The sequence below is a fragment of the Methanobrevibacter ruminantium genome, from assembly GCF_016294135.1.
GTDB lineage: Archaea > Methanobacteriota > Methanobacteria > Methanobacteriales > Methanobacteriaceae > Methanobrevibacter > Methanobrevibacter ruminantium_A.
Genome location: NZ_JAEDCO010000002.1, coordinates 57,672 through 105,472, shown reverse-complemented (window position 1 = coordinate 105,472; position 47,801 = coordinate 57,672). Strand labels below are relative to the sequence as shown.

The following is a 47,801-nucleotide window of genomic DNA, read 5'->3' as shown; positions in this document are numbered from 1 at the left end:
AATCTGTCAAGTTCCATCAATACAACTCCCTTGTTCAATAGGAATGAAGTGTTTCTTGGCTCAAGCTCTATCGCTTTATCATAACATTCAATTGCCTCTTCAAATCTACCAAGATCAAGGAGAGCATTTCCTTTCCTGTTTTGTGCTGTTGCATCTATTTCAGAATCTTCCAAACATAATTCCAATGCCTTGTCATATGCTTCCAATGCCTCTTCAGGCCTTTCCATATCAGTCAATACATTTCCACGTGCATTCCAAACTTCTGGGTTGGTGTCATCAATGGTAATCAATTTATCATAAACCTCTAAGGCCTTATCGAATTCTGCTAAGATTTCTAGAATAAATCCTCTCCAATAGAGAACTACTGGATTGTTAGGGTTTGCATTCAATGCACCATTGCTTGCTTCAAGTGCTTCCTCTATATTTCCAGAGTTAAGCATAGCTATTGCCTTGTTGTTCCAGATGTATTCATTATCCCCTTCAATCTCCAAAGCCTTGTCATAACATTCAATGGATTCATCAAAACGGTCGAGCCTGCTTAAATTGTCCCCTTTTTTGTTTAAAAGATAAACATCATTTGGATCAATCTTTAATGCAGCATTATAACATAAGACAGACTTGTCATATTTACCTGTATCAAATAAAATGTCTGCCCTTTGAGTAATCATCTCTTTTTGGTCAATTTTTTCCCCTTTCCATTTGTTGATGTCTAGCTTTTCAAAATAGATCACCTGGAATAAATCTTCATCAGAGATTCCATCAGGATACATCTTTTTAAATTCCTTCACCATTTCATTGGAATCTGCGTATCCTTCCTCTTGGGCTAGCTTATCATTGTTTTTGATTTCTTTAAATGGGAGTGTCTTAACGTCAGTAACTTGAGCTTCAAAAATTTTCTTTTTTTCTTTAGAAGCTAAATTCCAATAGCAATGAAGTCTGTCTCCAACTTTTAAAGGTGTTTTCCATAACTTCCTTACAGTCATAGCTTTTTTATTTGTGATTATATTTATGTTCTGACTTCCAAAGGACATGATTGGCATTTTATCACCTTTTTTGGAGACTTTTAATAAAAAATAGTCTAAAATAAATAATTAAGTAATCCTAATTATATTATTATCTTTATTGAAAAATTAATAAACTTATCTATTTATTTTTTAAATTTCACGTTTATTGGTTTAGGTAATCAGATTAATCTAAACAATTTTAGATAATTATATATAATTTAAGCTAATTTTAGAAATTTCTAGATTAATTAATGAGTATGAATGATTTTTAAATAGCTATTTAAATGCTTTTTTGACCGAATTCTGCAGTTTTTACATTTATGTCCTGATTAGGATATGCCTCTTTGATCCTTTTAGCGATATCCTCCATGTCATGAGGATTTGGCTCTTCTGCCTCTGCCAATGATTCATCTAAAACGCATCTGTTTCTAAATTGCTGAATGGTGTACAAGTCACATTCAACTTCATCAACTATTGTAAAGAGGTCTTCTTCTGTAAGCAATTTAGGGCAATAAGTGGTTCTGCATTCTAAAGTGATATCATCATATTTATTTACAATTTCCATGGATTCCTTTACCTTTTGCCCAATGTCTGCTTTAATGACTTCCTCATATTTGTCGAATGGTGCCTTGATATCCATAGCCACATAATCCACTAATCCTAAATCCAATATTTTTTGGAGCCTGTCTGGATAAACTCCACTTGTATCCAATTTGGTCTTAAGACCAATTTCTCTAACATATTTAAAAATTTCAATTACATCTTCATATTGGACTAAAGGTTCCCCTCCTGAAACAACAACAGCATCCATAAACATTGCTGAATCATCAATCTTTTCATATATCTCTTCCAAGCTGATTTCAGTTCCCTCTTCCAATATTTCGCTATTACTGCAATATGGGCATCTGAGAGGGCATTTTGCTAAAAATATTACAAAAGACATATTTTTAGGATATTCAATTGATGATGTAACTGTTACACTATATTCCATTCTATCAGCTCTTAAAAATAAAATGAATTATTTATTCATTTAAAATTTCTCTCATAACATTTAAGAATTTTTTATCTTCTTCCAATGTGCAAATGCTTATTCTAAAGTAATATTCATCCAATCCCTTGAATGAAGTGCAGTCTCTTACAATCATTCCCCTTTTCATGAATTCTCTTGTAATCTCTGCAGCTGTGTAACCTGTATCATGAATGTCAATCAACATGAAATTGGAATAGGATTTATAGACTTTAACGGATTTCATTTTGGATATCTCATCATATAGGAAATCTCTGCTTTCTATTCCATCCTTAATGGACTTTTCAATGTATTCTGTGTCCTTTATTGTAGTGAGAGCAGCTATATATGAAAGTTTTGTAAGTGAGAAAACAGGTTTGATCCTGTGCATGAATTCAATGATTTCCTTGCTTGAAATACCGTAGCCTATTCTCATTCCTGCAAGCCCCATTACTTTAGACATTGTTCTAAGAATGAAAATATTGTCATACTCGTCTAAAAGGTTGACATTATTGGTTAGGGAGTACTCAAAGTACGCTTCATCTATTACAACTACCGCATCACAAACTCCACCTTTGGATTTATTGGTTTTATCGAGAATTGCTCTTAATTCATCTTGTGAAACCAATGCTCCAGTTGGGTTATTCGGAGTGCATAGGAATAACATTTTTGTTTTTTCATTTATTGCATTGAGCACAGAATCCAAATCAAGGGTATTTGTTTCCAAATTCCATTTTGCATAATTAGGAATAGCACCATATGGCTTGAATAAGAATTCATAATACATGTAAGAAGGTAAAGGGACTATAAATTCGTCACCAGGTTCAATGAAGGTTTTTGCTAAAGTGTCAATAAGCTCATCTGCACCATCTCCTCCAATGATAATCTGTTCTGGCTTTACATTGGAGTATCTTGCAAATTCCTTTTTTAGCTCTTCCAAATCGGATTCAGGGTATCTGTTAATGTTTGCAAGTTCTTTTTCAATAGCTTCCTTTACTTTTGGAGATGGTCCCCATGGATTTTCATTAGACCCCAATTTGATGATGTCTTCCTTTTTCACTCCAAATTCCTGTGCGATTTCCTCTTTTGATCTTCCAGGAACATATGGGTCTAATTCCTCTACTTCTTTACGTACTTTCATTATTTTACCTTCTTGATATGTTTTTCAATCATTGATAGCCAGTATCTAATCAGCATTATGATAAGATGATTATAAACTTCAGATGTTATTTATAAAAAAAGTTGATGAATAGATGATTTAATCATCGTATTCATTTGCAAGTTCAACATAGTGTGATGCATTCCAAAGAATATGGTCTCTTTGGTCTTGTGTAGTTTCCTTAATAAGCTTTCCAGGAACACCTAAGATTAAGCTGTTTTCCGGAAATTCCTTATTTTCACTGACTACTGCTCCAGCACCTACAATTGAGTTTTTACCAATTTTAGCGCCATTTAAAACAGTAGCATTCATTCCTATAAGAACATTGTCATCAATTTCACATCCATGAACTACAGCACCATGTCCTATAGACACATTGTCTCCAATCTTAAGAGTCAAGTTTGCTGAAGTGTGAAGAACACAGTTGTCCTGCACATTGGAGTTTTTGCCTATTCTTATAGGTCCTACATCTCCTCGAATAACCGCTCCATGCCATATGGAACAGTTTTCACCAATTTCAACATCACCGATTACTTGTGCACCAGGGAATATTTTTACGGGTTCGTTGAGTTTCATAATATACTCCTCTTTTAATTTTTTTTATTAATCATATGAATTAATAAATATAATTGCATTATTTTATTAATAATTTTTAATTATTTTTTTTTTAAAATTGAAAATTAATTAATATAATTTTCATTAATTTTTTATTCTTCTTTATTTTCATCCACTTCTTCTAAAGAGATTTGTCCAGTTTCTTTTTTGTTTTGGAAAATATGCTCTTGCTTTACCAAGACTCTCATGTCGGACTCTAAGTCTTCATATAATAGGACACCAGAACCGATTGTAGCTCTCACTCCTATCTTGACTCCTGGGCTTAAGCTTGAGTTGATTCCAGTTTTTACAGAGTCTCCTACGATTGCACCTAATTTACGTCTTCCAGTGTCTGTTTTCTTGTTTTTAATAGTTGTTTTTACAGTCTTATTGTCAAAACGTAAGTTAGCAATGTTTGTTCCAGCTGCGATATTACAATTGGAACCTAAAATGGAGTCACCTACATAACTTAAATGGCTTACATTGGTGTTTTCCATAATGATTGAGTTCTTGATTTCCACTGCATTACCTATATGAACATTATCTCCAAAGTAGGAATTTCCTCTAATGTATGAGTTTGGTCCAATGTCACAGTTTTTACCGATGTAAACAGGACCTTTAATGTAAACTCCAGAACGGAGAAGGCTGCCTTCATCTAAGAATACTTCTCCATGGATTGTAACGCCTTCTTCAACAGTTCCCTTGATTTCTCCTTCAATATGATTTAGCAATTCTTCGTTGATTTCAATCAATTCCCATGGCTTTCCAATGTCCATCCATTCTTTAGTGGTTTTATGTCCTTTTACCACTTTTCCATCAGATATTTGAAGGGAGAGGGAATCTGTAATTTCGTATTCTCCTCTTGGAGAAACTTCAGTCTTGTCAATCTTATCAAAGATGTCCTTATTGAAGATGTATATTCCAGTGTTGATCAAATTACTTGGAGCTTCCTCTTTTTTAGGCTTTTCAACAATATTGATAATATTGTCCCCATCCAATTCAACTACACCGAATGCACTTGGATCTTCAACTTCTGTAAGAACCATTAATGTGTCTGGTTTTGATTTTTCATAATCCTCAATGATTTCGCTAAGGATATCCACATCCAAGATTATGTCTCCATTAAGGGTTATTAAACTGTCTTCTATGAAATCTTTTCCATAGCCGATTGCATCTGCAGTTCCTTCCAATTTGCTTTGTGTAGCATAACTGATATTCACTCCAAGATGTGAACCGTCCTTAAAGTAATTTCTAACAATCTCTTCTTTATATCCTACAATAAGAAGAATGTCTTTCACACCACAGTCACGCAGTGCCTCTATATTATATTGAATAATGGGTTTTCCAGCAACAGGCAACATTGTTTTAGGTTTTGTGAGAGTCAAAGGTCTCATTCTTGTTCCTTCGCCTGCACTTAAGATTATAGCTTTCACCTAATTCCTCCAATAATTATTAATTTATTTTTTTTTAATCTAGTGTTGTGATTTAATCATTGATTTACTAATTTTTTTATTTATTATTTAATCGTGTTTTAAACTAAATCTACAATTGATAAAAAATATTTTTTTCAATGATTTTTTAATATTTTAAATCAATATTAGATACCTTATTTTTATATTACTTTTTATTCATTTAAATAATTATTTAAATTATTTCATTTTTTATATTTTTATATATAAATACTATGTGGAATTCTATGTGAAAAATGTTTAATTGATTAAGAACCATATTAATTAAAAAAGTTTTTTATATAAGTTTGTACATATTAGAATTATGGTTAATTAAATAATTATTTGATTAATTAAATTTAAAAAAGGTGATTATATGGTAAAATATGTATGTATGCATTGTGAATACACTTGGGACTCTGAAACCGGAGATGAAACTTACAAAGTACCAGCAGGACCTATCGAAGACTTCCCTGATGACTGGGTATGCCCTCAATGTGCTGCAGGTATTGAAGGAATTATTACCGAAGATGAATAAGTTTTCGGATAACTCTTCAAGCTTTAAAGTTTGATTAGAACTTTTTCTTTTTTATTTTTTTAACTATTTTCTTAACTATTTTTTTTCTTGATTTTATTTTCTCGATTGTTATTTTACTTTTTAAAATTTATTTACAAAAATTTATTCGTAATCATCAAAACTAATTATTTTTTCATAAAAAAATTTAGAGAATAATTAAATATTCTCTTTAATGATTTTAATGCAAGTGTCTTTGATTTCTTCAGCTTTTTCTTCTGTTTTAGCTTCTAAAGTTATTCTCACATAATCTTCAGTTCCAGAAGGTCTGACTAGAACCCAGCTTCCATCATTGAAGCTTAATCTGATTCCATCAATTGTATTGATGTCCTTTATGTCATCAAATGCATCCTTCAAGAGGTCTTCCATGTTTTCCATGACTTTGAATTTCTCTTCTTTGGAACAGATTACCTTTTCTCTCATATGAGGGTATTGATGGAATTTTTCAAGAAGTTCAGATAATTTTCCTTCCTTGGAAACGATTTCTGCCATTCTAAGACCAGACAATATTCCGTCTGGGCACATGCAGAAGTCTGGATGCAACCAAGTACCGGATGGTTCTCCGCCAAAGCTTGCATTTTCTTCAATCATGACTTCAGCAACGTTTACGTCACCTACTTTGGTTCTAAGAACTTTTCCTCCAACTTCTTCCATTGCTTCATCCATGCATAATCCTGCATCTACGGTGGTTACAACAGTTCCGCCGAATTTCTTTGAAACAAGTGCTAAAAGTTTATCGAACTCAGAAACTCTTCCCTTTTCATCAACGGTAATCATTCTGTCCGCATCACCGTCGTGTGCAATTCCCAAATCTGATTCGGTTGCTACAACAGCTTTCATTAGGCTTGAGAGATTTGCTTCATTCGGTTCAGGGTTCCTACCTGGGAAGAATCCGTCAACTTGTGAATTCAAGGTGATCACTTCACATCCGGCTTTTCTGAATATGATAGGTGAAAGTTCTGATCCTGCACCGCATGCACAGTCAATAACCACTTTAAGTCCAGGCTTAATGTCTACGATGTCCAATAAGTCATCGATGTATTGCTTTTTGATTTCATCGTTATGGCTTATAATGCCTATTTTGTCCCATTCCACTTTACCGAAATCTTGATTATAATAGATTTCCTCTATTTTCTCTTCCTGCTCTGGGGTATAAGCCATTCCGTTCTTATTCCAAAGCTTTATTCCATTGTACTGTGATGGGTTGTGAGATGCAGTAAGCATTATTCCGGCATCAGCATCAAGTTTTAAAGTTGCATAACCTACAAGAGGGGTTGGCACCATGCCTATCTTAACAACATCCACTCCATGTTCAATGAGTCCTGCGGTAATGGCCTGTTCCAACATTCTATTGGTGGTTCTGGTATCATAACCGATAACAACTTTTCCGGTGTTTTTTAAGTATTTGGCAAGTGATTTTCCTATTTTCAATGCTAGTTCTGAGTTAATCTCTGAACCGATTTTACCTCTGATTCCAGAAGTTCCAAATAGTTTTTTATTTGTCATGATTTAACTCCTTTTATCGAATTAAATGGTGAAATATAATCATCATTAGTTTATTGATTTTAAGCTCCGAATTTATGTGCATATCCCATTAAGTCAGTCATGATATTCATCACGTCAGCACCTCTGATTCTGCACATGCCACCTTTTGCAACAGCAAATTCATTGTATTCACAAACGTCATCCACTCTAACTTCAGGACCGTTGATTAAGATAGGAACTGGGTCTCCTGAATGGTTTTTAACTGAAATAGGTGTTGAATGATCTGCAGTTAAGAAGATATAGCAGTCTTCCAATTTAAGGAGTTCGCTCATTACGACTTCGTCAACCTTTTCAATGAATTTCAATTTTTCCTCTGCATTACCATCGTGGCCTGCTTCATCTGCACCATCAATATTGATTAGGAAGAAGTCATGCTCGCTATTGTTTACTTGGTCTATGATTGTGTCTCTGATGTTTTCGAGGTTAGTGTCAGTTCCACCAGTAACATCTTCCATTTCAATGATATCCATTCCTGCAAAGCGACCAATACCCATAATAAGTCCTGTTTCTGCGATACATGCAGAGTTCACTTCATATTTGTCGTTTATTGATTCAACTTCAGGCACTTCCCCAGCACCACGAGGAATGATTATGTTTGCAGGTGCTTCACCTTCTTCTATTCTTTTGAGATTTACTGGATGGTCTTTAGTCATTTCATAAGATTTAGCTACTAATTTGTTTAATATGTCTGCAGTTTTTTCTGCTTCTGGACTTCCGTCAAGAGCTTTGACTGTCTTAGGTTTATTTCCTTCCACTTTAGGGTCTGCATCGCTTACTTTGCCGGATAATCCGTCTCCCCTAAGCACTAAAACTGCTCTGTGTCCAGTTGATTCCTTAAAGATGATTTCAATGTCTTCATACCCTTCAATTTTCATTGTGTTCAAGGTTGCGACGATTTCATCGGTTCCATCTCTAATTCTTCCTGCACGTCTATCTGTAATTATTCCATCTTCATCTGATGTTGAAAAGTTGCATCTGAATGCTATGTCTCCAGGAATAACACCTACACCAACACCCACAGCTTCAAATGGGCCTCTTCCAGTGTATACTTCATATGGGTTGTAGCCTAAAATGGATAAGTGTGCTGTATCACTTCCAGGAATGATTCCAGGAGCAATTGAATCCATTAATCCGGTAATTCCTCTTTCTGCCATTTTGTCCATATTTGGAGTTTTAGCTGCTTGTAGTGTAGTTTGATTGTTAAGCTCTTTTAAAGGACGGCCTGCCATCCCATCCATAACCAATATTAATCCTTTCATATTTTCACCATCACAATAAATTGAAATAGAAATAAAGTTATTTATTTAATTTTTAATTTTTTATTAAAATTCTAATTTTTTATTAAAATTTTTATTTTAGATTTGAATAAATATCTGAATATTTAAAAAGTAATATTAAATCAATTAATATTTACTATTAATAAAATATATGAATTTATATGCTTATAAAATTTGTTTTTATTTTAGTGGATATTTTTTTAAAAAACTTGAAAAAGTAGTTGAAATTTTATTTGTATTAAGTAAAATTGAGAAAAAACTTAAAATATTAAATATTACTTTATAAAATATCTTTTAAAACATCTTTTAAAATATCTTTTAAAATATCTTTTAAATAAAAATTAATAAAGTTTTGAAAAAAAAAAGAGTTAAAATGTTTAAAAAAAATGAAAAAATTAAAGTTTTTACATTACAGAAATGATACCAATGATTGCCCCACAGATAGTAGCAAGCAAGTTGACATGTTCATTGTTTATGTAATGTCTTCTCTCGAGAACTGCCCCAAGGATACTGTCAATAAAGCAACCTAAAGTTCCTGAGATAACTGAAATTTTTATAGCTATTAAAGGATCTGAAATGACCCCTAATAAGAATGAAGCAATTCCAATTATTCCTGCACCTACAATTGCTGCAGAAGTTCCTAAAATTGATATTGCACCATCGGTTCCAGCAGGCACTTTCTTGAGAGTGGTTATTAAGCGAGGTTCTTGAAGAACACCTATTTCACTAGCTAATGTATCCGCTGTAGCTGTAGCGACTGCCCCAATGAATCCTCCTGCCAACGGAAGGTAATAACTTCCAAATGCTGCCATTAAAAAAGCAACCAATCCATTTGAGATTACATTCTTTGCAGTTCTTGTCTTTTCATATTGGCCAATTTCCTTCTTGTATGGTTTTGAAAAGCGTGTAGCAAATATGCTTAAACCAAAGAACAGCACGATTAAAATGAACCATGGCACTCCTGCTGAAAAGATGATTGTAATTCCCATAAATACCATTATAAGGGAACCTAATAAGTCTAAACTTTTTCTTTTATAGCTTATTCCACCTAAAATAAACAGAAGTATGACATATCCCCAATTTATTACAAATGCTTCATGCATAGAATCACTTCTATTACGTAATTATTTGATTTAATTTAGATTCAATTAAAATTCAATTTAGTCGAATATGATTTTATTTGAAATAATATTCTAATTTAATTCTTCTTAGTTATTATTTGGTTTCTAATTTTTATTAAATGTTTTTATTTATTTAATTAAATATTCTTACTTATTTAAATAGTTTTTGCTTTTAATTGGCTTTTTTAAATAGGAATTTGAGTATAATTAGTAAAAAGCATTTGTAAATATGGTTAAAAACAGTTTTATTGTAAAAAATAGCTTTATAAGATTATAAAAATTGTAAAAAATAGTAAAAAATAGTAAAAAATAGTAAAAAGTAGTAAAAAGTAGTAAAAAGTAGTAAAAAGTAGTAAAAAGTAGTAAAAAATAGTTAAAGTAGTAAATAAAAAAGAAAATAAAATATTAGAAAATTTATTCTAATACTTTACTTTTGATGATTTCTACTCTTTTAAGAGGATAGATTTTTTTAGCTTTGTGGTAAATTTCAGAAGCTAATCTACCGTTTACAGAGTTTTCTACGAGTTCATCAAAGGTTTTTTCTGAAGCTACTTTAGTAACTAGTTCGTTAATGGTTTCTCTCATGTATTTTTGTTGGGAAGATTTTGCTCTTCTGGTAGTTACAGCTAATACATGGAGTTTTAATTTACGATCATCTTGGGTAGTTACAATAACAGGAGCATCGATTCTACTGGTTCCTCTTCTGATCATACTTCTTACGTAATCAGTAGTGGTTTTGTGTCCAGTGAATTTAGTGTTTGCGATGTTTCCATTTACATCATTTACTTCAAATTGTAATTTGATGTATTGTTTAGAGAAGTCACCGGTTAATTCTCTCATGGTTACTTCTACAGTTCTTCCGTACACGAGTTCAGGGTCTCTTGCAGGGGTGGTACCGATTTCTTTGTCTCCGAATGCTACAGGAGTTTTAATGGTGTACCAAGATTTTTCTTTCCAAGTGTCACGTACTCTACGTCTTTGTTTCTTTGCCATTTATATCATTCCTCTCTATATTTTTGACGTAATTATTTTTTAGAATAATTGTTTTTGTTTTTTTATTGAAATAAAACATAGCTATGGCTAAACTATAATATAATATAAAATAGGATAGAAATCTAGCTATGATATAAGTTTTAGTTAAATCCAATGCTTATTGATCTCATGATGAATAATCATTAGATGAAATAAAAAATATAATATTAAAATCACAGGTCAATGGGCTAATGTCACTTTAGATATCTGAAGTGGCCTTATATCAAAAATAGATACAAAAATAGTTATAAAATTTGATTATAAGCTAAATAATTTTTATAATCTATAATTTACCTGCTCTGGAATCAATCCATTTAAATTAAAATAATATCATAAAAGTTTTAAATAAGTTTAAAACCCGCCCATAAAGGTTATTGTTAGTTATGATTTTTATAGTATATAAATATTTTTGATATTATAATTTTTATCTAATAATTATTTTAGCAATTTAGTGGTATATTGGTAGTAAATTTAGTAATATATTTAGTTAATCTTTTAAGCTATATTTAACATAATCCTATTATACTCTAAAATATTTTTAGATATATCTTTAAGATATTTTTAAAATGTCTTTATATATTTCTGAAAATATTTCAATATTCCAATATATTTCCAGTATATTTCTAGAAAATGTCTAAAAAATTTTCTTATTTTCCTGGTTTACTACTAAAACATTTAAATAATATAAAAAATATAACAATTGTTATAAAACTTTTATGTTTCTATAGTTTGTTTTATTAAAAAAATGAAAGGAGGTAAAAAATGTGTGAGATCTTTGGATTTAGTTCATCAAAGGAAGAAGAGCTTAATGATTATCTAAAGGAGTTTTATAGTCATTGTGAAGAGCATCCTCACGGTTGGGGATTGGCTATTTTAGATCCAGAAAAATTCAGTGTATTTAAAGAGCCTATAAAAGCTCGAAGCAGTGTTATGCTAGGAAATATCCTATTGAATCCAATCATCTCTAAAAATGTTTTAGCACACATTCGTTTAGGCACTATTGGTGTGAAGGACTTTTACAATTGCCATCCTTTCGTTAAAAAAGACAATGCAGGTAGAAGATGGACTCTTATTCATAATGGAACAGTTTTTGACTGCCCAGATTTATGTAAGTACAGCACTGAGGAAGAGGGGGAAACCGATTCTGAAAGAATTCTTCTAGGTATTGTTGATTTGATAAACAAGTTTGAGGCATTTAAAGGCGAACCTTTAAGCTTAAAGGAAAGATTCGATATAGTTTCTGACTTGATAAGCTTTATGGCATTATCCAATAAGTTGAATCTAATTGTTTATGATGGGGAACAGATGTATGTTCACACAAATTATAGGGATTCCTTATGCTATTTGAAAACTGAAAACAGCGTTTTCTTTTCAACTCAAGCTTTAGATTCAAGTGATTGGAAGGAAGTGCCGTTGAATACTGTAATTTCCTTTTCAGATGGAGAATTATTATTTAAGGCAAAACCTCATTCATTTGAATATGTTGAAACTGAAGAGCAGCTTATGTTCATTGAAAAATTTGCAAGCACTTTAAGCAGTGATGTTGAAGAGGAGAATGTATGGTAATATATATTATGCTCTTTGAAGTTTAAGATATTGCTTGAATATGTTTGAAGATGTTTTAGTGAGTTATTAGAAAAATTGGAAAGAAATTTAGAATTTTTAGAAATATGGAATTTAATCCTTTTTAAAGGATAATTAAATTGGAATTGGAGTTGATTAAATGGTAGATGATGCGATTACAGATGAAATGATAAGGGAAAAGATCTGTCAGATGTTTTTGGAATCTACTAAAAAATCTAAAAAAGAGTATATTGGGATAGAAATTGAGGTTCCAATAATCAACTTGAACAAGGAAGAGGTGGACTTTGACATAGTTCATCGTGTAACTGAATCATTTAAGAATCATTTCAATTCTTTTGAAGTTGAAGGCATAGATTATGAAGGCAATGTCTATGCTTTAAGAAATCGTGAAAATGATGACATTGTATGTTATGACTGTTCATATAACAACATTGAATTTGCAATGGGCAAGGAAGAGGACTTATTCACCATCAATGAAAGATTTGGTGAATATTACCACTTCATTAAGGAAGAGTTTGAAAGTCATAACCACACCTTAAGCGGTATGGGGATAAACCCTTATAGAAAATACAATAATGAAATTCCAATTCCAAGTGAACGATACCTGATGCTTTATAATCATTTGAAGTCAGCAGACAATTATTCAGATTCATTGATGTATTTCCATGATTATCCTGGATACGGCATGTTCTCCAGTGCATCTCAGGTTCAATTGGATGTTCCATATGATGATTTGATTGAAAACATAAATGTGTTTTCCAAATTGGAGCCAATCAAAGCGTTAATCTTTTCCAATTCAGTCCTTTTGGAGGATAATGAGGATTACGTTTGCTTTAGGGATAACCTATGGGAGTACAGCACTCATGGAGTCAATCCACACAATATCGGAATGTATGATATTGAATTTAAAAGTATTAATGAATTGGTTTCCTATCTTGAATCATTAAACATTTACTGTGTAATGAGAGATGGGATTTACATTAATTTCCCTTCAATGCCTTTAAAGGATTATTTCAACACTGATTCCATTGTAGGGGAATGCTATTGCAAAGGGTCTTATAGGGACATTGAGTTTAAGCCATCTTTAGATGATATTGAATATTTGAGAGCATTTAAGTTTATTAATTTGACTTTTAGAGGAACTCTTGAGTATAGAAGTGTTTGTACTCAACCTATCAAGGACTCTATGTCTGTTGCAGCTTTTCATGTAGGCTTAAAACATAAAACAAAGGAACTGGAAAAGCTATTTTTTAACACTCCGGTATTTCACGATTGTTATAACAGTACAGAGCTTCGTAAATTATTAATAAGGACTGAAATTCCAAGTTCAATCGATAAGGATGAATTGTATGGTCTTGCAAGAGATGTTTTGGATTTGGCAAAAGATGGATTGAAAGAAAGAGGTCTCGGTGAGGAAATCTTTTTAGAATCATTATACAAAAATGTAAATGAGAGAACAAATCCTGGAAAAAGGATATTGGATTCATTGAAAGAAGGAATAAGTTTAGAAAAAATCATTAAGGATTATGGTGATTTATAGGATAAAAGGTGTGATAAAATGGATAGGATATTCAATTTATCTCAATTGCATAAGAATGCAAGTTCAGAGGACTTAAAACAAGGCTCTTTTGGTATAGAGTGGGAAGGATTAAGAGTTCGTGAAAATGGAGAGCTCTCACTTAGTCCACACTCTGAAATATTTGGAAACAAATTATCAAATCCTTACATAACAACAGATTTCTCAGAAAGCCAAATAGAGATCATCACTCCAACATTTGATACAATCGATGAAGCCTTTTCATTCTTCTCATTCATGTCAGATTTGGTCAACAGCTCTTTGGATGATGATGAGTTCTTATGGTTCCAGTCATTGCCTTGCATCCTTCCGGATTCAAGCGAAATTCCAATTGCAAAATATAAAGGCAGAGAATTAGCAGAAGAGTCAATGGAATATAGAAAAGGATTGGCTAAAAAATATGGTCTTAGAAAGCAATTGATTTCAGGCATTCATTTTAACTTTTCATTTAAGGAAGAACTGATAGAAAAATTATATGAGAATTTGGATATCAGTGAGATTGAGAGTGATGAGGATTCAAGGATTTCCTATAAGGAATTTAAGAATAGGCTTTATCTAAAGATATCAAGAAATTACCTTCGTTATGTTTGGCTTATAATTTACCTTACAGGATGTTCTGTTGCAGCTCACAATACCTTCACTCCAGAATGTACGAAATTGATGGAAAATAGCGATAATCGTGGGGGAGTTTATAGTGAAAGAGGTCCTTCATTTAGGAATGCATCATGTGGGTATAAGAATTTAGAGCATTTATATCCTAGTTACAATTCTGTAGATGAATTTGCTAGGGATGTTCAGTCTTTCATTGATGAAGGCCGTTTATCCCAAGCTAAGGAGTTATATACTCAAATCAGATTAAAGCCTAAAGACCCAAGTGATGTCCTTTTGTCCTTGAAAAATGATGGAATCAAGTATCTTGAGGTCAGAACTTTAGACATCAATCCATTTTATAAATGTGGATTGACAAAAAAAGATATGGATTTTCTCCATTTATTCCTAATTTATACATTGATTGCTGAAGAGTCAGATTATGAAAATTGGCAAGAGGAAGCTCTTTACAATGAGGAAATGACTGCTGAATCTGCATATGATTATAATATGAAATTGCTTAAAGATGGTGAGGAAATCAGTTTGGAAGAGTGGGGATTGAGAATTCTTGATGAAATTGATGATATGTGCAGAACATTAGGAATTGGCAGTCGTTCACTTATTGATTCAATGAGGCAAAGGATTGTAGATCCTTCCTTGACATATGGAAAGGGTCTCATTAGATTGATTAAAGAAGAAGGTTATATCGATAGCCAAATAAAATTGTTTAAAATCAATAAGATAACAAGCAAGTATCTTTTGGAAAATACAGACTTGTTGGATGATGAACGGTTTAAGGATTATGTTCCTATTGCTCTTCAAGGGGCTGAAAAATAGTTCTTTAATCTTTAATTTTTATTTTTTTTAATCAGAATTTAAATTTCTATTTTTAATCTCTATTTTTATTTTTTATTTTTTAATTTTTTTCTCTTAAGTTATTTTCTAAACTTAACTCCTACATTGAATGCATCAGCTATTTTCTCTCCAACTTCAAGATAGTCATATAAAACATCATCATAAACTATTGGATTAAGCAATTTCAAATCTACTTTTCCTTTTCTCCTATTACGTCTTCATCTGCTTGAATGTTTACAATTTCTCCAGTTATTTGAGTATGACTGCCCACTTCAACAATATTCATGACTTTACATTCAACTGATACTTTCATTTCATTTCATTTATGATTGGTGCATTGACTTCTTTAGCTTTGGTAGTGGTGAAACCTACCTTTTCAAGTTTATCCACATCGTATCCTGATGCCATTCCAATATAATCTGTCTCTGCAACTTGATCTACTGTTGGAAAACCTAAAACAAACTCTTCTCTTTCCAATATGCTTTTAAGTGTTTTTCGTTTAGCAGTTGAATTGATTGCAATCATCACTGCCGGAGGTTGATGGCTGCACATTGCAGCAAATGCAAGTGTACATGCATCAGCTTTCCCATATTCGTCATAAGCGGAAGCTATTACTGCAGGAGAGGGATACATCATTGTCCTTGGTTTTAAATTGACTTTTCCTGACATTTTTAACCCATGTAAAGTTTTAGATTTTAATGTTTTTCATGAAATTAATATGGTCTATGTATTTTCTTAAAACCTCTTCAACAGTTCCTTCATCCTTTACCAATTTTAAACCAGCATCTTCTGCATAGATTGCTGCTTTAGGTCCGAACTGTTCGCATATTGCCACTTCACAGTCTTTGATGGCTTCAATGATTTTCGGATTTTGATGTTTCATATCTGCTTCAATTTCAACATTTCTTTGCTCTATAAAGTTGAATTCATCTGCTTCCTCATCATATTCATAAACATATAATGATTTTGCTTTTCCAAAGTGCAAATCTACATTTTCTCCATTAGTTGAAGCAACAGCTATTCTCATGTTAGTCACCATTTTACTTTTTTTTCTTTTCTTCTAATTATAATAAATAATAGTTATTCCTCTTTCCAATTGTTGTAAATCAAGGATTCTATTTTCTGGTTATCGTCAGGGTATGTGTTCTGATTCATAATGATGAACAATTCATCAGCATATTTTAATTCCAAATCCTCATCTGGAATCAATGTGTTTCCGCTTCTTACAACAGATACGACCATAGCGGATTTAGGAATGGGAAGTTCCCATATTTTTGTTCCTATCAATGCACAGTCCATCGGAACAACATACTCTTCCAAGACGCTTTTTGTCTTATCAAAGTCAATTCCCTTATTCTTCTTCAAGAGTCTCATAAGCAATGTTTCATAGATTGGATCATTTCCAAGAATTGTTGGAATAATATATGCAAGTATTGTCACTACAATCATTGCAACAAGTGAGTTTGTGACTCCAGTCATCTCCGCAATCAATACAACTGCGGTTATAGGGGTCCTAACGGAACTTGCAAACATTGCAGCCATTGAAATCATGATGAACTTATATGAAATCATTGGGTCCAATCCAAAAATTGGAATGACAATTGCACTGAATATTGCACCGATATATGCTCCAATAACAAGAACTGGATAGAATATTCCTCCAGGTGCACTTGAACCGAAACAGAAAATCAAAAGAAGGTATTTTCCAATCAAAAGAACAATAAGTATTGACAATGGAGGCAAAGTATATTCTATCAAATGCATCATGGAGTATCCTCCACCAAGAACATTAGGTAAGACCAAACCAACTGCTCCTGTTATGAGGAATACGATGATGTATTTCATTTCCAATGGGAGGAAACTCAATTTCTCCCACATTTCAGAAGCCTTAATCATTCCTACATTGTAAATGTAGCCTAAGATTCCAACAATGATTCCTAAAATAATCAATAGGTAGAAATATTTTAAAGGAAGATTCAATGATGTGAACGGAAATATTGGGCTTTGTCCAAAGAATATTTTTGATACCAAGTCCGCTACAACAACTGAAACCAATCCTACAATAACGATGGACCTGTCAAATCCCTTATTGATTTCCTCTAAGGTGAATATGAATCCTGCAAGAGGGGCACTGAATGTAGCTGCAAGCCCCGCTCCACTTCCGCATACCAAAAGACGCTTTTCATCAGTCTTGCTGTTTGGAAGGTATTTTGAAACACCTTTTGCAGCCATTGCTCCCAATTGTACAGATGGCCCTTCCCTTCCTAAGGAAAGTCCTCCGAGTGCTGTAAGGGTTCCTCCAAGAAACTTGGCAATCAATGTCTTCCACCAGCATACATCAAAGTATCCCTTAACTTCACCCATAACTATAGGGATTCCACTTCCTAAACTGTCTGGATCCCATTTCATTAAGAGTGCAGTGATGAATCCCATAAGTGCAAGTATTGCAAACCATGCAACTGTTAAAAGGAAGTCTCCTTGAATGTATTTTAAGGTGGAAAATAGGATATTTTCGCTATTGTCCAATCCGAATCTGTATAATGATACAACTAATCCGGAGAATAAACCTATTAAAATTGCTTCTATAATCAGTTTGATGTAATATTTTGAATCATCTACATTCAAACCCAATGTTTGCTTAATCATTTTCATGGTTTAACCTCAGTTTAATTCATTTCATCAAATCTTCTTTTCTTTTAAATTTATTGTTAATTCTATGAATAAATTAATGAATAAAATCAATTTTATCTTGTAATTCCACCGAATCCTTTAATTAGTTTTTCACATTCTTCAAGAGACTCTTTGCTTAATGATTGGATTGAAAAGGTGTAACTGATTTCATCTTCTTTTATAGGTCCGCCTTTGTAAATGTCAATTATTTCCACATCGACAACATCATCAATTCTTTTTAAAGCGTCTTTGATGATGTGAGGATTTGATTTTCTCCTGAAGAGTGCGCTAAGGTCTCTTGTGTGTATTTTCTGATTCTTGACTTTCCAATTGAACAGTTCCTCTTCATCCAGCATTTTAGCATTGGAAACCTTTAGCTTTTTAACCTTCCCGTTTTCATCTTCCAAATAGACGAAATCCAAATCAAGTTCCTTGATTTTTCCAACATGGATTTTATCTGAATAAATATGCTTAAGCCCTACTTCCTGTCCAATGGATTGCATTAATACATTATATTCCTGGGTAAGGGCATTTATTGCCTTGTCACTTCTACCTAAAGCCGCTTGGATGTCTCCCATATGCTTTGTTGCCCTAAGAGCGATTTCAACAAACTCATCTTCGTCCTCATTTGTCAATGCTTCTTTCAATTCGCTTATGGAATCAAAAAGAGCTTGTCTGATCTTTTCTCCACGCTTGTTTTCATGTTGGATTGAGTAAGTAAGATATGGATTTTGAGATACTATCCTCGCTATTGTATCAATCATTAGATTGTAAATTGGACTTTCATAGTTTTCAGTGTCCTTAATGTCAATTTGAAGTTTTTCAATAGCTGAAGCTGTAGAGATGTATGAAAAGTGAGTCAAGACCTGTACAATTCCCATCATGTCATCGTGATGCTCCGGACTTGTTTCCACTATCCTCATTCCCTTGTCTTCAAGGAACTTGTAGACTTTAGGGTACCAATTTCCCTTTTCAATTGGTGTAAGCACTATGATTTGCCCTTTCAAGTCTGTTGTTCTTGGACCAAAGACTGGGTGAGTAGGGATGAATTCAACTCCTTCTCCAATGCATTCCTTCATTTTGCGGCTAGGGCCCTCTTTCACTGAAGTAACATCAATCATCAATGAACCTTCTTTCATAAATGGTCCTAATTCTTCTATAACTGCTTCAGTGCTTGAAATAGGAACGGAAATAATCACGATATCGCTATCTTGAACAATCTTCTTATTGTTGTCGCTATATTTTATTCCAAGTTCCTCACTGACTTGCTTTCCGACAATGGAATCTCTTCCTGTAATTGTAACATCGAAGTCAAAGTCTTTCATATACCATGCAATGGTTCTTCCTAAACCTCGTGTTCCTCCAATAATTCCAATTTTCATTTTATTAGCTCTATTAGTTTTGTTTTAGAAATTGATAAAAATAATTTTCATTGATTTTGATAAACTTATTTGATAAATTTATTTTGATAATTATTTTTCAAAATTACTTAATTTTATATATTACCAATATTCATATTTTATATTGTTATAATAATTATATAACTATTGAGTTTTTTATAATTTTTGATTAATTTTAATGAGAATTTTTAAGAAATTTATAATTTTTGTATGGTTTAATTGAGGTTTATTCATGAAAATAACTTATCAAGATAGAAAGAAAGGAATTATTGAACTTCTTCCTGAAACTTTAGATGACTTATGGCATCTGTCTCACATAATCGCTGAGGGAGATACTGTATACTCTAAGACAACAAGAAGGATTCAAGACAATACTGGGGATAAGTTAAGAAGTGATAGGGGGGTTAAGAAGACCTTTACTTTAGGTGTTTCAGTGGAGGATGTAAGTTTTCACATATTCACTGGAAAGCTTAGGATAATCGGTTCAATCATTAAAGGTCCTGAAGACTTGATTCCTCTCGGATCTCACCATACAATTGAAGCCAAATTGAACACTCCAATTAAAATATTCAAGGAACATTGGTCCGGCTATGCATTGAAGAGAATCAGCCAAGCTATTGAAGCTTCCAAGAAACTCTCTGCAATCATTGTTGTATTGGAAGATGATGTTGCAGACTTCGGTTTGATGAGGCAATTTGGAATTGAATATTATGGTCCGGTTATGGGAAATGTTTCTGGAAAAAGGATAATTGACAAAAACCGTGCAAAGAATATTGAGAAATTCTATCAAAAGATTGTGGATTATATTCTCAAGTTTGACAATATTCAGACAATAGTTTTGGCAGGTCCTGGATTTTATAAGAATGATTTCTTAAAGTATCTTGAGTTGAAGCATAAGGATTTGGCTAAAAAGTCCATAGTCGAAGCAACCGGTTCCGGTGGCAGAGTGGGTATTAATGAGGTTCTTAAGAAGGGAACCGTTGAGAAATTGGCAGCTGAAAATAGGGTTGCCTTTGAAATTGCAGCAATTAATGAAATCCTTCAGGAGATAGCAAAGTCTTCCAATTTAGTTGTTTACGGTAAAAAGCAAGTTAAAGATGCTATAGATTTGGGAGCTATTGAAAAGCTATTGGTTTTGGATAATCTGATTAGAAGCGAAGACCTTGAGGGATCCATGGATATGGTGGAAAACATGTCTGGTGAAGTTTTAGTCATAAGCAGCCAGCATGAAGGTGGAAAACAGCTTGAGGGATTAGGTGGTATGGCTGCTATCTTAAGGTACTCCATTAACTGATTGGTTAATTATCAATAATTCATTGAAATCATTTTTCATTATTTTTCTAAACCGCTATTTTTTAGACTTTTTAAAATAGATTTTAACCAATATCTAAAAACTTAACATTATATATAATAAAAATTATAAAAATATTAATATTACATTAAAAAATTAAAGGAAAAAATTAAAGGATTTTAAACATGTTTTTAGAATTATTTTTAGTATTTATTGCAACATTTTTAGGAACTGGGGCATTGAATATCATATTCCGTTTCTTAGGCAAAAGAGGTTATATGGGAAATCTGTATGAGCCAGTGCGTGGAGGTACTCCTCGTGGGATTGGTATAGTTCCATTTATTGTAATTAGCCTGTTCTTGCCTGCAGGATATAACAATCTTGTTTTGGTTATGGGATTATGTGCCCTTGTCGATGATGTGATAGGTAGAAGAAGAATCGCTAACTTGCCTATTGAAATAGGACAGCTTGCAAGAGGAATAGGTATGTTATGCGTTATCGGATTAGGTTATCCTCTTATGGGCATTTCTTCTATTTTAGTTGCTTTAATGATTCAGCCTATGAACATTGCAGATATGCAACCTGGGTCTGCAGTAAGCGTAGTTGTTGTAATGAGCTTCTTTACAATACTTGCAACCTTGATTTTAGGTGTAGCTCCTGTAGCACAGATTCCTGCATATTATGTTCCGTTGCTAACTTTAGTAACATGTATAGCTTACGCTCCTTTAGACTATTCAGGAAAGATCATGTTAGGTGAAGTGGGAAACCATACCTTTGCAATAGTTTTGGGAATAAGCTTTTACATTCTTGGAGGATTTGTAGGGACCTTAATATTGTTCATTGTAACAACTGCATTGATTGCATACATTAGAAGAAGAAACTTATCTAGATTCCTTATTAATAAATTGCATATAAGCAATCCAACTTTCGGTGATTTGTTTATGGATGTCTTAACTGGTGGAGGTTTAGGTGATTTATTCAGAAAAATCATTCTTGGTGAACGTCAGCAAGTTGTTACTGATAATTTATTAATTTCACTTGGATTTAGAAGATTGCTTTACAATCCATATTCCCCTAATCTAGAAAGAGTAATTGAAAAGGATGTTAGAACAAAACCGACTGATTTGAGAAAGTTAAGCTAATAATTGCTCTATCAATCCAATTAAATTTTTTTAATTCATTATTTTTATTATGGTGATCTTATGAGTGATATTTTTGAAGTCATTAAAAATCGTAGAAGCGTAAGAGCTTACAAAGATGAGCAAATTGAAGATGAGCAAATTGAACAAATTTTAGAAGCAGCTATTATGGCTCCTACTGCAAGAGGAGAAGCTCCATGGCATTTCACTGTAGTTCAAAACAAGGAAATTCTTGCAGATATCAATGATTCTGTACTCAACATATTATCCAATTCAGGTGATGAGTTCCTTGAAGCAATAGCCGAATCTGGTGTAAATGTAATGCACAATGCTCCAACAGTTGTATTTGTTTCTGCTAAATCCGATGCAACCAATATGCAAGCAGACTGTTCTGCAGCTATTGAAAACATGCTTCTTGCAGCAGAAGGATTGGATATTGGATCCTGTTGGTTAGGTCTTGTAGCTATTTACTTCAGTGTTGAAGAAAACTTGAAAAAGCTTCACATTCCTGAAGGATACACTCCATTGTATGGTGTTGCTTTAGGTTATAAGCTTGAGCCAAATGAACCAAACCCACGTAAGGATGTTTTCGTAAACTGGGTAAAATAAGATTTAATAATTTTTTATTAAATTTTTATTTATTTTTTATTTTTAATTTATTTCATTAAACTATTTTTAAAAAAAGAGTTGGATAAAATAATGAAAATTTTATCCATTTTTATATTTTTCTTATTTTTTTATTACTTATTTTTTCAATCATTTACATGATTTTTAAGATTTTATAATAAGCATCTGTGGATGGATGAACTTCCAGGAAATCATCGAAATCCTCTTTAGTTATTCCCATATTCATAAGGAATGCAAGATAAGCAGTATCATCAATTGAGGATGGGGATATTTGGCTTGCTCTCACTATCTCTTCTGTTTCTGTATTCAATGAAATCTTTGTAAGTCCAGTTTCTCCTCTTAATATTCTCCAGAATGCATGAGGTCCTCCAAGACCTGGAATGATTATATCTTCAACATTTACGTTGTCATTGCCTTCAGATTTTGATGCTTTTTGAGTGAAGCTCACATCCAAATCCAATGTCAATGATTGTGGAACGTTTATATCATCAAACTTATTCAAGTATCCGGCCATGTTTCTTGCTGCTGAAATTCCCTCTTTTCTTGCATAAGGAGTAAGGGTGATTCCTCCTGTAACGTCTCCTGCAGCATAGATATTTGGATTTGAGGTTTGGAAGAATTCATTCACCTTAATTGATCCATCTTCATTCAAGTCAACAATGTCTGCAACTATTTCTGAATTTGGAACTCTTCCAGTAGCTATCAATGTTTTTCCTTCAAACTCTCCCTTGTCGGTTATGATGGAGTTTTCAGTGATTTCCAAAACATTGGTGTTTTCATAAATATCCACTTCCTCAATGAGCTTGTTAACAACATACGATTTGATTTCAGGCTCCAAGTCCTTTAGGATTTCACTTCTTGCAATGATTTTTACTTCACTTCCAAAGATTGAGAATATGTTTGACAATTCGGTAGCAATAATTCCTCCACCAACTATATTTAATTTGCTTGGAACTTCCTCTAAGGAAAGTACATCGCTACTTGTCAAAGCATATTTTACTCCATCGATATTTGGAATAAATGGTCTTGCACCAGTAGCTATCAAAAGATTTTCTGCCTCGTATATATCATGATCCTTATCTTTCACATTTTCTCTTTGAAGCTCATTGTCATTGTCTAATTTCACTTTAACAATTATTTTGTCATCATCGTTTATTTCCACACTTGCTTCACCATAGATAACATTATTGTTTACGCTTTCATTTTCCTCTTGGTTAAGCCTGCGAAGCATGAGTTGGGTCTTTTTAATGTTGTCACATGCAGATTTATAATCCAAGCTTATGTTTCCATCGATGAATCCGATTTCAGTGAATCTCTTGAAGTTTCTTATGAAACGGCTGATGTCTGTAAGAGCACATACGACCATGCATCCTTCATTAAGACAGGTTCCTGCAATGTATTTCTTTTCAATAAGAAGAGTTTCTTCTCCCAATTTACCGAGTTCAAATGATCCAAGTCTTCCAGCAGGGCCTGCTCCAATAACAATGTTTTTAAATTTTTTTATTTCTTCCATGCTATCCCTTGAATATTTTTTAATATAGTTGGCTTTATTAAGTCAGTAATAATTATTAAAATTAATAAATTAATTAATTAATTTTAGTATGTTTATTTTATTATAAAAATTTATTAATTATTTTTAAAAATAGCTGTTTCAAATGAGTGATAATTGTTTTAATAAAAATAATTTTATGTAAAAATAGTGAAAAGTATTATTAATTTCTTCTAGGAGTAATACTTTATGGTATTAAGTTATGAATAAGTTTATGATTTAAAAAAATTAGTTTTAAGAATTAGTTCTTATTTAATAATTCCAAGAACTTCTCTTTAGCTTCGTCAATTGTTAAAGGATAATCGTTGTTCATGTCGAATCCTTCTTTTTCAAGGTCGTGGAAAAGTTCTGTGACAATAGGTACTTCTAAGTTTGCCTTATCTAGAATTTCAGGTTGTGCAAAAATCTCTTTAGGAGTTCCTTCGGCAATCAATAAACCGTCAACCATAACGAACACTCTTTTTGCATAATTTGGAACCAAGTCAACTTCGTGAGTTGAAATGATGATTGTGATTCCTTCCTCGTTAAGTTCCTTTAATAATTTACTTAAACCTCTTACACCTTGAGGGTCTAAACCTGCAGTTGGTTCGTCTAAAACCATAATTTCTGGTTTCATCGCAAGAATTCCTGCAATAGCCACTCTTTTCTTTTGACCTCCACTTAAATGGTGAGGTGCCTTTTTCTCGAAACCGCTCATTCCTACACGAGCTAAGCTTTCAGTAACCCTTTTTTGAACCTCTTCCATAGGTAACTTTAAGTTTAAAGGTCCGAATGCAACGTCTTCTTCTACAGTAGGTGCAAATATTTGGTCATCAGGGTTCTGGAATACGATTCCAACTTTTTGTCTAAATTTTAGCAAAGACTTTTTATCATACTTCAATTCTTCGCCATCGATGAAAACTTGCCCTTCATCAGGTTCATAGATACCATTCAAATGAAGGAACAAAGTAGATTTTCCAGCACCGTTTTTACCTAAAAGAGCAACCATCTCTCCCTTTTCAACTTTTAAGCTAACTCCTTTAAGTGCTTGATAATCCTTAGTATAAGAATATTTGATATTTTTCACTTCTAACATTTTATTCCTCCTTTGGCGGTACATAAACCGGAAGTTCTCCGTAATAACCTCTTGAATCTAAACTATGTTGTAATGTTTCACTTTTATCTAATGATCTTAAAAAGATATTACTTATTAAATCTGCTAAGCATTTCATTGAATTCATGTATGAATTGTATCCCATTCTTGTTTTCTGTGCTTTTTGCATTGTATCGATTTCATTTAGGAATATGAAGATTGTATTGTACATTAAAAGTCCAATTTCAGTAATGATTTTTGGTACTTTCAAGGTATCCAAACAATGGAAAATCTTTGCAATTGGTGTTGTCAATGCAAGAAAACCTAATAAAGGGAAACATCCTAAAACTCTAAAGAATGTGTATAACCCATAATGCCATGAGTCATCAGTAACTACAATGCCGAATATTCCTGTTTCATAAATGACTTCTCCATTTCCAAAGAAGAATATTAAGAATAGACATGTTATGACAAGAAATGCCATCGGTATTGTTAAAAATTTCAAATAGGATCTTATGCTAATTTTTGCTACTCCCAATATTATAATTGAGAATAAAATGAAGATAAATACATCAAAATATAGATTATCCAATGCTAAAGTAACTATCAATAATATTGCTGTTAAAAACAATTTAAAATAAGGGTTTGTTTCACTTAATTCATTATTGTGAGCAATATAATCCATATCAAATTTCATAAAATCACTAAAATTCGTTTAAGTATATAAATTTTTAAATTTTTTAAAAAATATTAAAAAAAAGAAAAAAATGGATAAAGAAGAATTATTCTTCTTTACCTTGTCCTCTCCAGTAACCGAAGAAGTAACCAATAATGATTGCTCCTATAGCTGCTTGAAGAGCGAATAATAAACTTTCTATTTCACCACTTGGTGGTTCCCATATTGAAGAGAACCAAGGTTCAAAACCGGTTTCTTCGATAGCTTCACCAGCTGCATCGTCTGCTCCCCCAAAGTATCCGTCGTCTTCACCGTGACCACTGAACATAACTAATGGTGCGATGAACAATATAATACATACAACAGCTAAAATAATTAAAGTAGATCTTTCCATATTAATCACCTTATGCTTCATTAGGAGCTAATGCGCCTAATTTGTCTAATAATTTTGGTTTGTAAGCTTTTAATCTGTCCCATATGATTACGGTTAAGATACCTTCACCAATAGCTAATGGTACTTGAGTTACTGCGAAAATAACTAAGAACTTGGTTAATGCACTGCCGAAAGAAGGAGCAGGGAATGCGAAAGCTAATTGGAATGAAGTAGCTACGTAAGTTAATAAGTCACCTAAGAATGCTGCAAAGAAGATTGCAATAGTGGATGAGATATTAGCTTTAGTTAAACCTTTGTATACGATCCAAGCTATGAATGGGCCTACAATACCCATTGAGAAAATGTTAGCACCTAAAGTGGTTAATCCACCGTGTGCGAGTAATAAAGCTTGGAATAAAAGTACAACAGTTGCGAGTACAGCGGTTACAGCAGGGCCGAATAATGCTGCACCTAATCCGTTACCACAAGGGTGAGAACAACTTCCAGTAACAGATGGTAATTTTAAAGATGATAAGATGAACATGAATGCTCCACTTACAGCGATTAAAGCTTTGGATTCAGGGGTTTCATCTACGATTTTTTTGATTTGATAGATACCATATGCAACGATGATGAATGATATGACGAACCATACAATACACCATGTTAATGGTAAATATCCTTCCATAATATGCATAAATAATTTCCTCCAAATTAATATCAATATAATTTGATATTTTAATAAAGTTAAATTAAGTTTATTTTTATTAAAGTTATATTGATAAATTAATTTTTATCCTTTATTATATATAAACTTTTTAGTAATACTTCAAACTATTTTATTGAAAACTAAATATTTTCTAAAAAATAAAAGATTTGCATTTAAATTTCATATTCCTTGATTTTTTATTCCCGTTTCAATTTTTTTGCATTGTTTGAATTTTATTTTCGTATCTTAGATTTTTTGGAATTTTTTAATACTTTCACTTATTTTTTGGAAATTAGTTTGATAAAATAAAAATATTTATATAATCTAAAAACTAATAATTAAAATATCAAATATACGTGATTTTAATTTAAAACTTTAAATTAATTAATTCATTTAAATAAATAAAAGGAGATGTTGCTAATGTGTATTGCTGCACCAGCTAAAATTGTAGAGATTGACACTGAATCTAACATTTGCGCTGCAGACTTTGGAGGAGTAAGACAAAATGCAAAATTGGATCTTCTTCCAGATGCAGAAATTGGTGATTATGTATTGATTCATGCAGGATATGCTATTGAAAAATTATCAGAACAAGCTGCTAAAGAATCTTTAGAATCCTGGGATGAATTATTGGAAATGTTAGAAGAAGAAGACAAAGAACGTGAAAAAATGATGAAAGATATGTTATAGTCTTTTTCATTTTCTTTCTATTTTTTAATTTTTATTTACAATCGTCATTTTAATTGTACTGTTGTCTAAAGTTTTTAAACTAATTTCTTTACTATTTTTAATTAATAATATTAATATTATTTCAATTATTAAATTAATGACTTTATTTTAATTGTGATTATATGGATGAAGAAATAAGATTATTGAAGGAATTGAATTGTCCGCAGTGGGTAATTGAGCATTCCAAAGGAGTTTCAAGAAAGGCATGTGAAATTGCATCTAATTTTGATGATGTTGATATGGAACTTGTAAGGGTTGGAGGTTTGCTTCATGATATCGGTAGATTCAAGACCAATTCCATTGAACATGCGGTAATCGGTGCTCAAATACTTAAGGAAATGGGATATCCTCAAGAGATAATCAATATTGTTGAAAGGCATATTGGAACTGGCCTCACTGAAGAGGATGCTAGGCAGTTAGGATTGCCTATTAAGGATTACACTCCTCAGACATTGGAGGAAAAGATAGTTTCCCATGCAGACAATCTCTTCAATAGTGCCGATGAAGTGGATGTTGAGTTCACTATTGAAAAGTGGAAAAGGAAATTATGCGAAAATCATCCATCAATAGAAAAAATCAAGAAGATACATGAAGAGCTTGTTTTAAGATTTGAATAGTTTTTTAGACAATATTCATTTTTATTCAGAAATCAATAAATTTATAAAAACTATTTTATAAAAGAAATTTAAATATTTAATTAGTAATTTAAATAGTTAATTAGTAATTTAAATATTAAATTATAATTTAAATATTTTAATATTTGATATAATTTTTATTTTAACAGATTGTTACTTATTTTAATTTTATAATTTTACACGAGGAAAAGAATGAAAGTTATTTGTTCAAGTGATGCGTCATTATATAGGCCTGAAGTAGTAAGATGGAGAGAGAGGATGGCAATGATGGAACCTTTAGGGGATGTTGTTGTTGCACTTCCATGCAGTATGAAAAAGCCATACTCCAACTCTCAGTCTCACCAAAAGTTCAGAAGAGTTACCAAAGGTTATCAGGAAGTAATTGTAACCTCTCCATTTGGGATCTGTCCAAGGGAATTGGAAAATACCTTCCCAATCCAATCTTATGATGTTGCTGTTTCAGGTGATTGGAATGATGATGAGATAAGATTAGCTGGGGAGCTACTTAGAGATTATGTTGGAGACAAGCCGGTAATCGCAAATGTTGAAGGAGGTTACGAAGAGGTTTGTCGTGAGTACTTGGATAACTGTACCTATGTATGTGATGGTGGCAGACCTACTTCTCCGCAATCCATTTTTAACTTAAGGGAAGAGCTTAAGAAATATCCTAAAACAAAACATAGGGATAGAGTATTGAATGAGCTTAGATCTGTTGCTAAATACCAGTTTGGAAAAGATGCTGAAGCAATGATAACTGATGATGTCGTTGCTAAAGGAAGATATCATAGAACTCTTTATTCCAATGGAAAGACAGTGGCTCTTCTCAATAGGGATGTTGGATTATACACTCTTAACCTTGAAGGAGGAAGAAGACTTGCTGAACTAGGAGTTCATGTGGTTGAAATAGACTTTGACTTGAAGACAAACTCATTGTTTGCTCCAGGTATTGTGAATGCAGATCCAAGCATTCTTCCAAAGGATGAAGTCGTTGTAGTAAGAAATGATGAGGTCGTAGCAGTTGGAAAAGCTGTCTTGACCGGTCGTGAAATGACTGAATTAAGAAATGGTATTGGAGTGAAAATAAGACATAGAATTAAAAAATAATTTAATTTCTATTATTTTTCATTTTTTTTAATTTTTATTTAATTTTATAACATTTTTTATTATAATTCTATTATAATTCTATTATATTTCTATTATATTTTTATTATATTTTTATTATTTAATTGATAAGTTTAAATATAATTAAAACAATAGTTATATTATTAACTTTTTGTTAGGAAATAAAATTTTAAATTTTATTCTTATCACTAATTTAATTAAACATTTATTTAAAAAAATTTTGAGGAGATAAAATGTCTGAAGAATTAGCACTTGCTGTAAAAGATGCAGTTTCTGTAGTAAACGACCCTCACATGGGCGTAAGTATTGTAGAAATGGGTATTGTACAATCTATTGCAATTGAAGGTTCAACTGCTGAGATCGTAATTAAACCTACCAACCCAGGTTGTATGAGTGTTACCCGTATAGCTGCTCAAGCTAAAGCTGAAGCTTTAAAAGTTGAAGGAATCGATAAAGTTAAACTCATCATTGAAGGTCACGTAATGGCTGACTCTCTTAATGAGATGCTTAACAAAGATAATTAAGTTTTTTAAACTTAATTACTCTATTTTTTTTATTAGAATTTCTTGAATTTAATTGATTTCAGTTTTTTTCAAAGTCTTTTTTATACAAAAGATTTATATATTAGATTAGATATAGTTAATAATACTTGTATTTGTTATATAGGCTAGTGGCACAGCCTGGTCAGCGCGCACGGCTGATAACCGTGAGGTCCTGGGTTCGAATCCCAGCTAGCCTACTTCTAATTTTACTTATTTTTTCAAATTTTTACACTTACTGACAATTCTATCGTCTTTTTTTAAGATTCTTTTTTTAGATATTTTTCATTTTTTTAGATATTTTATCTTTTTTAGATATTTTTCATTTTACATTAATACTAAATCTTAGAAATGCTATTTTATAATGTACATTTTTATGTATTATTATACATTTATATACTTAAAAGTACAATATATTATTAGAGAAAAATCTTGGTGATACCATGTGGGAAAGTTTAAATTTAAAATTTAGTAAATATCCTGCAAGAATGGCTGTAGCTCAAAAGATGTTTGAGTTAGGATTAAGAATAAGTGAAGATGGTAAGATATATTGTGGAGATTTAAAGATAAGCGACTCTGCATTGGCAGCCGCTGCAAATGTTGATCGTAGGGTAATTAAATCTACAGTTGATGTCATTATTGCTGATGAAGGGTTATATGAAATATTCTCAAATATTATTCCAGCAGGAACATTAATCAAAAACATTGCAAAAAGCTTGAATTTAGGTGTTATTGAAATAGAAGCTGGTGAAAAGAGTGATGGTGTTTTAGCTGAAGTCGCTTGGATCATGAGCAAGCACAATATAAGCATTCGTCAAGCTTATGCAGGAGATACCCAATTGAACACAAACCCTGTTTTGACAATCATTACAGAAGATCCGATTCCTGGTGAACTTCTAAATGAATTCATTAAAGTGGAAGGGGTTTTGAAGGTTTCAATTTTATAACAATTTTTCTTAACTTTTTCTTTTTTTATTTTTTTCTAATCTTTAAAATTCTTCTAACTTTTTTTATTTTTTCATTAATTTTTTACTATTTTTTATATAAAAACATTAAATTTATAATATAGTGTGTATATAAATATAGATATAATGTAATTTATTAAATCATTTACTATAATATTAACCATTAAGTAATTTTTTTAATTTAGTTTTGATTTAAAATTTAAATATTTATAAGGAAGACTATTATTATGTTAAGAGATCCAATTATTCAAAATTTATATCCTGAAATTTTTGAATTCGAAGAAGCTGTAGATGTTATAGGATGTCTTAAAGAATGGCCTAAGAGCAGATTATGTGATGACAATGCTATTGCTAGAAAAACTAAAATAGATATTAAAACAGTTAAAGATATTCTTAAATTGCTTGAAACAAACAACTTCGTTTACAATGTAAAAATCAACGAAATTTGTATAAAAATCATTAAACACTTTAAATCTGGAAAGCTTAGCCATGAAGAGATAGCAAAAAAAGTCAAATTGGATTTGGAAATTGTAGACCAATTCATTGAAGAAAATGAATCTCTTCTATTGGAAACTAAAAAAACTTATTCCCAACAAACCTTAAAAACATTAAATGATAATTTAAATGCTTTAATTAAGGGAGAGAAAAAGGAAGAAAATGAAGAAGAAGCAGAGGATAAGAAACAAGAAGAAGTTAATGCTGAAGAAGTCAAGGATGAATCCTCTGATGATGATAAAAAGGTCATGAATGAAGATAAGGAGTCTGAAGAAGTAGTTGTTAAGGGAACTGTTGAAGAGACTTCTGAAGAAGAAAAACCTGCTAAAAAATCAAAAGCTAAAAAGCCTAAAAAGGAAAAAGCTAAAAAAAGAGCAGTTAATCAGAAATTCTGGTATCTTACATTTGATGAAATCATCGATTGCCTTAAGAATGGATACACTACAGATGAAGAGATTTCTGAAAAGACCAATTGTAAGCTAAACATTGTAAGAAAGATTCTTTACAAATTATATGACATGCGTTTAGCAAGCTATAAGAGAGATAAGGATAAGGAAACTCAATGGTACACTTACGATTGGAGATTCAATGAAAATGAGTACAAAAAGTTAGAATTTAATTTAGCAAGTTCTGAACTTAAAAGATTAAACTCTGAATTGGAATATGAAGAGAACAATATGTTCTTCGTTTGTCCAAATGGACATTACCGTCTTGACTTTGAAGACGCTTCAACTGTTGAATTCCTATGTCCAGAATGTGACCTTGATTTGGAATTCGAAGACAATCAAGAAAAAATAGATAGTAAAAAAGAAGAAATTAAAATTCTTGAAGATATAATTTCAGGATAATTTCTATCTTTTATTTTTTTATCTTATTTTCTATTTTTTTATTATTTTTAACTATTTTTAACTATTTTTAATTATTTTCAATTTTTTAATTATTTTAATATTTTACTTATTATTCTATTTTATTTTATTCCATTTTTCTAATTAGAACTGCTGGTGTATGGATGATGGAATCTAATGATTCTACAGTAACTTCATGAGTGTCAGAATCCAACACGTCTTTTACACTATAAATGGTTTCCATTGCAGTGGATAATGATTTCTGATAATCTTCAGCAACATTAGCTATTTCAATCGCTTCATCAACATCTATCTCTCTTGAACATCCTAACGGAGTAGATCCCAAGTTTTCTGAAAGCTGTCCTAATGTGTATCCGAAAACCCCTTTGTCCGCTTCAATTCCAGGAATAGCTATTGGAAGTCCTGTAAAGTATTTGTTTCCTCTTCTATAAGTTGCATCAGTGTCTATAATCAATGTTGTTATTGTGTTGTTGGTTTTGCTTTTTATGTCTTCAGTTATTTCCTTTGCTACCTTTTCAGGGTTTTCAGGAAGCAGTGATACGCATGTTCCTGGTGCATTGCTTAAATCGATTCCCGCTTCTGAAGCTGGCTTCAATGCATGTTTCCAACCGTAAAGCTGCAATACAACTTCTTTATGCCTTTTGGATTCTTCTGGAAGTTTTCTTAAATTTTTAATGGTTCTTTCCTTGATTCCAAGAATCGGTCCAAGAACATATCCCCAGAAGTATTTGCTCCAGTATGTAGCCAAGAATGTTGCCTTCAATGATGGTGTGTAATCCGCTTCATCAACCAATCTTCCTTGAGATACAGAGATGGGAGTTTCTGCAATGACCAAGTAATCCCCTTCATTTGCCAATTTGGAGATGTCATCTATCATGAAGTCTATGCTTTCATTAGGTTTGATGTAATGTGTTTCAATAGGAATTACCTTGTATCCCTTAATTTCCACATATTTGTATTTTTGACCTTTCTCTGTTTCTGCTTCTTTATAGGTTGGATTGGTTGTCATGGTATCTCAATAGTTAATTCGATTAATAGTATAATTTTATATTAGTAAATATATAATTATTATTGTATAAACTTATAGAATTTTTTGAATTTATATAATTTTTAATTTCACATTATTTATAGGAGAATTTTTATGGAAAAAGCAATCACTTATTTTGAAAAACCAGGCATTGAAAATACCGATGCGCTTATTGGACTTGTTAAAGAAAGATTAGAAGGCTCTGATATTAAATATGTGGCTATTGCATCCTCCACTGGTGCAAGTGCCTTAAAGCTTAATGAAGCATTGAAGGACATGGATGTAACCATTGTAAACTGTTCCCATCATGTAGGTTTCAAGGAAGCGAATAAGGCACAAATGGATGATGAAACCAGAGCAAAGCTTGAAGATGAAGGTGTTGTAACATTTATGGGTTCACATGCATTAAGCGGTGTTGGAAAAAGCATTTCCAAGAAATTCGGTGGAGCAACTCCTGTAGAAATCATTGCAGCAACTTACAGAACATTCTGTCAAGGAATGAAAGTGTGTGCAGAAATCTCCATCATGCTTGCAGATGCAGGTTTGATTCCAGTAGGCGAAGAGATAATAGCTATTGGTGGAACAGGTCATGGAGTGGACACTGCTGTTGTCATGACTGCAGCTAACATGACTAATGTATTTGACATAAAATTCCATGAAATCATAGCCATGCCAAGATAATGCCTAATTCTAGTTTTAATCTATTAAAACTTTTTTCTTACTTTTTTCTTTATTTATTTATTTTAAGATTAATGGGTAATTGTTATATATTATAAAATTAATAATAAAAATACTAATTTAAAAATCAGATTTAAAAATTAATTTATACAAATTTAGAAATTTTGTATATTTTTGCTAATATTTCATTTACATTTAAATATTACTTTAAACATATTTAATAAATAATAGTAAATAGTTTATACTTATTAAAAATAATTTTTAAATTAATAAAATTTGTGGGGTTTACTCGTGAAATTTATAGATGATGCAATTAAAGGATCAGAAGAAACCATTGAAAATTCTGCTCCTAAAAAATCAAACGATGATTTAGACGAAGAATTGTTAAAAATCATTAGTGAAAGCCAAGCTAACATTATTGTAGTTGGTACTGGTGGCGCAGGAAACAATACCATTTCCAGATTAAATGAAATTGGTATTGAAGGTGCAAAAACTATTACTGTAAATACTGATGCTCAAGATTTATTCTACAGTACTGCTGATAAAAAATTACTTTTAGGCAGACAAACTTGTGGCGGTCTCGGTGCTGGTGGAGAACCTACCATCGGTGAAGAATCCGCTGAAGAAAGTGAAGAAGACATTAGAGAAGAATTAGAAGGCGCTGACATGGTATTTGTTACTTGCGGTCTTGGTGGAGGAACCGGTACTGGTTCTGCACCTGTAATTTCCAAAGTAGCTAAAAAAGCAGGCGCTTTAACTGTTGCTGTTGCAACCATGCCATTCTCTGCTGAAGGTGTAAAAAGAAGAGAAAATGCAGAAATCGGTTTAGAAAAACTTCAAGAAAATGCAGATACTGTAATTGTTATTCCTAATGACAAATTATTAGAAGTTGCTCCTAACCTTCCTTTAAACAAGGCTTTCATGGCTTCAGATGAAATCTTAGGAAGAGCTGTTAAAGGAATTACCGAACTCATTACCAAACCTGGACTTATCAGTTTAGACTTTGCTGACATTAGTTCCATCATGAAAGGTTCCGGTATGGCTATGATTGGTATGGGAGAATCTGAATCTGGTGACAGAGCTATTGAATCTGTACATGAAGCATTAAGCAGCCCATTATTAGACATTGACATTTCCAATGCTAAAGGCGCTTTAATTAACATTTCAGGTAGTTCTGACTTAACCTTGAATGAAGCTGAAAAAATCGTTCAAATTGTTGGTGACAGATTAGATCCAGAAGCTAACATCATTTGGGGAGCTCAAATCGATGAAGACTTACAAAACATGATAAGAACTACCATTGTTGTTTCTGGTGTAAAATCCCAATACACCATCGAACCTAAAAAGGATGATTTCGAAGAAATAGACATCGATGATGACTTTGAAGGAACTGTTTTAGGACAATCTGATGATGCTCCTGCAGATCCTTTAGATGAGTTCTTAGATGGCATATTCTAAGCTTAAGCTTTAGATTTCAGTTTTAGATTTTAAGTGTTTTGGTAATTCAAAACACATCAAAATTTATCACTCTTTCGGGTGATAATTCTTTTTTTCTTTTTTAATTTTATTTACAATTATTTTAGTCTATTTTTTACAATTTTTTGTCATGATCTTTTAATATTATCATGCAAAACTTTATTAATGTAATTAAATAAAACATATAATATTATTATAAATTAAGATTAAACTAGAGATTAATTGTAGATTAATTATAGATTAATGAAGATTATAAAAAAGCTAAAATTAATCTTGTTTTTTAAAAAAATTATTATTAACTTAACTTTTATATATGTAGGGATTTTCAATGAATATTAAGGAAACTACTAGTGATTTTATAAAACAAAGTAAAAGAGTATTAAAAGTAGCTAGAAAACCAGATCGTGAAGAATACTTCAATTTTTCCAAAGTTACTGCAATCGGTATTGCAATCATTGGAGTAATTGGTTTTATAATTGTTTTATTCGGCCAATTATTAGGCTTATAATTTCAGATTTTTATTTTTTTTATGAATTTCCGAAATTCTAAAATTCTAAATTTTTAAATTTCTAAAATTCTATAATTTTATAAGTTTTTATAAATTAATAGCTATTTTTTAATCATTTTTTTAATAACTGGCTTCAGTTATTAAATTTTTATTTTTTGTAATTTTTTTATTTTGAAAGTACAAAAATTGAAACATTTATATATTATAAATAATATATATATTTTTATTATATGAATCTAATTTTATTTATTTTACTTTAAAATTCATATTTTCTTAAATTTAAATCGTAGATTCTAATCTATAGATTATTTAATTTTGTTAGTTTTTTCAAAATTCAAATAATTGCTGCTGTTTTGTAATTTTACAAAAAATAGATTGGAATTGAAAGAAAGTGCTTCTATATGGATATTTAAATTAAGGGAAATAATTAAATTTTATTTGTATAACTCAATTTAATCTATAAGTTTATTATAAATTATTAAATTATAAATATTAATTATAGGTGAATTTAAATGGAAGATGATAAAAATTCCATATTTGCTCTTAAAACATCAGCAGGTCAAGAAAGAAATGTTGCAAGACTTTTAGCGATGAAAGCGGACAAGCCTGGAGTAGATATTAAATCAATCGTGGTGCCGGAATCATTAAAAGGTTATATTATAGTCGAATCTGCAACTAACCTTGATATGAAGAACCCTGATATGAAGGTTCGTCATTTAAGAGGTATTGTAGGTGCTAAAAAAGATGGAACTATAGATGCAAACAGCCAAATAACCTTGGGAGAAGTTAAAAAATTCTTGAAACCACAACCTATCATTTCTTCAATACAAAAAGGAAGTATTGTTGAACTTGTTTCAGGTCCTTTCAAAGGTGAAAAATCTAAAGTTGTTCGTTTAGATGAATCTCGTGAAGAAGTAGTTCTCGAGTTAATTGAAGCAGCAGTTCCTATTCCTGTTACTGTTAAAGCTGATCAAATTAGAATTATTAAAAAGGAGGCTGACTAATGGCTAAAGATACAGTTGAAGTTCTTCTCGAAGGTGGAACAGCTACTCCTGGACCACCATTAGGCCCTGCAATTGGACCTTTCGGTGTTAATATGATGCAAGTAGTTGAAGAGATCAATAAAAAAAGTGCTGATTTCGCTGGTATGAAAGTACCTGTAATAATCACTATTGACAGCAGCACTAAAGAATTTGAAATTGAGATTGGTACTCCTCCAACAACTGCACTTATTATGGATGAACTTGGCATTGAAAAAGGTGCTCATGAACCTGGTGCTGAAGTTGCAGCAGATTTATCTGTAGAGCAAGCTTTCAAAGTTGCAAGAATGAAATTCGATTCATTACTCGCAAATGATTACAAAGCAGCAACCAAAGAAATTATGGGTACTTGTGTAAGTATGGGAATTACCGTTGACGGTAAAGACCCTAGAGATGCTCAAAAAGCAGTTGATGCTGGAGAGTATGATGATATTTTAGTAGAATAGATTTGCTATTCTGGTAAGATACTTACTAATGCTTAAAATTTAATTAGAAAATTTTGCTTAATATATTATTTATTTAAGTGATTAATTTGCATGATTGAATTTAATTATAAATTAGATTATTAAAATTTATGTTTATAACTTTCTTAATCTATCTTCTTAATTTAATATCAACAGCTAATTATGATAAATAGATAATATCTATTCACTTAAATGTAAATGATATTAAAATTGTATTTTCCTACTTGTTCTAGGGAAATATGGTTTTAATTGATATATTAAAAGGAATCTAAAGATTTTATAAATGCTTTTTAAAGATTTTATTTAATTTTAAGATTTCTCGTAAAAATTCCAAATGAACAAAGTTCATGGAGGATATATATGACACAAGAGATTATTGATGCGGTGAAGGAGGCAAAAGAACAAGCTAAGCCGAGAAACTTCACTCAATCCATTGATGTTATCATTAACCTCAAGGATTTAGATGTCAGAAAACCAGAAAACAGATTTAGCGAAGAAGTAGCTCTTCCTAATGGCCGTGGCAAAGAGATCAAAATCGGAGTCATCGCTGATGGGGAATTAGCTCTTGCTGCTAAAAATGCTGGTGTAGATGTCGTGATTTCCAAAGAAGATTTACAAGAATTTGGTAAAGACATTAAAGCTGCTAAAAAAGTAGTTAATTCTGTCGATTCATTTATCGCACAAGCTGATATGATGCCACTTGTAGGTAGATTCTTAGGTCGTATTTTAGGACCTCGTAATAAGATGCCTAAACCGGTACCCGCTAGTGCAAGAATTGAACCATTGCTTGAAAGAACTCAAGCTACCATTAAAGTAGGTGTTAAACAACAACCTTCTATTCAAATCTTAGTTGGAACTCAAGATATGGATGACGAGAAGTTAGCTGAAAATATTGAAGCTGTTCTTGCAGTATTAGACCGCAATTTAGAAAAAGGAAGAAACCAAATAAAATCCATGTATATTAAAGCGACAATGGGTTCAGTAGTGAGGGTGATCTAAGATGGCTCACGTTGCTGAATGGAAAAAAGAAGAAGTTAATGAACTTAAAGGTTTAATCGAATCTGCAGAAGTTGTAGGTATTGTTAACTTATTAAACATTCCTGCTAGACAATTACAAGAAATGAGAAAAACTCTTGCAGGAAAAGCAACTATCAGATTATCTAAAATTAACCTTATGAAATTAGCTTTAGAAGATTGTGATAATGAGAAAGCTAACATTACTGGGCTTTCTGATTTTATGGAAGGTCAACCTGCACTTGTATGTACTGACATGAATCCTTTCAGATTGTACAAAATATTAGAAGACAGTAAAACATCTGCTCCTGCAAAAGCTGGCGCAACTGCTCCTGATGATATTGTTGTACCTGCTGGAGACACTGGATTCCCACCAGGTCCGTTCCTTGGTGACTTACAACAAATAGGTGTACCTGCTAAAATCGACAAAGGAAAAATTGTAGTTTCTAAAGATACTGTTGTAGTAAAAGCTGGAGAAGAAGTTTCTAAACAAGTAGCTTCTGCTTTAACCAGAATGGATATCAAACCTATGGAAGTAGGTATGGATCTTAAAGCTGTATATGAAGAAGGCTCTATCTTTAAAGCAGACGTATTAGCTATTGATGAAGAAGAAACTATTGCAGATATTCAAACTGCATTTACTAAAGCATTTAACTTATCTGTATTTAGTGCGTTCCCAACTAGCCAAACTATTTCAACTATTATCAGTACTGCTCATACCAAAGCATACAATGTTGCTATTGAAGCAGCTATTCCTACAGACAAAACTTCTGATATGTTAATTGCACTTGCAAACGCTAAGATGTTAGCATTAGCGGGTGAATTATCTTCTGACGCTATTGATGACGAAATTGCTAATAAATTAGCAAATGTTGCAGTAGCAGCAGCTCCTGTCGTTGAAGAAGCAGCAGAAGAAGAGGAAGAAGAAGAGGAAGAAGAAGATAAAAGTGAAGAAACTGCAGCACTTGGATTAGGTGCTTTGTTCGGTTAGATAAAATTTAAAATTTATACTTTTTAATTTAAAAAACACAAGATTCAATATAAAAACTAATATGTATTGGATTTTTAAAAAATAAATTATTATAACAAAAACGGTGATAACATGGAATATATTTATGCGGCAATGATTTTGCACACCACAGAACAAGATATTAATGAAGAAAATGTAACTAAAATCTTAGAAGCAGCTGGCGCTGATGTAGATGAATCCAGAGTAAAAGCTTTAATCGCAGCATTAGAAGATGTTGATATTGAAGAAGCTATGGAAACTACTGCTATGGCAGCAGCTCCTGCAGCAGCAGCTCCTGCAGCTGCAGCAGCAGAAGAAGAGGAAGAAGAAGAGGAAGAAGAAGAAGACGAAGAACAAGCAGCTGCAGCAGCAACCGCTGGTTTAGGTGCTTTATTCGGATAGATTCTTTTCTATCCTTTATTTTTTCTTTTTTTTTAAACAATTTTTATCGTTCGTATATTATTTAACTATTTTTATACTTTTTTTATCAAAATTTTATTCTTTTGATTTCCACATCTCTATAAACTTTTTTTCAAAATCTATATATGCTTATATTAATAAAGTATTACTTAGTTAATAGGGAGGTGTAATTGTGATATTTTGTCCTAATTGTGGGGCGGAAAATGCAGATTCTGCAAAGTTCTGTAAGCAATGCGGTTATGCATTAGGAGCAAACCGTCCAATAAAAGACAATTATGTAAATACTGGAATTGATCCGTCTACTAGAGTAAATGACAATTCAAATGTAGGTTCTAACAATTCAAATTCCAAATCAGATAATAAAAACTTGATAATAATCTGTTTAACCATTGTTATTTGTGCACTTTTAATTGCAGGTGCTATGGTGATGTTTTCAAATAACAATGCAAATGATGATTCTGATGCTCTTTCAGATTCTGCATCATTGAATTCAGGTTCTGTTGATAATGCTTCTGATGTAGAAGCAAGCACTCAAGAATCTCATCCAACTATCCAAAGCGGTAGTTTCTCAACAGGAAGTTCGGCGTCAGATAAAACCCATTGTACCATTTATGTAGGGTCTGAACATGCTGGAGAGAAAGTTAAAATAAGCGTTTTATACAGTTATAATGGAAATGCATTGAATAAAGGAAATGTTGTTCCTAAAACCGTAAGCAGTGATGGTTACGTAAAAGTTGCAAGTGCAAGTGCATTGGATTACTATCCTGATGACGCTTATATTACCTTATATGACAATGATGGAAATGTCTTAGATACAAAAGAAATTTATTTGAATACAAATAGTGGAAAACAAACATTCTAATTGATTTAGAGGAAAAATATGAAATGTCCAATTTGCGGATGCGAGAATAAGGATGATTATAAGTTCTGTCATGATTGTGGAAGTCCTTTGAACTTTACAGAGTCAATTGATGGCTTTACTGATGAATTGAATAATCTGGATGATTTTCCATCTCTAGACAGCAAAAAGCTAATCATAATAGGCTATATAATAGCTATTCTATTCGGTTGGGGTAGCTTTATTCTTAGCTTCTTATTTGGTTCATATGGCTTTATCGGATTCATTGGACTATTTTTCCCAGGATTTATGCTAAACAGCAAAGATTCAAGTATTCGAAAGCATGCATACATCCAATTGGCAATAATGCTGATTGGAATTATTTTCACTGTTATGTTTTTATTTAGATGGTTTTAAAAGCTGATTTATATGAATAAAAAAATTAAAATGGCATTGTATATTATCTTAGCCTTGATCATATTCGTCGGATGCATTAGTATATGGTATGTGAATGATTATTCTCATGCAGACCCAAGTGTAAATGCCTACTTGAATGGAACAGAGAATGTATCAGTTGAAAAAGTGGAAAATGGATTATTTTTGGATGGTCTTGGGAATGATAGTGCATTGATTTTTTATCCTGGTGCTAAAATTGAATACACCTCTTATCTTCCTTTGTTCATGGATTTAGCAAATGATGGAGTGGATTGCTTTATAGTGGAAATGCCAGGAAATTTAGCATTTTTAGGTGGTAACAGTGCTGATTCAATCATAGGCAATGGTAATTATTCTTATGATGAATGGTACATTTCAGGCCATTCCTTAGGTGGAGTAATGGCTTCTTCCTATGCAGTTACCCATAAAGATGAAATCAATGGTTTGATACTTCTTGCATCTTATCCTGTGGATGATTTGGGAAATATGCCTGTCCTGTCAATCTATGGTTCCAATGATGAAACATTGAATAAGGAAACATATGATGAATCCAGGAGATTGATGGACAATAATTTAACAGAATATGTGATAAATGGTGGAAATCATGCTCAATTCGGGGCCTATGGCATTCAATCTGGTGATGGGATAGCAAGCATCTCTCCAGAAGACCAAAGAGAGCAAACTGAGAATGCAATTTTGGATTTCATATATTAATTTCAAATCTTTATTTTAATCCACTTTCTTTTTTTATTTTTTTAATTCTATTAAAACCTTAAACTGAATTCTATTTTTATACAAACTATTTAATAGATTAAAAACATATATAATTTTATTATGAAATAAATATTCAACTATTTATTATACTAATACATAACTCATAACAAAAAAATATTTTTTAAAAACGATTAAAACTGATTATTATGCTTAAAATATTCGAAGATTTAGGATATAAAAAACAAATTTGTAAAACATGTGGAAATGAGTTTTACTCTCAAGTTGATAGAGACACTTGTGGGGATGCTCCATGTGATGAATATGGATTTATCGGAAATCCTGCAACTGACAAGCCATATGATTTATATGAAATTCAAGAAACTTTTAGAAATTTCCTAAAAGATGAAGGCCATGAACCTATACCTCGTTATCCAACTTTAGCTAAAAGATGGAGAGATGACGTATTCTTAGTGGGAGCTTCAATATTTTGTTTCCAACCATGGATTACCTCTGGTTTAGTTGAACCTCCAGCTAATCCTCTTGAAGTTGAACAGCCATCCATCCGTCTTAATGATGTAGACAATGTAGGAAGAACCGGAAGGCACATGACTTGCTTTACCATGGGTTCACATACTGTAATCAATAAGCCGGATAATTTCATCTACTGGGAAGATGAAACAATTCGCCTTTGTCACGAGTTCTTCAAGTCAATTGGAATCAATACTGAAGAGATCACCTTCATCAAATCCTGGTGGAAAGGTGGAGGTAACGAAGGTCCATGTTATGAAGTGTGCTGTCGTGGTGTAGAGCTTGCTACACTTGTTTTCATGCAATACAAAACCCTTGAAAACGGTGAAAGGGAAGAGATTCCAATTAAGGTTGTTGATACCGGTTACGGTTTAGAGAGAATTGCATGGATTTCACAAGGAACTCCGACTGCTTATGATGCATGTTTTGCTCCTGTAGTGGACAAGCTTAAGGAAATAACCAATGTTGAAGTCAATGAGGACATATTGGCTAGAAATGCAGAGATTGCAGGTATGATGGATATTGAGGATATCGGTGATATCCGAGAGCTCCGTCAACAGGTAGCAGACAGCTTAGACATTACCCTTGAGGAATACTTGAAAAATGCAGAGCCTATGGAAGCTATTTATATCATTGCAGACCATACAAGATGTTTGGCATTCATGTTAGCTGATGGAATCATTCCATCAAATGTAAAGGAAGGGTATCTTGCAAGACTTGTCTTAAGAAGAACCATCCGTTTTATGAAAGAGTTGAAGATGGAGGAATCATTATCTGACATTATGGAAATCCAATTGGATTTCTTAAGAAAATTCTATCCTGAAATCGATGAATCTCAAGAGCACATCATGAATATTATCAATCTTGAAGAGGAAAGATATGCTAAAACCATTGAAAAAGGTAAAAAGACTGTTAAAAGAACCATTAAACGTCTTAAAAAAGAAGGAAAAACTTCCATGCCTTTAGAAACATTAATAGACTTATACGATGCTCAAGGTATGCCTCCTGAAACCGTTGAAGAAATGGCAAGCGGAGATAAGGACTTTGAAGTCTTTGTACCAGATAACTTCTTCACAATTGTTGCAGATATGCACGAAGAGGATAAGGTTGCTAAAAAAGAGACTTTGGATATTGATGTTCCTGAAACTGAACTTGACTTCTACAAGGACATTTATCAAAAGGAATCTGACGGCAAGATCATTGAAGTCATTGAAAAAGGGGATACAGTTAATGTTATCCTTGATAGGACAATCTTCTACCCTGAAGGAGGAGGTCAACCATCAGATATTGGTATAATGTCCATTGATGGAAAAATCTATGAAGTCACTTATGCTGAAAAATTGAATAACATAGTCTTGCATCACATTGCTGTTCCTAAAGACAGTGATAAGGAAAGCCTACTTGCTGATCTTAAAGGATATATTGGAACTGAGGTCCATATGGCTATCAACTGGAACAGAAGAATTACTTTAGCAAGACATCACACAGGTACTCACTTGGTAATTGCAGCTGCAAGAAAAGTTTTAGGCCAACACATTTGGCAAGCAGGTGCACAAAAAGGTCTTGCACGTTCACGTATAGACTTATCCCATTACAAACGTATCACACAGGAAGAGCTTAATGAAATCGAAAAATTGGCAAATGAATATGTGATGATGAATATTGATTTGGATATCAATTGGTTAAGCCGTGATGATGCAGAGAAGGAGTATGGATTCACCTTATACCAAGGTGGTGTTGTTCCAGGATCTCAAATTAGAGTTGTAAAGATTCCTGGAATTGATGTACAGGCTTGTGCAGGTACTCACCTTGACAGAACCGGTGAAGTCGGTCCAATTAAAATCAATAAGACTGAAAGGGTTCAAGATGGTGTGGAAAGAATTGATTTCTCAGCAGGACTCGCAGCTATTGATTCAATCCAAGAGGATAAGGAAATCCTAAGGGAAAGTGCAGGCATATTCAGCGTAACCCACGAACAATTGCCTAAGACATGTGATAGGTTCTTTAGCGAATGGAAAGCTCAAAAGAACGAAATCGCTAAATTGCAAAAGGAAATTGCTAACTTGAAAGTCAGCACCTTAGCGGATAATGCAATTGAAATCAATGGATTGAAAGTTTTAAAGGAAATCATTGATGGAGATATCAAGGAGCTTCAAAAGATTGCTACTGATTTCACTGATAATGATAAGGCAGATGTTGTCTTCATCGGTAACAATGAAGGTAAGATTGTTGGAGCGGCTACTAAGGACTGTGGAATTCAAGTTAATGCTATCATTAAGGAAGCAGCTTCCTTGCTTGGAGGTGGTGGTGGTGGCCGTCCTAACTTAGCTCAAGGGGCTGGTCCAAATGCTGATAAAATGCCAGAAGCTTTAGATTTAGCTATTGAACTTTTAAATAAAAATTAATTAATTCTTTAATTATTTTTTATTTTATTTTTTTGATTATTTTTATAACAATCGTTATATTTATAAACTATAAATTAAATATATAGAAAAATAAAGATATTACTAAAAAGAAAATATTTAATTAAAAAATTTAATTATAATTTTTAATATCTTTCATTTTAAAAATTATTTTATTTTTGAGGAATTTTATGAAACCTGATTTAATTATAGCTCGTTATGGTGAAGTAGGATTAAAAAGCAATCGAGTTAGAAGAAGATTTGAAAATCGTTTAATCAATAATATCAAAGCATCAATAGATGCAGAAGTTAAAGTTTATCAAGCAAGAATATTTATTTTCCCAAAGGATTTTGATGATGCAATTGAGAAATTAGAGAGGATATTCGGTATTGTATCCTATTCTCCCGCAGTTTCCACTAAATCCACCTTTGAGGATGTGGAACGTGATCTTGCCACTTATGCAGAAAAGCTTCATGATGAAGGATTATTGGATGAGAACACCAGGTTTGCAATAAGCTGCAGAAGAGTGGGTACTCATGAATTTTCATCTCAAGAAATGGCAGCATTTGCAGGTGCTGTAATAGTGAAAAAGTATTCGTCTCCTGTTGATTTGACCAATCCTGAACTTACAATCTATCTTGAAGTGAGGGATAATGATGCATATATTTTCCATGAGAAAATTGAAGGTCCTGGAGGATTGCCTCTTGGAACTCAAGGAAAGGTTATTTCCCTTGTATCAAGTGGTATTGACTCTCCAGTTGCAACTTATCTTATGATGAAAAGAGGTTGTCAGGTAATAGCGCTTTACTGTGACAATCAACCTTATACTACACCGGATGCACTAAAAAATTATGAAGATTTAATAGACCAATTGAATCTTTATGCAAGCGGTGCACCAATCAAAAAGAGAGTTGTTAAATATGGTGATTATTTAAGCACTTGCAAATCTGAGGCTCCAGATAAGATGACTTGTGTATTATGCAAATCCGGAATGTATAAGATTGCAGGAATGCTTGCAAAGAAACTTCATGCAGAAGCGGTTATTGATGGAAGTAGCTTAGGTCAAGTGGCTTCTCAAACACTTCCAAATATACTTGCAACCCGTGAAGATCTTGATGTTCCTGTATTAAGTCCACTTATTGGTCTTGATAAAGTGGAAATAACTAGGATTGCAGAAAAGATTGGAACCTTTGAAATCTCTAAAAGAGATGATGGAGGCTGTAAGGCAGTTCCGAAATATCCTGAAACTAAGGCGGATTTGGAATTGGTGAAAGAAATTAAAGAAGCCATAAATCAAGAAGAGCAACTTAAAAAGGCTTTTGAAACTATTGAACATTAATTAATTATTCAATGTTTTATTTTATGTTATGTTTTGAGATAAAAAAATGAAATCTAAAATTGCAGGAATAGTTTTTATTTTAGGCAGTTTATACTACTTGATAGCTGAGGCAATCAGTGCATTTTCTTTTAATGACACTTTGATAAACACTTATCTGTTCTATACAATTTCAGAGCTAGGAATTCCTAATGCCAATTCTCCGTTATCCTTTTTAATGAATTCTGCATTTGTTATAATTGGTTTGACTTTCATATTTGGCAATTTCTATAAATTCAAAGATTATATAATAAAAAACAAAGTTGTTTTTTATATTTTAACACTAATTGCAGCTATTGGACTAATAATTGTGGCATTTATTCATGCAGGAAACCCTGTCACTGATGGTTATCATAGCTTAGGTGCCATAATGGCTATTCTTGGAGGTAACATATTACTCATCATCATATCAAGATCTATGGATAAGTTTGAAACCTATCAAAAGATAACTTTAGTCTTAGGGATCATTGGATTAATTGCATTTTGGATAATGTTCTTTAATATGCAAAGCATTTACATGCCAGTATTTGAAAGATTATCTGTTTATACCCTAATTATTTGGAGCTTTATTAGTGGAATTTATTTATTAAAAAATACAAAGGTATAATCATGAATACAAACAGATTTGAAACATTTTTTGATGCGATTCTAGCGATTATCATAACCGTTTTAGTGTTGAAATTAACACAACCTGTATCTCCTACATTTGGTGCTGTTTTAGCATTGAATGCTAGATTTATCACTTATGCAATCTGTTTTTTAGTAATATTTATCATTTGGTATGATAACCATAATCTGTTTCAGGTCGTTGAAGAGATTGACAACAAAGTTGTAATTATATATGCGATTCAGATATTTGCAATTTCTCTTCTCCCTTATTTTGCATCATGGATGGCATTTAACGTTAATTCAGTTGCTGCAGAAACAATGTTTGGAATTGATTTTCTTGCAATAGATCTGTTGTATATCCTATCTATTTATGCAATATATAGAGCTAATCCTTATAGCTGTGGCTTATGCCAAAATAATTTTAGAAGCGTTTACAGTTACATTCCAATAGCGATTATGGTTTTGGGTTTTATTCTCACTTATACAATCTACACTCCTGGAATCTATATTTGCGTTTTGATTTCTCTTATCTTCTGGTTAATATTTTCAAGGCTTAGAAGGCCAGATGATGGTAGCACTGATAGATTTGAAGCGTTTATTGATGCAATCATTGCCATTATAATTACAATTATTGTGCTTGAGATTCCTATGGTGGCAAATGGGTCTTGGGATGCATTTTTTGACATTAAATTTGAGTTTATAGTCTATGCAGTAAGTTTCATTGTCTGTTTTAATTTCTGGAATTATAACAATAACCTATTCAATATTGTCAATAAGATTAATCCGAAGGTAATTTGGTCAATTGGGCTAGCATTATTCTTATTGTCACTAATTCCATATTTGACTACATTCGTTGCATTGAATCCTAATTCATTTGTGTCTTGCTTTTTATATGGTTTGGATTTCATTCTAGTTGCTTTTTCATCAATCATCACAGCAAATGCTTTGAAAAATTCAGATAAGGCAAACATTGCATTGCAATTGGCATTGGAAGACAATAAGCCATTCATGACAACAATTGTGCTTGTTATTTTGGGTATGAT

The 47,801-nt window shown here is 32.2% G+C and carries 48 protein-coding genes and 1 tRNA gene (1 of these 49 only partly in view); 29 read left to right on the top strand and 20 right to left on the bottom strand.

Annotation, left to right across the window (positions count from 1 at the left end):
- From VW161_RS01485 to glmU, 5 genes are all read right to left on the bottom strand, one after another.
- Nucleotides 1-1,040 (bottom strand): tetratricopeptide repeat protein (locus VW161_RS01485; RefSeq protein ID WP_325192651.1); only part of this gene is annotated, 1,040 nt, incomplete at its 3' end.
- A gap of 244 nt (nucleotides 1,041-1,284) precedes the next feature.
- Complete coding sequence (locus tag VW161_RS01480) at nucleotides 1,285-1,995, bottom strand: anaerobic ribonucleoside-triphosphate reductase activating protein (protein ID WP_304085848.1); 711 nt, start codon at nucleotides 1,993-1,995, stop codon at nucleotides 1,285-1,287.
- A 31-nt stretch (nucleotides 1,996-2,026) separates the two neighbouring features.
- Nucleotides 2,027-3,151 (bottom strand): histidinol-phosphate transaminase, encoded by a 1,125-nt coding sequence (hisC, locus tag VW161_RS01475; protein ID WP_304085850.1) that lies wholly within the window; start codon nucleotides 3,149-3,151, stop codon nucleotides 2,027-2,029.
- A 117-nt stretch (nucleotides 3,152-3,268) separates the two neighbouring features.
- A complete protein-coding gene (locus VW161_RS01470; RefSeq protein ID WP_304085851.1) occupies nucleotides 3,269-3,745 on the bottom strand; it encodes a gamma carbonic anhydrase family protein in 477 nt (158 codons plus the stop codon).
- Nucleotides 3,746-3,876: 131 nt separating this feature from the next.
- The gene (gene glmU, locus VW161_RS01465) at nucleotides 3,877-5,196 is read right to left on the bottom strand and encodes a bifunctional sugar-1-phosphate nucleotidylyltransferase/acetyltransferase (protein ID WP_304085853.1); all 1,320 of its coding nucleotides are present in this window, start codon (nucleotides 5,194-5,196) and stop codon (nucleotides 3,877-3,879) included.
- Between the two features lie 391 nt (nucleotides 5,197-5,587).
- On the opposite strand from glmU, the gene VW161_RS01460 reads away from it, so the two are divergent.
- Nucleotides 5,588-5,749 carry a rubredoxin gene (locus VW161_RS01460; protein WP_074798578.1) on the top strand — a complete coding sequence of 54 codons (162 nt, stop codon included), beginning with the start codon at nucleotides 5,588-5,590 and terminating at the stop codon, nucleotides 5,747-5,749.
- Nucleotides 5,750-5,944: 195 nt separating this feature from the next.
- Here VW161_RS01460 and glmM read toward each other — a convergent pair whose 3' ends face one another.
- The 4 genes from glmM to VW161_RS01440 form a co-directional block, all read right to left on the bottom strand.
- Entirely contained in the window at nucleotides 5,945-7,291 is a 1,347-nt protein-coding gene (gene glmM, locus VW161_RS01455; RefSeq protein ID WP_304093372.1) for a phosphoglucosamine mutase, read from the bottom strand.
- Between the two features lie 59 nt (nucleotides 7,292-7,350).
- The gene (locus tag VW161_RS01450) at nucleotides 7,351-8,589 is read right to left on the bottom strand and encodes a 2,3-bisphosphoglycerate-independent phosphoglycerate mutase (RefSeq protein ID WP_304085857.1); all 1,239 of its coding nucleotides are present in this window, start codon (nucleotides 8,587-8,589) and stop codon (nucleotides 7,351-7,353) included.
- Between the two features lie 422 nt (nucleotides 8,590-9,011).
- Nucleotides 9,012-9,710, bottom strand: a complete 699-nt coding sequence (locus VW161_RS01445; RefSeq protein ID WP_304085858.1) for a TIGR00297 family protein — start codon at nucleotides 9,708-9,710, stop codon at nucleotides 9,012-9,014.
- A gap of 432 nt (nucleotides 9,711-10,142) precedes the next feature.
- Nucleotides 10,143-10,721 carry a 30S ribosomal protein S3ae gene (locus tag VW161_RS01440; RefSeq protein WP_298536487.1) on the bottom strand — a complete coding sequence of 193 codons (579 nt, stop codon included), beginning with the start codon at nucleotides 10,719-10,721 and terminating at the stop codon, nucleotides 10,143-10,145.
- A gap of 801 nt (nucleotides 10,722-11,522) precedes the next feature.
- Between VW161_RS01440 and VW161_RS01435 the strand changes: the two genes are divergently transcribed.
- The 3 genes from VW161_RS01435 (at nucleotide 11,523) to VW161_RS01425 (ending at nucleotide 15,345) form a co-directional block, all read left to right on the top strand.
- Nucleotides 11,523-12,326 carry a class II glutamine amidotransferase gene (locus VW161_RS01435; protein ID WP_325192650.1) on the top strand — a complete coding sequence of 268 codons (804 nt, stop codon included), beginning with the start codon at nucleotides 11,523-11,525 and terminating at the stop codon, nucleotides 12,324-12,326.
- Nucleotides 12,327-12,483: 157 nt separating this feature from the next.
- Complete coding sequence (locus tag VW161_RS01430) at nucleotides 12,484-13,884, top strand: hypothetical protein (protein ID WP_304085862.1); 1,401 nt, start codon at nucleotides 12,484-12,486, stop codon at nucleotides 13,882-13,884.
- 18 nt (nucleotides 13,885-13,902) lie between these two features.
- Nucleotides 13,903-15,345: a glutamate--cysteine ligase gene (locus tag VW161_RS01425; RefSeq protein ID WP_304085864.1), complete on the top strand. Its 1,443-nt coding sequence runs from the start codon at nucleotides 13,903-13,905 to the stop codon at nucleotides 15,343-15,345.
- A gap of 208 nt (nucleotides 15,346-15,553) precedes the next feature.
- Here the strand turns inward: VW161_RS01425 and VW161_RS01420 are convergent, their stop codons facing one another.
- The 5 genes from VW161_RS01420 to VW161_RS01400 form a co-directional block, all read right to left on the bottom strand.
- Nucleotides 15,554-15,676, bottom strand: coding sequence for a hypothetical protein (locus VW161_RS01420; protein WP_325192649.1), 123 nt, complete (start codon nucleotides 15,674-15,676; stop codon nucleotides 15,554-15,556).
- Nucleotides 15,673-16,032 (bottom strand): flavin reductase family protein, encoded by a 360-nt coding sequence (locus VW161_RS01415; protein WP_304085868.1) that lies wholly within the window; start codon nucleotides 16,030-16,032, stop codon nucleotides 15,673-15,675. Before VW161_RS01415 ends, VW161_RS01420 begins: the two co-directional genes overlap by 4 nt.
- A gap of 19 nt (nucleotides 16,033-16,051) precedes the next feature.
- Entirely contained in the window at nucleotides 16,052-16,390 is a 339-nt protein-coding gene (locus tag VW161_RS01410) for a NifB/NifX family molybdenum-iron cluster-binding protein (protein ID WP_304085870.1), read from the bottom strand.
- Nucleotides 16,391-16,443: 53 nt separating this feature from the next.
- Complete coding sequence (locus VW161_RS01405) at nucleotides 16,444-18,015, bottom strand: ClC family H(+)/Cl(-) exchange transporter (RefSeq protein ID WP_304093374.1); 1,572 nt, start codon at nucleotides 18,013-18,015, stop codon at nucleotides 16,444-16,446.
- 92 nt (nucleotides 18,016-18,107) lie between these two features.
- Nucleotides 18,108-19,415 (bottom strand): prephenate dehydrogenase, encoded by a 1,308-nt coding sequence (locus VW161_RS01400; protein ID WP_304093376.1) that lies wholly within the window; start codon nucleotides 19,413-19,415, stop codon nucleotides 18,108-18,110.
- Between the two features lie 250 nt (nucleotides 19,416-19,665).
- On the opposite strand from VW161_RS01400, the gene VW161_RS01395 reads away from it, so the two are divergent.
- The 3 genes from VW161_RS01395 (at nucleotide 19,666) to VW161_RS01385 (ending at nucleotide 22,472) form a co-directional block, all read left to right on the top strand.
- A complete protein-coding gene (locus tag VW161_RS01395; RefSeq protein WP_304085876.1) occupies nucleotides 19,666-20,727 on the top strand; it encodes an mRNA surveillance protein pelota in 1,062 nt (353 codons plus the stop codon).
- Nucleotides 20,728-20,909: 182 nt separating this feature from the next.
- Nucleotides 20,910-21,866, top strand: coding sequence for a cell wall biosynthesis protein (locus tag VW161_RS01390; RefSeq protein ID WP_304135078.1), 957 nt, complete (start codon nucleotides 20,910-20,912; stop codon nucleotides 21,864-21,866).
- A 60-nt stretch (nucleotides 21,867-21,926) separates the two neighbouring features.
- Complete coding sequence (locus VW161_RS01385) at nucleotides 21,927-22,472, top strand: nitroreductase family protein (protein ID WP_304135076.1); 546 nt, start codon at nucleotides 21,927-21,929, stop codon at nucleotides 22,470-22,472.
- A 151-nt stretch (nucleotides 22,473-22,623) separates the two neighbouring features.
- On the opposite strand, the gene VW161_RS01380 is transcribed toward VW161_RS01385, so the two are convergent.
- From VW161_RS01380 to cbiM, 5 genes are all read right to left on the bottom strand, one after another.
- The gene (locus tag VW161_RS01380) at nucleotides 22,624-24,003 is read right to left on the bottom strand and encodes an NAD(P)/FAD-dependent oxidoreductase (RefSeq protein ID WP_304093378.1); all 1,380 of its coding nucleotides are present in this window, start codon (nucleotides 24,001-24,003) and stop codon (nucleotides 22,624-22,626) included.
- A 277-nt stretch (nucleotides 24,004-24,280) separates the two neighbouring features.
- Nucleotides 24,281-25,114 carry an ATP-binding cassette domain-containing protein gene (locus VW161_RS01375; protein WP_304088278.1) on the bottom strand — a complete coding sequence of 278 codons (834 nt, stop codon included), beginning with the start codon at nucleotides 25,112-25,114 and terminating at the stop codon, nucleotides 24,281-24,283.
- 1 nt (nucleotide 25,115) lies between these two features.
- Nucleotides 25,116-25,808 carry a cobalt ECF transporter T component CbiQ gene (cbiQ, locus tag VW161_RS01370; protein ID WP_304088281.1) on the bottom strand — a complete coding sequence of 231 codons (693 nt, stop codon included), beginning with the start codon at nucleotides 25,806-25,808 and terminating at the stop codon, nucleotides 25,116-25,118.
- An 85-nt stretch (nucleotides 25,809-25,893) separates the two neighbouring features.
- Nucleotides 25,894-26,181: an energy-coupling factor ABC transporter substrate-binding protein gene (locus VW161_RS01365; protein WP_304088284.1), complete on the bottom strand. Its 288-nt coding sequence runs from the start codon at nucleotides 26,179-26,181 to the stop codon at nucleotides 25,894-25,896.
- A 10-nt stretch (nucleotides 26,182-26,191) separates the two neighbouring features.
- Nucleotides 26,192-26,857, bottom strand: coding sequence for a cobalt ECF transporter S component CbiM (cbiM, locus tag VW161_RS01360; protein ID WP_304088286.1), 666 nt, complete (start codon nucleotides 26,855-26,857; stop codon nucleotides 26,192-26,194).
- 432 nt (nucleotides 26,858-27,289) lie between these two features.
- Here cbiM and VW161_RS01355 point away from each other — a divergent pair, with 432 nt between their 5' ends.
- From VW161_RS01355 to tfe, 7 genes are all read left to right on the top strand, one after another.
- Nucleotides 27,290-27,559, top strand: a complete 270-nt coding sequence (locus VW161_RS01355) for a HypC/HybG/HupF family hydrogenase formation chaperone (protein WP_296869764.1) — start codon at nucleotides 27,290-27,292, stop codon at nucleotides 27,557-27,559.
- Between the two features lie 161 nt (nucleotides 27,560-27,720).
- Nucleotides 27,721-28,215, top strand: coding sequence for a TIGR00295 family protein (locus VW161_RS01350; protein ID WP_304088289.1), 495 nt, complete (start codon nucleotides 27,721-27,723; stop codon nucleotides 28,213-28,215).
- A 210-nt stretch (nucleotides 28,216-28,425) separates the two neighbouring features.
- Nucleotides 28,426-29,337: a DUF5591 domain-containing protein gene (locus VW161_RS01345; protein WP_304088292.1), complete on the top strand. Its 912-nt coding sequence runs from the start codon at nucleotides 28,426-28,428 to the stop codon at nucleotides 29,335-29,337.
- Nucleotides 29,338-29,588: 251 nt separating this feature from the next.
- Nucleotides 29,589-29,879 (top strand): iron-sulfur cluster assembly protein, encoded by a 291-nt coding sequence (locus tag VW161_RS01340; RefSeq protein ID WP_292788503.1) that lies wholly within the window; start codon nucleotides 29,589-29,591, stop codon nucleotides 29,877-29,879.
- 140 nt (nucleotides 29,880-30,019) lie between these two features.
- A tRNA-Ile gene (locus VW161_RS01335) sits at nucleotides 30,020-30,094 on the top strand.
- Nucleotides 30,095-30,337: 243 nt separating this feature from the next.
- Entirely contained in the window at nucleotides 30,338-30,841 is a 504-nt protein-coding gene (locus VW161_RS01330) for an amino acid-binding protein (protein ID WP_304088295.1), read from the top strand.
- A 245-nt stretch (nucleotides 30,842-31,086) separates the two neighbouring features.
- Nucleotides 31,087-32,202 carry a transcription factor E gene (gene tfe, locus VW161_RS01325; RefSeq protein WP_304088298.1) on the top strand — a complete coding sequence of 372 codons (1,116 nt, stop codon included), beginning with the start codon at nucleotides 31,087-31,089 and terminating at the stop codon, nucleotides 32,200-32,202.
- A 124-nt stretch (nucleotides 32,203-32,326) separates the two neighbouring features.
- Here tfe and VW161_RS01320 read toward each other — a convergent pair whose 3' ends face one another.
- Nucleotides 32,327-33,229: a coenzyme F420-0:L-glutamate ligase gene (locus VW161_RS01320; protein WP_304088301.1), complete on the bottom strand. Its 903-nt coding sequence runs from the start codon at nucleotides 33,227-33,229 to the stop codon at nucleotides 32,327-32,329.
- A gap of 132 nt (nucleotides 33,230-33,361) precedes the next feature.
- On the opposite strand from VW161_RS01320, the gene VW161_RS01315 reads away from it, so the two are divergent.
- From VW161_RS01315 to VW161_RS01245, 15 genes are all read left to right on the top strand, one after another.
- Nucleotides 33,362-33,928, top strand: a complete 567-nt coding sequence (locus VW161_RS01315) for a pyruvate kinase alpha/beta domain-containing protein (RefSeq protein WP_304088304.1) — start codon at nucleotides 33,362-33,364, stop codon at nucleotides 33,926-33,928.
- A gap of 288 nt (nucleotides 33,929-34,216) precedes the next feature.
- Nucleotides 34,217-35,383: a cell division protein FtsZ gene (ftsZ, locus tag VW161_RS01310; protein ID WP_304088307.1), complete on the top strand. Its 1,167-nt coding sequence runs from the start codon at nucleotides 34,217-34,219 to the stop codon at nucleotides 35,381-35,383.
- A 346-nt stretch (nucleotides 35,384-35,729) separates the two neighbouring features.
- Complete coding sequence (locus VW161_RS01305) at nucleotides 35,730-35,909, top strand: protein translocase SEC61 complex subunit gamma (protein ID WP_304088310.1); 180 nt, start codon at nucleotides 35,730-35,732, stop codon at nucleotides 35,907-35,909.
- A 512-nt stretch (nucleotides 35,910-36,421) separates the two neighbouring features.
- On the top strand, nucleotides 36,422-36,913 hold the full coding sequence (locus tag VW161_RS01300; protein WP_304088312.1) for a transcription elongation factor Spt5: 492 nt from the start codon (nucleotides 36,422-36,424) through the stop codon (nucleotides 36,911-36,913).
- Nucleotides 36,913-37,395 carry a 50S ribosomal protein L11 gene (locus VW161_RS01295; RefSeq protein WP_304088315.1) on the top strand — a complete coding sequence of 161 codons (483 nt, stop codon included), beginning with the start codon at nucleotides 36,913-36,915 and terminating at the stop codon, nucleotides 37,393-37,395. The genes VW161_RS01300 and VW161_RS01295 overlap by 1 nt, the downstream gene beginning before the upstream one ends.
- 378 nt (nucleotides 37,396-37,773) lie before the next feature.
- Entirely contained in the window at nucleotides 37,774-38,412 is a 639-nt protein-coding gene (locus VW161_RS01290; RefSeq protein WP_292788258.1) for a 50S ribosomal protein L1, read from the top strand.
- Nucleotide 38,413: 1 nt separating this feature from the next.
- Nucleotides 38,414-39,418, top strand: a complete 1,005-nt coding sequence (locus VW161_RS01285) for a 50S ribosomal protein L10 (protein WP_304088334.1) — start codon at nucleotides 38,414-38,416, stop codon at nucleotides 39,416-39,418.
- A gap of 111 nt (nucleotides 39,419-39,529) precedes the next feature.
- Nucleotides 39,530-39,838: a 50S ribosomal protein P1 gene (gene rpl12p, locus VW161_RS01280; RefSeq protein ID WP_304088337.1), complete on the top strand. Its 309-nt coding sequence runs from the start codon at nucleotides 39,530-39,532 to the stop codon at nucleotides 39,836-39,838.
- A gap of 190 nt (nucleotides 39,839-40,028) precedes the next feature.
- Complete coding sequence (locus VW161_RS01275; RefSeq protein ID WP_325192648.1) at nucleotides 40,029-40,718, top strand: zinc ribbon domain-containing protein; 690 nt, start codon at nucleotides 40,029-40,031, stop codon at nucleotides 40,716-40,718.
- Nucleotides 40,719-40,736: 18 nt separating this feature from the next.
- Nucleotides 40,737-41,111 (top strand): zinc ribbon domain-containing protein, encoded by a 375-nt coding sequence (locus tag VW161_RS01270; RefSeq protein WP_304093075.1) that lies wholly within the window; start codon nucleotides 40,737-40,739, stop codon nucleotides 41,109-41,111.
- 12 nt (nucleotides 41,112-41,123) lie between these two features.
- Nucleotides 41,124-41,843 (top strand): alpha/beta hydrolase, encoded by a 720-nt coding sequence (locus tag VW161_RS01265; RefSeq protein WP_304093078.1) that lies wholly within the window; start codon nucleotides 41,124-41,126, stop codon nucleotides 41,841-41,843.
- Between the two features lie 206 nt (nucleotides 41,844-42,049).
- On the top strand, nucleotides 42,050-44,776 hold the full coding sequence (gene alaS / locus VW161_RS01260; protein WP_304093083.1) for an alanine--tRNA ligase: 2,727 nt from the start codon (nucleotides 42,050-42,052) through the stop codon (nucleotides 44,774-44,776).
- Nucleotides 44,777-44,964: 188 nt separating this feature from the next.
- A complete protein-coding gene (gene thiI / locus VW161_RS01255) occupies nucleotides 44,965-46,113 on the top strand; it encodes a tRNA uracil 4-sulfurtransferase ThiI (protein WP_304087616.1) in 1,149 nt (382 codons plus the stop codon).
- A 46-nt stretch (nucleotides 46,114-46,159) separates the two neighbouring features.
- Nucleotides 46,160-46,756 (top strand): DUF998 domain-containing protein, encoded by a 597-nt coding sequence (locus VW161_RS01250; RefSeq protein WP_304093086.1) that lies wholly within the window; start codon nucleotides 46,160-46,162, stop codon nucleotides 46,754-46,756.
- A gap of 2 nt (nucleotides 46,757-46,758) precedes the next feature.
- A protein-coding gene (locus VW161_RS01245; protein ID WP_304093088.1) for a TMEM175 family protein crosses the window boundary here: on the top strand, nucleotides 46,759-47,801 show its 5' portion. It continues 97 nt past the right edge of the window; 1,043 of the gene's 1,140 nt are visible here — the first part of the coding sequence; it begins with the start codon at nucleotides 46,759-46,761; its stop codon lies off the right edge, out of view.

Coding starts and splice junctions, on each gene's coding strand:
- VW161_RS01480 (WP_304085848.1), bottom strand. CDS start 1,995: ATGGAATATAGTGTAACAGTTACATCATCAATTGAATATCCTAAAAAT.
- hisC (WP_304085850.1), bottom strand. CDS start 3,151: ATGAAAGTACGTAAAGAAGTAGAGGAATTAGACCCATATGTTCCTGGA.
- VW161_RS01470 (WP_304085851.1), bottom strand. CDS start 3,745: ATGAAACTCAACGAACCCGTAAAAATATTCCCTGGTGCACAAGTAATC.
- VW161_RS01460 (WP_074798578.1), top strand. CDS start 5,588: ATGGTAAAATATGTATGTATGCATTGTGAATACACTTGGGACTCTGAA.
- glmM (WP_304093372.1), bottom strand. CDS start 7,291: ATGACAAATAAAAAACTATTTGGAACTTCTGGAATCAGAGGTAAAATC.
- VW161_RS01450 (WP_304085857.1), bottom strand. CDS start 8,589: ATGAAAGGATTAATATTGGTTATGGATGGGATGGCAGGCCGTCCTTTA.
- VW161_RS01445 (WP_304085858.1), bottom strand. CDS start 9,710: ATGCATGAAGCATTTGTAATAAATTGGGGATATGTCATACTTCTGTTT.
- VW161_RS01440 (WP_298536487.1), bottom strand. CDS start 10,721: ATGGCAAAGAAACAAAGACGTAGAGTACGTGACACTTGGAAAGAAAAA.
- VW161_RS01435 (WP_325192650.1), top strand. CDS start 11,523: ATGTGTGAGATCTTTGGATTTAGTTCATCAAAGGAAGAAGAGCTTAAT.
- VW161_RS01430 (WP_304085862.1), top strand. CDS start 12,484: ATGGTAGATGATGCGATTACAGATGAAATGATAAGGGAAAAGATCTGT.
- VW161_RS01425 (WP_304085864.1), top strand. CDS start 13,903: ATGGATAGGATATTCAATTTATCTCAATTGCATAAGAATGCAAGTTCA.
- VW161_RS01420 (WP_325192649.1), bottom strand. CDS start 15,676: ATGAAAGTATCAGTTGAATGTAAAGTCATGAATATTGTTGAAGTGGGC.
- VW161_RS01415 (WP_304085868.1), bottom strand. CDS start 16,032: ATGTCAGGAAAAGTCAATTTAAAACCAAGGACAATGATGTATCCCTCT.
- VW161_RS01410 (WP_304085870.1), bottom strand. CDS start 16,390: ATGAGAATAGCTGTTGCTTCAACTAATGGAGAAAATGTAGATTTGCAC.
- VW161_RS01405 (WP_304093374.1), bottom strand. CDS start 18,015: ATGAAAATGATTAAGCAAACATTGGGTTTGAATGTAGATGATTCAAAA.
- VW161_RS01400 (WP_304093376.1), bottom strand. CDS start 19,415: ATGAAAATTGGAATTATTGGAGGAACACGAGGTTTAGGAAGAACCATT.
- VW161_RS01395 (WP_304085876.1), top strand. CDS start 19,666: ATGAAAATAACTTATCAAGATAGAAAGAAAGGAATTATTGAACTTCTT.
- VW161_RS01390 (WP_304135078.1), top strand. CDS start 20,910: ATGTTTTTAGAATTATTTTTAGTATTTATTGCAACATTTTTAGGAACT.
- VW161_RS01385 (WP_304135076.1), top strand. CDS start 21,927: ATGAGTGATATTTTTGAAGTCATTAAAAATCGTAGAAGCGTAAGAGCT.
- VW161_RS01380 (WP_304093378.1), bottom strand. CDS start 24,003: ATGGAAGAAATAAAAAAATTTAAAAACATTGTTATTGGAGCAGGCCCT.
- VW161_RS01375 (WP_304088278.1), bottom strand. CDS start 25,114: ATGTTAGAAGTGAAAAATATCAAATATTCTTATACTAAGGATTATCAA.
- cbiQ (WP_304088281.1), bottom strand. CDS start 25,808: ATGAAATTTGATATGGATTATATTGCTCACAATAATGAATTAAGTGAA.
- VW161_RS01365 (WP_304088284.1), bottom strand. CDS start 26,181: ATGGAAAGATCTACTTTAATTATTTTAGCTGTTGTATGTATTATATTG.
- cbiM (WP_304088286.1), bottom strand. CDS start 26,857: ATGCATATTATGGAAGGATATTTACCATTAACATGGTGTATTGTATGG.
- VW161_RS01355 (WP_296869764.1), top strand. CDS start 27,290: ATGTGTATTGCTGCACCAGCTAAAATTGTAGAGATTGACACTGAATCT.
- VW161_RS01350 (WP_304088289.1), top strand. CDS start 27,721: ATGGATGAAGAAATAAGATTATTGAAGGAATTGAATTGTCCGCAGTGG.
- VW161_RS01345 (WP_304088292.1), top strand. CDS start 28,426: ATGAAAGTTATTTGTTCAAGTGATGCGTCATTATATAGGCCTGAAGTA.
- VW161_RS01340 (WP_292788503.1), top strand. CDS start 29,589: ATGTCTGAAGAATTAGCACTTGCTGTAAAAGATGCAGTTTCTGTAGTA.
- VW161_RS01330 (WP_304088295.1), top strand. CDS start 30,338: ATGTGGGAAAGTTTAAATTTAAAATTTAGTAAATATCCTGCAAGAATG.
- tfe (WP_304088298.1), top strand. CDS start 31,087: ATGTTAAGAGATCCAATTATTCAAAATTTATATCCTGAAATTTTTGAA.
- VW161_RS01320 (WP_304088301.1), bottom strand. CDS start 33,229: ATGACAACCAATCCAACCTATAAAGAAGCAGAAACAGAGAAAGGTCAA.
- VW161_RS01315 (WP_304088304.1), top strand. CDS start 33,362: ATGGAAAAAGCAATCACTTATTTTGAAAAACCAGGCATTGAAAATACC.
- VW161_RS01305 (WP_304088310.1), top strand. CDS start 35,730: ATGAATATTAAGGAAACTACTAGTGATTTTATAAAACAAAGTAAAAGA.
- VW161_RS01300 (WP_304088312.1), top strand. CDS start 36,422: ATGGAAGATGATAAAAATTCCATATTTGCTCTTAAAACATCAGCAGGT.
- VW161_RS01295 (WP_304088315.1), top strand. CDS start 36,913: ATGGCTAAAGATACAGTTGAAGTTCTTCTCGAAGGTGGAACAGCTACT.
- VW161_RS01290 (WP_292788258.1), top strand. CDS start 37,774: ATGACACAAGAGATTATTGATGCGGTGAAGGAGGCAAAAGAACAAGCT.
- VW161_RS01285 (WP_304088334.1), top strand. CDS start 38,414: ATGGCTCACGTTGCTGAATGGAAAAAAGAAGAAGTTAATGAACTTAAA.
- rpl12p (WP_304088337.1), top strand. CDS start 39,530: ATGGAATATATTTATGCGGCAATGATTTTGCACACCACAGAACAAGAT.
- VW161_RS01270 (WP_304093075.1), top strand. CDS start 40,737: ATGAAATGTCCAATTTGCGGATGCGAGAATAAGGATGATTATAAGTTC.
- VW161_RS01265 (WP_304093078.1), top strand. CDS start 41,124: ATGAATAAAAAAATTAAAATGGCATTGTATATTATCTTAGCCTTGATC.
- alaS (WP_304093083.1), top strand. CDS start 42,050: ATGCTTAAAATATTCGAAGATTTAGGATATAAAAAACAAATTTGTAAA.
- thiI (WP_304087616.1), top strand. CDS start 44,965: ATGAAACCTGATTTAATTATAGCTCGTTATGGTGAAGTAGGATTAAAA.
- VW161_RS01250 (WP_304093086.1), top strand. CDS start 46,160: ATGAAATCTAAAATTGCAGGAATAGTTTTTATTTTAGGCAGTTTATAC.